Annotated in this window: 64 protein-coding genes (1 of these 64 cut by a window edge); 55 read left to right on the top strand and 9 right to left on the bottom strand. The window is 56.6% G+C overall.

Going from position 1 to position 55,270, the window contains the following annotated elements:
- From BLV85_RS04360 to BLV85_RS04290, 16 genes are all read left to right on the top strand, one after another.
- A protein-coding gene (locus tag BLV85_RS04360; RefSeq protein ID WP_176973926.1) for a Mor transcription activator family protein crosses the window boundary here: on the top strand, positions 1-377 show its 3' portion. 28 nt of this gene lie to the left of the window's left edge; the window shows 377 of its 405 coding nt (coding positions 29-405); the start codon falls outside the window, past its left edge; its stop codon occupies positions 375-377.
- A 19-nt stretch (positions 378-396) separates the two neighbouring features.
- On the top strand, positions 397-699 hold the full coding sequence (locus BLV85_RS04355; RefSeq protein ID WP_090412512.1) for a hypothetical protein: 303 nt from the start codon (positions 397-399) through the stop codon (positions 697-699).
- 13 nt (positions 700-712) lie between these two features.
- Positions 713-982: a hypothetical protein gene (locus BLV85_RS04350; protein WP_090412509.1), complete on the top strand. Its 270-nt coding sequence runs from the start codon at positions 713-715 to the stop codon at positions 980-982.
- A 341-nt stretch (positions 983-1,323) separates the two neighbouring features.
- Positions 1,324-1,884, top strand: a complete 561-nt coding sequence (locus tag BLV85_RS04345; RefSeq protein ID WP_090412508.1) for a Rha family transcriptional regulator — start codon at positions 1,324-1,326, stop codon at positions 1,882-1,884.
- On the top strand, positions 1,881-2,123 hold the full coding sequence (locus BLV85_RS04340; RefSeq protein ID WP_090412506.1) for a hypothetical protein: 243 nt from the start codon (positions 1,881-1,883) through the stop codon (positions 2,121-2,123). The genes BLV85_RS04345 and BLV85_RS04340 overlap by 4 nt, the downstream gene beginning before the upstream one ends.
- Before the next feature lie 309 nt (positions 2,124-2,432).
- Entirely contained in the window at positions 2,433-2,915 is a 483-nt protein-coding gene (locus BLV85_RS04335) for an N-acetylmuramoyl-L-alanine amidase (RefSeq protein WP_090412504.1), read from the top strand.
- A complete protein-coding gene (locus BLV85_RS04330) occupies positions 2,902-3,132 on the top strand; it encodes a hypothetical protein (RefSeq protein ID WP_090412502.1) in 231 nt (76 codons plus the stop codon). Before BLV85_RS04335 ends, BLV85_RS04330 begins: the two co-directional genes overlap by 14 nt.
- Positions 3,129-3,674 carry a hypothetical protein gene (locus BLV85_RS04325; RefSeq protein ID WP_090412500.1) on the top strand — a complete coding sequence of 182 codons (546 nt, stop codon included), beginning with the start codon at positions 3,129-3,131 and terminating at the stop codon, positions 3,672-3,674. The genes BLV85_RS04330 and BLV85_RS04325 overlap by 4 nt, the downstream gene beginning before the upstream one ends.
- Complete coding sequence (locus tag BLV85_RS04320) at positions 3,671-3,886, top strand: TraR/DksA C4-type zinc finger protein (protein WP_090412499.1); 216 nt, start codon at positions 3,671-3,673, stop codon at positions 3,884-3,886. The genes BLV85_RS04325 and BLV85_RS04320 overlap by 4 nt, the downstream gene beginning before the upstream one ends.
- Positions 3,883-4,101 (top strand): hypothetical protein, encoded by a 219-nt coding sequence (locus BLV85_RS04315; protein ID WP_090412497.1) that lies wholly within the window; start codon positions 3,883-3,885, stop codon positions 4,099-4,101. The genes BLV85_RS04320 and BLV85_RS04315 overlap by 4 nt, the downstream gene beginning before the upstream one ends.
- A gap of 15 nt (positions 4,102-4,116) precedes the next feature.
- On the top strand, positions 4,117-4,617 hold the full coding sequence (locus tag BLV85_RS04310; protein ID WP_090412495.1) for a DUF1804 family protein: 501 nt from the start codon (positions 4,117-4,119) through the stop codon (positions 4,615-4,617).
- Complete coding sequence (gene terL / locus BLV85_RS04305) at positions 4,610-6,217, top strand: phage terminase large subunit (RefSeq protein ID WP_090412493.1); 1,608 nt, start codon at positions 4,610-4,612, stop codon at positions 6,215-6,217. Before BLV85_RS04310 ends, terL begins: the two co-directional genes overlap by 8 nt.
- Positions 6,211-7,779 carry a DUF935 domain-containing protein gene (locus BLV85_RS04300; protein ID WP_090412489.1) on the top strand — a complete coding sequence of 523 codons (1,569 nt, stop codon included), beginning with the start codon at positions 6,211-6,213 and terminating at the stop codon, positions 7,777-7,779. The genes terL and BLV85_RS04300 overlap by 7 nt, the downstream gene beginning before the upstream one ends.
- 28 nt (positions 7,780-7,807) lie before the next feature.
- The gene (locus BLV85_RS04295; RefSeq protein WP_090412487.1) at positions 7,808-8,047 is read left to right on the top strand and encodes a hypothetical protein; all 240 of its coding nucleotides are present in this window, start codon (positions 7,808-7,810) and stop codon (positions 8,045-8,047) included.
- A 44-nt stretch (positions 8,048-8,091) separates the two neighbouring features.
- Complete coding sequence (locus tag BLV85_RS15105; RefSeq protein ID WP_176973925.1) at positions 8,092-8,406, top strand: hypothetical protein; 315 nt, start codon at positions 8,092-8,094, stop codon at positions 8,404-8,406.
- Positions 8,399-9,568: a phage head morphogenesis protein gene (locus BLV85_RS04290; protein ID WP_176973924.1), complete on the top strand. Its 1,170-nt coding sequence runs from the start codon at positions 8,399-8,401 to the stop codon at positions 9,566-9,568. Before BLV85_RS15105 ends, BLV85_RS04290 begins: the two co-directional genes overlap by 8 nt.
- A 337-nt stretch (positions 9,569-9,905) precedes the next feature.
- Here the strand turns inward: BLV85_RS04290 and BLV85_RS04285 are convergent, their stop codons facing one another.
- A complete protein-coding gene (locus BLV85_RS04285; protein ID WP_090412484.1) occupies positions 9,906-10,166 on the bottom strand; it encodes a hypothetical protein in 261 nt (86 codons plus the stop codon).
- A 137-nt stretch (positions 10,167-10,303) separates the two neighbouring features.
- Between BLV85_RS04285 and BLV85_RS04280 the strand changes: the two genes are divergently transcribed.
- From BLV85_RS04280 to BLV85_RS04195, 19 genes are all read left to right on the top strand, one after another.
- The gene (locus tag BLV85_RS04280) at positions 10,304-11,410 is read left to right on the top strand and encodes a phage protease (RefSeq protein WP_090412482.1); all 1,107 of its coding nucleotides are present in this window, start codon (positions 10,304-10,306) and stop codon (positions 11,408-11,410) included.
- Between the two features lie 31 nt (positions 11,411-11,441).
- Entirely contained in the window at positions 11,442-11,843 is a 402-nt protein-coding gene (locus BLV85_RS04275; RefSeq protein WP_090412480.1) for a hypothetical protein, read from the top strand.
- Between the two features lie 36 nt (positions 11,844-11,879).
- Positions 11,880-12,932: a Mu-like prophage major head subunit gpT family protein gene (locus BLV85_RS04270; RefSeq protein WP_245725085.1), complete on the top strand. Its 1,053-nt coding sequence runs from the start codon at positions 11,880-11,882 to the stop codon at positions 12,930-12,932.
- A gap of 73 nt (positions 12,933-13,005) precedes the next feature.
- Complete coding sequence (locus BLV85_RS04265; protein ID WP_090412478.1) at positions 13,006-13,227, top strand: hypothetical protein; 222 nt, start codon at positions 13,006-13,008, stop codon at positions 13,225-13,227.
- Positions 13,224-13,649 (top strand): gp436 family protein, encoded by a 426-nt coding sequence (locus tag BLV85_RS04260; RefSeq protein WP_090412476.1) that lies wholly within the window; start codon positions 13,224-13,226, stop codon positions 13,647-13,649. The genes BLV85_RS04265 and BLV85_RS04260 overlap by 4 nt, the downstream gene beginning before the upstream one ends.
- Positions 13,649-14,134 (top strand): phage virion morphogenesis protein, encoded by a 486-nt coding sequence (locus tag BLV85_RS04255; RefSeq protein WP_090412474.1) that lies wholly within the window; start codon positions 13,649-13,651, stop codon positions 14,132-14,134. Before BLV85_RS04260 ends, BLV85_RS04255 begins: the two co-directional genes overlap by 1 nt.
- Positions 14,131-14,760, top strand: coding sequence for a phage tail fiber protein (locus BLV85_RS04250; protein WP_090412471.1), 630 nt, complete (start codon positions 14,131-14,133; stop codon positions 14,758-14,760). Before BLV85_RS04255 ends, BLV85_RS04250 begins: the two co-directional genes overlap by 4 nt.
- A gap of 32 nt (positions 14,761-14,792) precedes the next feature.
- The gene (locus BLV85_RS04245) at positions 14,793-17,852 is read left to right on the top strand and encodes a hypothetical protein (RefSeq protein WP_090412470.1); all 3,060 of its coding nucleotides are present in this window, start codon (positions 14,793-14,795) and stop codon (positions 17,850-17,852) included.
- Positions 17,839-18,144, top strand: coding sequence for a phage fiber-tail adaptor protein (locus BLV85_RS04240; RefSeq protein WP_090412468.1), 306 nt, complete (start codon positions 17,839-17,841; stop codon positions 18,142-18,144). The genes BLV85_RS04245 and BLV85_RS04240 overlap by 14 nt, the downstream gene beginning before the upstream one ends.
- A complete protein-coding gene (locus tag BLV85_RS04235; RefSeq protein WP_090412466.1) occupies positions 18,144-18,578 on the top strand; it encodes a phage tail terminator protein in 435 nt (144 codons plus the stop codon). Before BLV85_RS04240 ends, BLV85_RS04235 begins: the two co-directional genes overlap by 1 nt.
- 1 nt (position 18,579) lies before the next feature.
- Complete coding sequence (locus tag BLV85_RS15100; RefSeq protein ID WP_176973923.1) at positions 18,580-18,756, top strand: hypothetical protein; 177 nt, start codon at positions 18,580-18,582, stop codon at positions 18,754-18,756.
- Positions 18,753-19,685, top strand: a complete 933-nt coding sequence (locus tag BLV85_RS04230; protein WP_090412464.1) for a phage tail tube protein — start codon at positions 18,753-18,755, stop codon at positions 19,683-19,685. The genes BLV85_RS15100 and BLV85_RS04230 overlap by 4 nt, the downstream gene beginning before the upstream one ends.
- A 30-nt stretch (positions 19,686-19,715) precedes the next feature.
- The gene (locus BLV85_RS04225) at positions 19,716-20,054 is read left to right on the top strand and encodes a hypothetical protein (RefSeq protein ID WP_090412460.1); all 339 of its coding nucleotides are present in this window, start codon (positions 19,716-19,718) and stop codon (positions 20,052-20,054) included.
- The gene (locus BLV85_RS04220) at positions 20,018-20,410 is read left to right on the top strand and encodes a DUF1799 domain-containing protein (RefSeq protein WP_176973922.1); all 393 of its coding nucleotides are present in this window, start codon (positions 20,018-20,020) and stop codon (positions 20,408-20,410) included. The genes BLV85_RS04225 and BLV85_RS04220 overlap by 37 nt, the downstream gene beginning before the upstream one ends.
- A 1-nt stretch (position 20,411) precedes the next feature.
- Complete coding sequence (locus tag BLV85_RS04215; protein WP_090412455.1) at positions 20,412-24,599, top strand: phage tail length tape measure family protein; 4,188 nt, start codon at positions 20,412-20,414, stop codon at positions 24,597-24,599.
- Positions 24,596-26,068, top strand: coding sequence for a hypothetical protein (locus BLV85_RS04210; RefSeq protein WP_090412454.1), 1,473 nt, complete (start codon positions 24,596-24,598; stop codon positions 26,066-26,068). The genes BLV85_RS04215 and BLV85_RS04210 overlap by 4 nt, the downstream gene beginning before the upstream one ends.
- Positions 26,068-27,726: a tail fiber domain-containing protein gene (locus BLV85_RS04205; RefSeq protein ID WP_090412453.1), complete on the top strand. Its 1,659-nt coding sequence runs from the start codon at positions 26,068-26,070 to the stop codon at positions 27,724-27,726. Before BLV85_RS04210 ends, BLV85_RS04205 begins: the two co-directional genes overlap by 1 nt.
- Before the next feature lie 13 nt (positions 27,727-27,739).
- Positions 27,740-28,063, top strand: coding sequence for a hypothetical protein (locus BLV85_RS04200; RefSeq protein ID WP_090412451.1), 324 nt, complete (start codon positions 27,740-27,742; stop codon positions 28,061-28,063).
- Between the two features lie 3 nt (positions 28,064-28,066).
- Positions 28,067-28,882 carry a hypothetical protein gene (locus BLV85_RS04195; protein ID WP_090412450.1) on the top strand — a complete coding sequence of 272 codons (816 nt, stop codon included), beginning with the start codon at positions 28,067-28,069 and terminating at the stop codon, positions 28,880-28,882.
- A gap of 656 nt (positions 28,883-29,538) precedes the next feature.
- Here BLV85_RS04195 and recD2 read toward each other — a convergent pair.
- Together recD2 and BLV85_RS04180 are read right to left on the bottom strand one after the other, a co-directional pair.
- Positions 29,539-31,746: an SF1B family DNA helicase RecD2 gene (gene recD2, locus BLV85_RS04185; protein ID WP_090412448.1), complete on the bottom strand. Its 2,208-nt coding sequence runs from the start codon at positions 31,744-31,746 to the stop codon at positions 29,539-29,541.
- Positions 31,743-32,408, bottom strand: coding sequence for an SOS response-associated peptidase (locus BLV85_RS04180; protein ID WP_090412445.1), 666 nt, complete (start codon positions 32,406-32,408; stop codon positions 31,743-31,745). Before BLV85_RS04180 ends, recD2 begins: the two co-directional genes overlap by 4 nt.
- Before the next feature lie 70 nt (positions 32,409-32,478).
- On the opposite strand from BLV85_RS04180, the gene BLV85_RS04175 reads away from it, so the two are divergent.
- Positions 32,479-32,949, top strand: a complete 471-nt coding sequence (locus BLV85_RS04175) for a LexA family protein (protein WP_090412442.1) — start codon at positions 32,479-32,481, stop codon at positions 32,947-32,949.
- 291 nt (positions 32,950-33,240) lie between these two features.
- Here BLV85_RS04175 and traD read toward each other — a convergent pair whose 3' ends face one another.
- On the bottom strand, positions 33,241-35,040 hold the full coding sequence (traD, locus tag BLV85_RS04170) for a conjugative transfer system coupling protein TraD (protein ID WP_090412440.1): 1,800 nt from the start codon (positions 35,038-35,040) through the stop codon (positions 33,241-33,243).
- Entirely contained in the window at positions 35,033-35,419 is a 387-nt protein-coding gene (locus tag BLV85_RS04165) for a hypothetical protein (protein ID WP_090412439.1), read from the bottom strand. Before BLV85_RS04165 ends, traD begins: the two co-directional genes overlap by 8 nt.
- A gap of 130 nt (positions 35,420-35,549) precedes the next feature.
- Between BLV85_RS04165 and BLV85_RS04160 the strand changes: the two genes are divergently transcribed.
- From BLV85_RS04160 to BLV85_RS04080, 17 genes are all read left to right on the top strand, one after another.
- A complete protein-coding gene (locus BLV85_RS04160) occupies positions 35,550-36,572 on the top strand; it encodes a replication initiator protein A (protein WP_090412437.1) in 1,023 nt (340 codons plus the stop codon).
- Between the two features lie 194 nt (positions 36,573-36,766).
- Positions 36,767-37,363 (top strand): IncC plasmid conjugative DNA transfer DtrJ family protein, encoded by a 597-nt coding sequence (locus tag BLV85_RS04155; RefSeq protein ID WP_090412435.1) that lies wholly within the window; start codon positions 36,767-36,769, stop codon positions 37,361-37,363.
- Positions 37,364-37,434: 71 nt separating this feature from the next.
- Entirely contained in the window at positions 37,435-37,854 is a 420-nt protein-coding gene (locus BLV85_RS04150; protein ID WP_090412433.1) for a lytic transglycosylase domain-containing protein, read from the top strand.
- The gene (locus BLV85_RS04145; protein ID WP_090412431.1) at positions 37,854-38,438 is read left to right on the top strand and encodes an OmpA family protein; all 585 of its coding nucleotides are present in this window, start codon (positions 37,854-37,856) and stop codon (positions 38,436-38,438) included. Before BLV85_RS04150 ends, BLV85_RS04145 begins: the two co-directional genes overlap by 1 nt.
- Complete coding sequence (locus BLV85_RS04140; RefSeq protein WP_090412429.1) at positions 38,431-38,664, top strand: hypothetical protein; 234 nt, start codon at positions 38,431-38,433, stop codon at positions 38,662-38,664. The genes BLV85_RS04145 and BLV85_RS04140 overlap by 8 nt, the downstream gene beginning before the upstream one ends.
- Positions 38,651-38,947 (top strand): TraA family conjugative transfer protein, encoded by a 297-nt coding sequence (gene traA / locus BLV85_RS04135; protein ID WP_143032284.1) that lies wholly within the window; start codon positions 38,651-38,653, stop codon positions 38,945-38,947. Before BLV85_RS04140 ends, traA begins: the two co-directional genes overlap by 14 nt.
- A gap of 11 nt (positions 38,948-38,958) precedes the next feature.
- The gene (gene traL, locus BLV85_RS04130) at positions 38,959-39,255 is read left to right on the top strand and encodes a type IV conjugative transfer system protein TraL (protein WP_090412425.1); all 297 of its coding nucleotides are present in this window, start codon (positions 38,959-38,961) and stop codon (positions 39,253-39,255) included.
- Positions 39,256-39,257: 2 nt separating this feature from the next.
- Positions 39,258-39,857, top strand: a complete 600-nt coding sequence (gene traE, locus BLV85_RS04125; RefSeq protein ID WP_090412423.1) for a type IV conjugative transfer system protein TraE — start codon at positions 39,258-39,260, stop codon at positions 39,855-39,857.
- Positions 39,832-40,491 (top strand): TraK domain-containing protein, encoded by a 660-nt coding sequence (locus BLV85_RS04120; RefSeq protein WP_176973921.1) that lies wholly within the window; start codon positions 39,832-39,834, stop codon positions 40,489-40,491. The genes traE and BLV85_RS04120 overlap by 26 nt, the downstream gene beginning before the upstream one ends.
- Positions 40,484-41,722 (top strand): TraB/VirB10 family protein, encoded by a 1,239-nt coding sequence (locus BLV85_RS04115; RefSeq protein WP_090412419.1) that lies wholly within the window; start codon positions 40,484-40,486, stop codon positions 41,720-41,722. The genes BLV85_RS04120 and BLV85_RS04115 overlap by 8 nt, the downstream gene beginning before the upstream one ends.
- Positions 41,723-41,725: 3 nt before the next feature.
- Positions 41,726-42,451 (top strand): DsbC family protein, encoded by a 726-nt coding sequence (locus BLV85_RS04110; RefSeq protein ID WP_090412417.1) that lies wholly within the window; start codon positions 41,726-41,728, stop codon positions 42,449-42,451.
- On the top strand, positions 42,448-43,056 hold the full coding sequence (gene traV / locus BLV85_RS04105; protein WP_176973920.1) for a type IV conjugative transfer system lipoprotein TraV: 609 nt from the start codon (positions 42,448-42,450) through the stop codon (positions 43,054-43,056). The genes BLV85_RS04110 and traV overlap by 4 nt, the downstream gene beginning before the upstream one ends.
- Positions 43,053-45,611 (top strand): type IV secretion system protein TraC, encoded by a 2,559-nt coding sequence (traC, locus tag BLV85_RS04100; RefSeq protein WP_176973919.1) that lies wholly within the window; start codon positions 43,053-43,055, stop codon positions 45,609-45,611. Before traV ends, traC begins: the two co-directional genes overlap by 4 nt.
- Positions 45,608-45,952 (top strand): hypothetical protein, encoded by a 345-nt coding sequence (locus BLV85_RS04095; RefSeq protein ID WP_090412410.1) that lies wholly within the window; start codon positions 45,608-45,610, stop codon positions 45,950-45,952. The genes traC and BLV85_RS04095 overlap by 4 nt, the downstream gene beginning before the upstream one ends.
- 1 nt (position 45,953) lies before the next feature.
- A complete protein-coding gene (locus BLV85_RS04090; RefSeq protein WP_090412408.1) occupies positions 45,954-46,730 on the top strand; it encodes a conjugal transfer protein TraF in 777 nt (258 codons plus the stop codon).
- 20 nt (positions 46,731-46,750) lie between these two features.
- Entirely contained in the window at positions 46,751-48,172 is a 1,422-nt protein-coding gene (locus tag BLV85_RS04085; RefSeq protein WP_090412407.1) for a conjugal transfer protein TraH, read from the top strand.
- Between the two features lie 7 nt (positions 48,173-48,179).
- Positions 48,180-51,128: a conjugal transfer protein TraG N-terminal domain-containing protein gene (locus BLV85_RS04080; protein WP_090412405.1), complete on the top strand. Its 2,949-nt coding sequence runs from the start codon at positions 48,180-48,182 to the stop codon at positions 51,126-51,128.
- A 30-nt stretch (positions 51,129-51,158) separates the two neighbouring features.
- Here the strand turns inward: BLV85_RS04080 and BLV85_RS04075 are convergent, their stop codons facing one another.
- The 3 genes from BLV85_RS04075 to BLV85_RS04065 form a co-directional block, all read right to left on the bottom strand.
- Entirely contained in the window at positions 51,159-51,500 is a 342-nt protein-coding gene (locus BLV85_RS04075) for a hypothetical protein (protein WP_090412404.1), read from the bottom strand.
- Between the two features lie 37 nt (positions 51,501-51,537).
- Complete coding sequence (locus tag BLV85_RS04070; RefSeq protein WP_090412402.1) at positions 51,538-52,416, bottom strand: IS982 family transposase; 879 nt, start codon at positions 52,414-52,416, stop codon at positions 51,538-51,540.
- A 167-nt stretch (positions 52,417-52,583) separates the two neighbouring features.
- A complete protein-coding gene (locus BLV85_RS04065; RefSeq protein ID WP_090412400.1) occupies positions 52,584-52,994 on the bottom strand; it encodes a helix-turn-helix domain-containing protein in 411 nt (136 codons plus the stop codon).
- An 85-nt stretch (positions 52,995-53,079) separates the two neighbouring features.
- Here BLV85_RS04065 and BLV85_RS04060 point away from each other — a divergent pair, with 85 nt between their 5' ends.
- Both BLV85_RS04060 and BLV85_RS04055 read left to right on the top strand, forming a co-directional pair.
- Entirely contained in the window at positions 53,080-53,352 is a 273-nt protein-coding gene (locus BLV85_RS04060; protein WP_090412397.1) for a hypothetical protein, read from the top strand.
- Positions 53,353-53,859, top strand: a complete 507-nt coding sequence (locus BLV85_RS04055) for a FlhC family transcriptional regulator (RefSeq protein ID WP_090412394.1) — start codon at positions 53,353-53,355, stop codon at positions 53,857-53,859.
- Between the two features lie 338 nt (positions 53,860-54,197).
- Here BLV85_RS04055 and BLV85_RS04045 read toward each other — a convergent pair whose 3' ends face one another.
- Complete coding sequence (locus tag BLV85_RS04045) at positions 54,198-55,139, bottom strand: ParM/StbA family protein (protein ID WP_218132776.1); 942 nt, start codon at positions 55,137-55,139, stop codon at positions 54,198-54,200.
- Positions 55,140-55,270: the final 131 nt, after the last annotated feature.

Here is a 55,270-nt window from a genome sequence, read left to right as displayed (position 1 = left end):
CTGGCATCCTGCGTGAAATCGCCGGATTGATCGGCCTGCCCGCCACGCTGAAGCTATGCGATTACTATGGCGGCGTGCGCCTCTACGTGCCCAAGCATATCCCGGCAGAACATATCCTGATCGATCTCGTCGGGCGCGAAGCCGCCTGCATCCTGAGCGAGCACTACGGTGGCCAGGAACACTTCGACATCCCGAAAGCCCACCTGCTGCGCACCGCACTGCGCAACAGCAAGATTATGGCCGAATACCCGGCGCTGAGCCGCAGCCAACTGGCCCGCAAATACGGCCTGACCGAACGCCATATCGGCGAAATCCTGGCCACCGCCAGGCGAGAGGCCGAGAGAAAAAACAACCCCAAACAACAAACATTGTTTTAATTGCAAAAGGAGAAGCAAAATGATGAGAGTCAATGAAATCGCCGCCTTCCTCAATGTGACCCATGGGGGAGCCCTGCGCATCATGAAGCGGCACAAGATCCGCAGAGAGAAGATTCGCCCAGGCGCGGGTGCTGCCGCCAGATACTATTACCTCTACCACATCACGCCCGAGCAGCTGGAACCAATGCGATATGTGAGCAGGCCAAAAGGCAATCGCACCGCAGGCAAGACCCTTGATTTCAGATCCATGCGGATCTTGAGCCAGGGCGCGGCCCTGGCCAGGCTGGAATCCGCCCTCAACCAATTACCCGCCAACAGCTAACAAGGCCACGCACATGAATTATCAAGCCATTGGCGAATACCACGCATACCGCATCCAGGCGCGGGATGCAGCCGGCAGACGCTTCGCGCTGCTGCGCAACCTGGCCACACAAGTGCACAACCTGGCGGAAAACCAGGCCGACATGGCGGCCCTGCGCGCCACACTCGAACAGGTCGAGCTGGCGGAACGGGAAATGCACGCCGCCATCAAGCGGGCCAATGAAGCCGCCGCCCTGTGCGCGGAGCAGGCAATCAGCGCCAAGCAGATAAGCTTCGATGTGTAACGAGGGGTGCTGACCCGCCGCCGGGAGATAGCCAATTCACCCCCGGCAGTTTTATGTAAAGGAAACGGGTTTTTCTTTACATAAGGCTGCAATGGCTGCAATGGTTGACAACCCAGGCAAACCGGTGTACGGTTCGCCGCAGGTGATCTAAACACCGTTATGCGTAAGCGGCAACCACGTCCGTCAGCTGTGGTTTTTTTACGTCCATCGTTTTCCGATGGCCGGGTGTGCGAGGAATACAATACCGGGCAACCGGGAATAACTCCGCCGACTTACGCCGGTTTAGAGCGCCTGGCCGCCCACGACCTTCGTGGGAATTTCCATCTAAAAGGAGCGTAAAGATGAACAACCAATCCATCGTCACCCTGCAAGGGGATCAAGCCACCACCAACACCCTTATCGTGGCCGAGTATTTCGGTAAGGAGCATAAGCACGTGATGCGTGATTTGCGGTCATTGATGGCCGAGTGTGCTGGAGAATTCAACCGGTCCAATTTTGGACCCGTTGAATATTACGACGCAAAAGGCGAGAGAAGACCCATGTACACCCTGACCAAGAAGAGCTTCATGCTGCTGGCGATGGGCTTCACGGGCATCAATGCGACCCGGCTCAAGATCGCCTTCATTGACGAGTTCGAGCGCATGGAAACCGCGCTCAAGCATCGCCAGCCGGTCATCAACGAGGCCATGCGCGAGGAGCTGCTCAAGGCCCGCCCGCTGTGGGCCAAGATCGCCAAATATGATCGCCTGGGCTTGTCCACGTTCGAGATCTGCCTGCTGATCCAGCGCCGCCCCAGAACCCTGCGCGAGCACCGCCGCCGCATGCAAGCCTGCGGGCTGCTGGCCCGGCCGGACAACCGCCCGCAGGTTCCCGCATTGACGCCCATGGGAGGTGAAGCATGAACCGCATGCCGGAATCCTTCTATGATCTGGCCTGCCGCCTCGACAGCCTCCAGGCCATTGCAGCCTATATCCCGGAAGCCATCCCGTGCGGCGAGGACGCATCCCAGCGCCGCGCCAGCCGCTGCGCGGTCGGCATCGCCCACGCCGTGATGGATCTGCTGGCGATGTGCGAGCAAGATCTGCTCAAACTCGAACAAGCGTTGGCAGCAGGGATTGACAGCGCCGACGATCCAGCATAATCTGAAACCCTGACCCCCGCCCGAGTCCTTCGGGCGGAACCCCCCAAGCCTTATTTCATGCGGTTCTTGCTGCCATCATGGCGGCATGAACACGAACTCAAGCCAAAGCCCAATACACCCAGAACGCACTGCCGAGCAGGCGATGCTTTCAGACCCCTACGCGCCCTTTATGGCCTGGTCTGATCGAGTGCTCGCAAAAGCGCTTCACGGTATGCGGTTGCTGAATCAATGTAATCCTCCTGGATACCGCTGGAAAGCGCGCTTGATATCCATGTTTCGCTGCGCAGCAAAAACATTTCGGAGGATGGCATGAACAGACCCATTAGCCACCTCGTCATACACTGCGCCGCCACACCCAATGGCCGCTGGCACGATGTCCGCGACATTGATCTCTGGCACCGCCAGGCCGGTTTTCGGCGCAACCAGAACTGGCGCGCGCGCCAGAACGAAGAACTGGGCCATATCGGCTATCACTTTGTGATCTACACCAATGGCGCGGTTGCAACCGGCCGCCATCTGGACGAAGTGGGCGCGCATGCGCGCGGCTTCAATGCCCGCACCATCGGCATTTGCATGATCGGCACCGACCGCTTCAGCCCGGCCCAGTGGGAGAGTCTGCACAATGGCGTATCCAGCCTGATAGTTCGCTACCGGGGGGTGAAGGTGGTGGGCCACCGGGATCTGCCCGAGGTCAAGAAAACCTGCCCCGGCTTCAGTGTGGACGATTGGCTGGCCAACCAGATGCAGCCCCTGCCAGGCCATGTGCTGGGAGAAACCCATGAAGGCAAGTGAACTGATTACCGACTGTGGCACCGGCATGCTCTCCCAGAGCAAGCTGTGGGCGCATGTCTCCTACCTGGCCGCCACGCTGGTCTTTCTGCGCTGGGGGCTGTTTGCCGAAGCGCCGCCCAGCGCCGAGATCTGGCTGATCTATCTGGGTGTGGTCGGCGGGCATACTGTTCTCAGCAAGCTGCTGTCTATCCGCTACAGCGCGGGAGCGGCCAAATGAGCTGGCTGTTTACGCACTGGACCTGGCTGCTGGCCATTGTGCTGTTCCTGGCTGGCTACTACCAGGGCCGCGAAGACGGGCAATCGGAGATCCAGGCCAGGCAAGTCCAGGCGATCGAATCCGCCGTGCGGGCCGCGCGCGAGCAGGCCCTGCTGGAAGCCGAGCAAACCCATGGCCAGGCCGCCGCCTTTGAAGCCGACCGCGAGCAGGTGCGCACGGTCTATGTCCATGTCAAGGAAAAAGCCAATGAAAACATCGATCGCAACACGGGTTATAACGATTGCAGCCTCGATGCTGACGGCCTGCGCCTCTACAACGCCCGCCCCACTACAGATTTCACCGCCGCGCCAGCCGCCCGCCTCGCTGACGGCGTTGTGTCCGGATCTGCCGCCAGCGCTGGATGGCCGGCTGTCAACCCTGCTGCGCAACAGCCTGGAACGCGCGGCTCTGTATTACGAGTGCCAGGCGCGGCACAAGGCGCTGGTGGAGTGGGCAACCGCCACCCCGCCGACCAGAAAGAAATAGGCGATGGCTTGCCATGAGAGCGGAGGATTTCGCCCAGCAGCTGGAGCTGGCTGAATACGAATACACCCAGCGGCGCGCCATTGCGCCGGATGCGCCGCCCTCGCTCAGCCATTGCGAAGACTGCGGCTGTGAAATTCCTTTGGCCAGGCAACGCGCCATCAGAGGCGTGACCCGCTGCATCGCATGCCAGCAGATACACGAATTGACAACAAAAAGAGGATCGCGATGACCAACGAACAAGCCATGCTGCTGGGGGAAATCAAGGGCAAGCTGGATCTGGTGATTAAGAACCAGAACCAGACCAAGGACATGATCGGCAGTCTGGATGGCCGGGTACGCAAGATCGAGCGCCATTCGGCCATGACCGGCGCGGTCAGTGGCGGGTTGGTGTCGGTCGGGGTGGCCTTGATGATCGAAAAGGGCAAGCATGCCATCGGCCTGTGATGGCTTGCTTTCTACATGGCCTATTCACCCGATAAAGTAGCCGAGGCGCGCGCGGCTTTTGTCTATGAAGCGTTAAACCTCAAGGCAATCTCGCGCCGCTACAAGATCCCGATCAGCACCGTCACGCGCTGGAAATCCAGCGCGCTCAAGAACGGGGACGACTGGGACCGCGCCCGCGCGGCCGCCAGAATGTCCAGCCTGGGGACGGAAGCGGTTACGGCCACGGTGCTGGAGGATTTCATGCTGCTGTTTCAGAGCACCATGAACGACATCAAGGACAGCAAGGATGTCAAACCGCTGGAGAAGGCCGAGGTGCTGTCGCGCATTTCGGATGCCTATTCCAAGACCATGAACGCCGTGTCCAAGGGCAACCCGAAACTGGACAAGCTCAGCTTTGCCGCCGATATTCTGCGTGACCTGGTGCAGTTCATTCAGACGGACTACCCGCAGCACGCTGCGGCGATGGAAGAAGTGCTGCTGCCGTTTGGCGAGAGCATAGGCAGACGCTATGGGTAAAACCACGCGCCGCGCCTTTTTGCAGGAGATCGCGCAGCTGGCGATGCAATTCCGCCAGCAGATCGAAGCCGAAGTGGATGGCTTCGCGCCCGATCCCGCAGCCAGGCAGGCCCGGCTCAAGCAAGCCGGGCAAAATCTCGAATATTTCGCGCGCACCTACTTCCCGCACTATATCAAGGCGGCCAATGCCACCTTGCACGATTTTCTGTATCAGCGGCTGCCGGAGATCGTCGATAACGGCAGCGGGGACCATGATGTGATCGCGGCCCCACGCGGCAACGCCAAATCCACTCTGGTGACGCAGATATTTGTCATCTGGTGCGTGGTGACGGGCCGCAAGCATTACCCCGTGATCATCATGGATGCGCTGGAGCAGGCCCTGCCGATGCTGGAAGCGATCAAGGCCGAGTTGCAATACAACCCGCGCCTGTTGATGGATTTCCCGGACGCCTGCGGCCAGGGCCGGGTGTGGCAGGTGGGCACCATCGTGACCCGCAACGATGCCAAGGTGCAGGTGTTCGGCTCGGGCAAGCGCATGCGCGGCTTGCGCCATGGCCCGCACCGTCCCGATCTGGTGATTGGCGATGATCTGGAAAACGATGAAAACGTGCGCAGCCCCGAGCAGCGCGACAAGCTGGAGTCCTGGCTCAAGAAAACCGTGCTCTCGCTCGGCCCGGCCGATGACAGCATGGATGTGATCATCATCGGCACCATTTTGCACTATGACTCGGTGCTGGCCCGTCTGCTCGGCAATCCGCTGTGGCGCGCGCGCAAGTTCCGGGCCGTGATCGAGTGGCCGCACCGCATGGATCTGTGGGACCGCTGGGAAGAAATTCTGCTCAACCAGGGCGAAGCGGCAGCGCTCGCCTTCTACAGCGAACGCGCGACGCAGATGGAAGCCGGCGCCGTGGTCGCCTGGCCGCAGGCGCAGCCGCTCTACAAGCTGATGCTCAAGCGCGCCCGCGATGGGCGCCCGGCATTCGACAGCGAACAGCAGAACGACCCAGTATCGGGAGACGATGCGCCGTTTGCCGATTGCATCCATTTCTGGGTCAACCGGCTGAGCAGCTGGCGTTTCTTTGGCGCTTGCGACCCTTCCCTGGGTAAACAGGGCGCCAGCCGCGACCCGTCCGCCCTGTTGGTGGGCGGCTTCAGCCGGGAAACCGGGGTGCTGGATGTGGTCGAGGCGCTGATCAAGAAACGCCTGCCGGACCGCATCATTGAGGACGTGATCGCGCTTCAGGCGGAATACCGCTGTCTGCTGTGGGTGGTGGAGTCGGTCCAGTTCCAGGAATTCTTCCGCACTGAGCTGGTCAAGCGCTCGGCTGCGCGTGGCGTGCCGGTCCCGGCCAGGGCGATCCAGCCCAGCAGTGACAAGCTGTTGCGGATCGAATCGCTGCAGCCGCATATGGCCAACCGGCTGATCCGGCTGCACCCTTCGCAAAATACCCTGATCGATCAGCTGCGCCATTTTCCCAAGGCCGATCATGACGACGGCCCGGATGCCCTGCACATGCTGTGGATGGCGGCCACGACCCGCAACGCGGGCATGGCCTATCAGGGCGCGGGCAAAGCGCATAGACAAGGAGGCGCATGGTAAAACTGTTGGATATGCATGGCAACCCGATCGATACCGGGCGGCTCAAGGCATCGCAGACGGCCGAAATCCGGCATCTGCATCACGAATACGCCAGCCACCCGAGCCGGGGATTGACTCCGGCCAAGCTGGCCAGGGTCATGGATGCCGCCGAACAGGGCGACATCCGCGCCCAGCATGATCTGTTTGTCGATATGGAGGAAAAGGACGGCCATATCTTCGCCGAGATGAGCAAGCGCAAGCGTGCGCTGCTGACGGGCAGCTGGAGCATTGAGCCGCCACGCAACCCTTCCGCGCGCGAGAAAAAAACCGCCGCCGCGCTCAAGGAGCTGATGAGCGATGTGCCCAACCTGGAAGATGTGATGCTCGATTGCCTGGATGGCATCGGGCATGGTTTTGCCTGTCTGGAAATAGAATGGCAGCGGCTCGGTCGCGACTGGATTCCCAAAGCGATCGAGCACCGCCCGCAGAGCTGGTTCATGACCGACCGTGACACGCGCACGCAAATCCGCTTGCGCGATCTGTCGCTCGATGGCGCGCCCTTGCAGCCGTTTGGCTGGATTGTGCATGTGCACAAGGCCAAATCGGGCTACCTGTCTCGCGCCGGGCTGCATCGTGTGCTGGCCTGGCCCTACCTGTTCAAGAATTATTCGGTGCGCGACCTGGCCGAGTTTCTGGAAATCTACGGCCTGCCGCTGCGCCTGGGCACGTATCCAAGCGGCAGCGGGGACGATGAAAAGGACACCTTGCTGCGCGCCGTGATGCAGATTGGTCATGACGCGGCCGGCATTATCCCAGAAGGGATGGATATCGATTTCAAGGAAGCCGCCAAGGGCAGCCACGAGCCCTACCAGGCGATGCTCGACTGGTGCGAGCGCACCCAGAGCAAAGCCATCCTGGGCGGTACCCTGACCACCCAGGCAGACGGCAAATCGAGCACCCACGCGCTGGGCAACGTGCACAACGAAGTCCGGCACGATCTGGCCGTTTCCGACACCTTGCAGCTGTGCGGCACCTTGACGCGCGATCTGGTCTATCCGCTGCTGGTGCTCAATATCGGGGCCGTCGAGGACATGCGCCGCCTGCCCCGGTTCGTGATCGATCTCAAGGCCCCGGAGGATATCGGTATCTATTCGGATGCCTTGCCCAAGCTGGTCCATGTCGGCATGCCGATTCCGGTGTCGTGGGTCATGGACAAGCTGGCCATCCCTGCCCCAAAGAATGACGAGCCGGTTCTGCTGCCACCCCAGCCATTCATGGCCGGGCCACCGCCTGCGCTGGAATCGGCCACGGCAGTGGCGGCTGCCAGCCAGACGGGCGCGGATGCCTTCGACCTGTTCGGCGATGCGCTGGCCGGCGACTGGGAAAAGCTGACCGATCCATTGATCGTCCCGATCATGGCGCTGGCTGCCAGTGCAGCCGATTATGAGGATTTCCAGCGCAGGCTGCCGGAGCTGATTGGCGCGATGCGTATCGATGCGCTGGTGGAAGCGCTGGCCCAGGGTCAATTCGCAGCCGCCATTTATGGCCGGGTGCGCGATCAGCAAGACGACTCAGACGATTGAACGATTTATCAACCACAAAGGAGCAGCAATGCCAGAGCCTAATATTAATTTCAGATTTGATCAGGTGCGCGACACCATAGAAGACAAGCTGTCGGATGTGAACGAGTATATCCAGGAAGAGCTGTACGACCTGGAAGCGTCCGTGAGAACGCCTGGTCAGATTGTCGCCGAGGAAATCGCCAAGCGGGATCTGATCGTGCCCTTGATGGTGGGCGCGCCGTTTCTGATCGGGATGATGGCTGGCGCCATGCTGGCGCTGTCTATCTAGCCCATTTGACTGGTGCCCTCATGCGTGAGGGTGCCATTTTCTGAATGATCTGGCTGGAACCGAGCCACCAACTGCTGCGCGTGATCGATGGCGATCCCGCCGACCAGCCGGATTACCGCGCGGTCGGCAATGTATGGCTGCATGGCGATGTGGCGATTCTGACCGGGTTTCATGGCCAGCTGTCGCGGGCCGACCTGCGCGAGATCGTCACGGCCCTGTCCCGTCAGGGGGTGGGTTATATATTGGTGGCGCGTGCCGGGAACCATCGCCTGCCGATGGGTCAGCCACTGCACCGGCCCGGTGAGCCCTTTCACGGTTGGTGGTTTATTCCTCTCCAACGGACACCCGAGCATGTTTGAATTCAAGCGCCTGCCGCCCGAGGACGCAATTGCCTATTTCCGCCAGAAAGGCTACCGGATCGGATTCAGCTGGCAGGATGTCTGGCAGCAGGAACACCAGGCAGCCTTTACCGTGGCCAAGGCCATGCAGCTCGATATCCTGCGCGATATCCGGGCAGCGGTCGATAATGCCCTGGCCGAGGGCACCCCTTTTGAACAGTTCCGAAGCCACCTTAGCCCGCTGCTGATGGAAAAGGGCTGGTGGGGGCGCGCCGAAATGGCAGACCCGCAAACCGGCGAAGTCCGGGAAGTCGAGCTGGGCAGCCCCAGACGATTGAAGCTGATCTTCGATACCAACCTGCGCACAGCGCATTCCGAGGGCCAGTGGGCCCGCATCCAGGATCACAAGGAAGCTTTCCCCTATCTGATGTACGACGCCAACAACAGCGAACACCCCAGGCTGGAGCATTCGGCGTGGGATGGCCTGGTGTTGCCGGTGGATGATCCTTTCTGGGCAGCGCATTATCCGGTCAAAGCCTATAACTGCAAATGCGGGGTGATTGCCCTGACCGACCGCATGCTGGCGCAAAGAGGGCTGACGGTGGACCGCGCCCCGCAGGAAGAAACCTATACCTACGTCAACAAGCGCACCGGCGAAGTGCAGCAGATTCCAAGAGGGGTCGATCCGTCCTTCAACTATCCGCCGGGCGGTCGGCGCGAGAACCTGAATGCATTCGTCGCCGACAAGCTGGATGCAGCGGATGAGACGCTGGCTGCGGGCATGATCCGGAGCCTGGTATCAAGCGGTGAGTTCGGGAAATTCCATGATCAGCCTGAAGGCGTGTTTCCGATCGGCGTGCTGCGGGATCGGGATGCTGCCGCGATGGGTGCCAAGACGCATACCGTGCGCATCTCTGCCGAGACCATGAAAAAGCAACAAGCCGTGCATCCAGAAATTACGGCGGAAGAATACGGTTTTGTGCAAAGCGCCATCGAGAACGGCAAGCAGATTCAGGATACCAGCCGGAGCATGATCTATATCCTGGAACAGGATGGTTATGTGACCGTGGTGAAAGCGACCAAAACAGGGCGTGTCATATTCATGACCAGCTTCCGGCGTCTGTCTGCGAACGAGGTGAAGCGCAATGAAGAAATCAGAAGGCTGCTGAAAAAAGCTGAGTGAGGATGAGTGTGCGGGTGGTGGGGCCCCCCATTCCGGTTTCCCGGCAACCCCACATGATGCGCCGGCATCGCTGCCGTGCTACGGCCGGGGGAGTTTCACCGTGTCACACCCGCATGGGTAAATTGTAGGCCCTGAGGGCCAAAAAAACAAGAAACGTTAAAACGCATCAGAATTCGATTTAAGCGATTATTTTTATTTTTTGGTACCAAGGTATTGCTAGAAAATTTTAGGAGTTTTTAACGGTCGATTAACGCACGTTAACCGCCGTTAAATTACCCCAAAAAATGGGGGTTTGATCGGGTTGTATCCCGTTTTTTGGAAATACCCGAAAAACGGGTCATTTTGCAGGGGTTTGGAAGCCGCGATGCGGCCATAAAGGACAGTCGGTTTTTTCGCAATTTTTGATCGCGCGTTTGGTGAGGTGCGAGTTGCTGGCGGTCTGTGCCTTGCAGGTGTGATAGCAATATGCCGCCACGGCCAGTTTGACCGATCTCGGGTTGTCGCGCGCGCGCTCCAGCGGGCTGCGCTTGGCCTTGGCGGCATTGCGGGCGTTTTGTTGGCCGGTTGTCAGCCCATTGCGGGTCAACGTTTCATTCATTGGGGTCTCCTGCGTCTGATCATCGGTCATTGCTTGATACTGTCTTGCAATGATAGCATGTTTTTTACATAAGTCATTGAATAAGGAGGATTTAACGCTTCCTTAACCCGCCTGCCTGCCGTCATTAACATGGCGGCATGGATCGAAAACACTTCTTTCAGAATCAGCCCGCCGCAGCAGTTGGCATTGCCGCCTGCGCGATCAGCGTCACGGCCGCCAATGAAATTCAATTGCTGCCGGCCGGGCAATTCCGTGCTACCGATGGCCGCCCGCATGATGTGCCGCACTGGCAGATCGACGCCGAGCGCGCGGCCAGAATCATTGATGAATTCCTGACGCGCAAGAACCGCACCGTAGTCGATTACGAGCACCAGACGCTGCTCACTGCACAGAACGGCCAGCCCGCGCCGGCGGCAGCCTGGTTCAGTCAGATCGAATGGCGCGACTCGGGCCTGTATGCAATCGATGTCGAATGGACCGCACGCGCCAGCCAGATGATAGAGAGCGGGGAATACCGCTACATCTCCCCCGTTTTTACCTATGACAAACAGACCGGCGCGGTCAAGCGCCTGCTGAACGCAGCGCTGACCAATAACCCGGCGCTCGATGGCATGGATGCCGTCGCGGCATCCCAGATCAATCTTCTATATCCCGACAAGGAGAGTCTCACTATGAATGAACTGCTGGAGCAGCTGCGCTGGCTGCTCAATTTGCCGGTGACGGCGACGACCGAGGAAGTGGTGGCCGAGCTGCAAAAGGCCATCGATCAGCTCAAGGCCAGTGCGCCAGCTGTTGCCAGCCGCGCGGATTTCCATCTGGTGGCGCTGGTCAACGGCCTGAACGCGCAAATTACCACATTGCGGGCGGTTGCGGACAATCCGGACCCGGCCAGGTTTGTGCCGGTGGCTGCCATGCAAGCGCTGCAAGGCGAGCTGGCCAGCCTGAAAGCCGAGCAAAGCGAGCGAACGGTGAACGAGGTGGTGGAAAGCGCGCTGGCCGAAGGCCGATTGCTACCAGTGCAGGAAAACTGGGCGCGCGACCTGGGCAAGAAGGATCTGGCTTCGCTCACGGCCTACCTGGAAGCCAGTCAACCGATTGCTGCTCTGAGCGGCAACCAGACCGGCGGCAAACCGCCCGCAGGCGGTGGCGAGGGCGAGCCGTTGACGGATGAGCAGCTGACCCTGTGCCGCGTCATGAATATCAGCCCGGAAGATTTCCGCAAAAACCTGCGCCCGTCCGACTGATTCCGTCTGACTCAACTATCCAGGAGAAAACATGGCTTTATCAGCAGACCGCAATACCCCGATGCAGGATGGCGAACTGGTCAATGTACCGGTTGCAACCAGCGTCACGATCCACGCCGGCGCGCTGGTCGCGCTCAATGCCTCCGGCTTTGCCACGCCTGGTGCCGTGGCGACCACGCTCACCTATCTGGGCCGCGCCGAGGAGCGAGTGGATAACAGCGGGGGCGCAAATGGCGCGCAGACTGTCAACGTCCGGCGCAAGAAGGCGTTCAAGTGGAAGAACCATGGCGCGGATGCCGTGGTGCAGGCCGATCTGGGCAAGAACTGTTACATCGTCGATGACGAGACGGTTGCCAAGACCAGCGGCACCAGCACCCGCTCGGTGGCGGGCAAGGTGATCGGCATCGAGGCCGACGGCGTTTGGGTCGAGTAAACCCGGATAAACCAGAAATATCAATCAGGAGATTCTATGAAGAAATTGACAAAATTTGCCCTTGGCCTTTTTATGCTGGCGGTGATGGTGCTGGGTGCATTCGCTGTGCTGGCAGCGCCGGTGGAGGGGCTTGGATTGATGGCAGAGGGTGTGGAGCCGCTGAGCTTTGTTGGCTTCGCCGGCCTGTTGGTCAACAAGCAGACCATTGACAATGTTTTTGTCAGCCTCAAAACGACCTTCAACAACGCCTTTGGCGCAGCGCCGACGGTCTGGCCGAAAATCGGCATGCGCATTTCCTCGACGACCCGCCAGAACGATTATGCCTGGTTGTCGAAATTCCCGCGCATGAAGGAATGGATCGGCGACAAGCATATCAAGTCGCTGGAAGCGTTTGCCTACACCATCCCGAACAAGGACTGGGAGGCCACCATCGAGGTGGACCGCAACGATATCGAAGACGATCAACTCGGGATCTACGGCCCGCAGGCGCAGATGGCGGGGGAATCGGCCGCCCAGCTGCCGGACGAGATTGTGATGGCGCTGGTCAACGGCGGGTTCACGTCCCTGTGTTTCGATGGGCAGTATTTCTTCGATACCGACCACCTGGTGGCGGGCGCGAATGTGTCCAACAAGTTGACCGTGGCCCTGAGCGCGGCCAGCCAGGCGGCGGCCATCGCCAGCTATGGCGCGGCACGCACGGCCATGCGCAAGTTCAAGGACGACGAAGGCCGCCCGCTCAACATCAATCCGAATGTGTTGCTGGTGCCGCCCGCGCTGGAGCATGTCGCGCTCGCCCTGGTCAACAACGACCGGCTGGACGATGGCAAGGCCAATCTGTTCAAGGGCACGGCAGAAGTGGTGGTCGATGCGCGCCTGACTTCTGATACCGCCTGGTTCCTGCTCGATACCACCAAACCGGTCAAGCCGTTCATCTACCAGGAACGCAAGGCGCCGGTGTTCGTCGAGCAAACCGGGCAGGAAAACGATGATGTCTTCATGCGCAAGAAGTTCAAGTTTGGCGCGGAAGCGAGAGCCGCAGGCGGCTATGGCTTCTGGCAGCTGGCGCTGGGTTCGACCGGCGCGGGCTAATCCTGATGGCGGAGCGGGTAGCTCTCGCTCCGTCTGAAGCCAATGCATTTCGTCAGGGGTAACAGGAGACAACATGGCAAGAGCGACAGACAAGACAACCGAACCGGCAGCGCCCCAGGAGAAGGGCCGCGCCTTGCGCGTCAGAACTTTCGGCGGCCGCTTCCGCCGCGCGGGCTACACCTTCGGCCCGCGGCCTCGCATGATTGCGCTGGCTGATTTGACCGCAGAGCAGATTGCGCAGCTCCGGCATGAGCCCATGCTGGCCGTGGATGAATGCGGCGCTGACGACCAATGACCTACGCCAGCCTGCAAAACCTGATCGATCGCTTTGGCGAAAACGAGCTGATTCAGCTGACCGACCGGGAGCGGCTGGGGGAGGTCAACCAGGCAGTCATCGAACGGGCATTGACCGATGCCGATGCACAGATCAACGGCTATCTCTCGGTGCGCTATACGCTGCCGCTGGCAGCCCCCCTGCCGATCGAGCTGGAGCGGATCGCGTGCGATCTGGCCCGCTATGCGCTGTATGAAGACCGGATGATAGAAATCGTGGAGAAACGCTACCAGGCCGCCATCGCGCTGTTGCGCGACGTGGCCGCAGGCCGGGCCAAGCTGGGCGTGATCGACAGCAGCAGCATGCAAAGCTCCAACAATGGCGCGCAGATGACGGCCACCTCGCCCGCGTTCAAGCGCGGGGATTCGCAAGGGTTTATCTGATGCGCATACGCCTGGAAGTGGACGACCGGCAGTTGCAGGATGCGCTGAGCAGGCTGATGGCGCTGGGAAGCAACCCGGCGCGCATGTTGGGCGCGATTGCGTTCTACGGCGAAAACGCGACCCGTCGGCGCTTCCAGGAACAGGCCGGGCCAGACCGGCAGCCCTGGCAACCGAGCCTGCGCGCCCGGCTGCATGGCGGCAAGACGCTGGTGCAGGACCGGCATTTGCTCGATTCGATCGTGAGCCGGGCAGACAGCGCGGCCGCAGAATGGGGCAGCAATAAAATTTACGCCGCTATCCATCAGTTTGGCGGAGAGATCCGGCCCCGGTCGGCGCAAAGCCTGTTTTTCCGGTTGGCGGATGGCAGCGCGCGGCGCGTCAAAAAGGTGGTGATCCCGGCCAGGCCGTATCTGGGCATCGACACCGATGACAGGGAAAACATACTCGACATCATTAACCAGCATATTGAAAGGACAATCAAATGACCGCAGCCACCAATTACAAAGAAAACAAGTTGCAGGATTTTCTTTACCGGGGACAGCCATTGACGCCGCCAGCCACCTATCACATAGCGCTGATCCTGGCTACGCGCGGCTATTCGAACGATGCCCGCAATACGGCGGTTTCCCTGGGCGACACCATCATTCCGGCCACGCCCAACGGGCATATGTACCGCTGCACGACAGCGGGCACGACCGGCGGCAGTGAACCCAGCTGGACGACGACCCAGGGCGGCACCGTCAATGACGGCACTGCCGTCTGGACCGAGATGTACCCCGATTTCGAAGCGGCCGCCAATCTGCCGGAAGTGTCCGGTGGCGACTACACCCGCGCCAGCATCGCAGCCAGCCTGGTCAACTTCAGCGGCACCCAGGGACCCGGCACGGAAACCGCTTCAACCGGCACCAGCGGCACGACCAGCAACAATGTCGCCATCGATTTTCCCGCTCCGATTGCAAACTGGGGGGTGGTGGCGGCCTGGTTGACATATGACGCGGCGTCCAGCGGCAATGCCTGGGACTGGGGCATGCTCACACAACCGAAGACCATCAACAACGGCGATGGCGCGCCATCGTTTCTGCCTGCCAGCATGGCTTTCAGCATTGACTGACAGACGCGTTAAAGGGCGAGGGATATAACCCCATGGCTGTTAACTTCGGCGCCAACACCAGCAGGTACTACCGCGTACCGGGTCACGCGGATTTTACTCTGCCAACGTCTGGCTGGACGTGGATCGAGGTTGTGGAGGCAGTCGATCAGACTCTGGCAAACCCCAGTTATGTCCTAAGTACTGGCCAGTTCGCCGCGGCCAATACGATCAATCTATATCGAGGCAGCAACGGCTCAACCGCGCAGGTAAACGTAAACGGGCAAAGTTCCGCCACTGGGGCGACAGGCATACCCACCACCGGCAAACGACTGCTGTACACCAGTAATGTTGATGGCACGGTGAGAGTTGGAACTATTGCCCTCGATACGCTAGTCCACGCGATTGGAGGATCGTTTACCCAGTCGTCCGCATCAAACGGCGGTGACATCATCATCGGCGGCAGAGCGGATTTTGACACAGAACGATTCTGGTCTGGCGGCGTGTCCTGGCTGGCACTGCTTAACAAGGGGCTCACCCGTGACGAGTTGATGGCCATCGTGCAGGGCGAGTCCCTGACCGGTGAACACGGGTCCAGTATCGTTGAGTTGTGGGATTTTGCAACAGCAGACGCGGAGATCATCGGGCAATATGCTGGGCATATAGCGACCCGTAACGGCACAGGCTATGGCGCAGACCTTGACGACCCGCTGCCATATACTACCAGTGGCCTGGTCATTACAGACCCACCAGTGCCTTATGCGAGCGGCCCACTTAGGCCGCTGGTTGCGGCCATGCCAGAAAAGACCTGGGCCAAGGTCAACACTAACAGCTTTTCTGCTGCTTGGGCGCCGGCAGAATTACGACCACTGTACGGGGCAGGTAATCCAACGCCATCCAAGATAATCGAGGCGTGGAGCGGTTTCGCATGGGACAGCAACCGGGGCGACTTGATCATCTACGGCGGCGGCCATGCGAACTATTCCGGGAATGATGTTTATCGCTGGCGGGCAAGTACGTTGGAATGGGAGCGGTGCTCATTGCCCAGCGAAATAGAGTTGGTTCCGGATTCTTCAGCGGCTTATCAGGCCATTGACGGAGCGCAAAACGCCCCAGCCTCCGCGCATACGTACAGCAATAACACGTTCTTGCCTCGGCTGGATCGTTTCCTGGCGTTCGGCGGCGCTGTCTACAACTCCGGCAGTCATTTTGTTGCACGTGATGGCGATCCACTAACTACTCGTAGGACAGGCCCGTATCTGTTCGATCCAGGCAAGGCCGACCCTGACAAGGTAGGTGGTACTACAGGATCGCATGTTCAGCGCGAGGGCGCATATCCCGAGATCGTTGGCGGCGAGATGTGGGGCAACCGTGACTGGTGGGCCAATGCCTCCACGCTGCAACTCGTGCACGTCAACGGCGTGACCGCTCGTGCCGACGAGTTTGGCAAAGACGTTATTTATTTTGGGGCGCGACTGGGGACAACGACAGATCAGCATCTATTCAGGATGCAGATCAATGATATTAACGACCCAACAAAAGACAAGATCGGGCGTGTCGGTATTTACTGGAGCGGTAGTCCGCAATCAGCAGGGGCATATGATCCGGTAAGAAAAGTATTTGCAAGAAACGGGGGTGATAGCACTACCCCGCTGGTGTACTGGTCATTAACCGGTTCTCAGGTTGACAATCAGAGCGTGTCCGTCAGTACCGCTGCCGGATCCATGGCCGATTTCCGTGATTGGTATCTGGATTATATTGTTGGCAATCCAGACGCCACAATTAATAAGATCGGGCTGGATTACGATCCTGTACGCGGTAATTTCGTCATGTGGTTTGGTGGCGAAGCAGTCTGGCGCTTCACACCGCCTACCCCTTTAGCTTCCACGGGTTGGGTAGCTGAACAGGAAATAACGGATACTTCTCCGGCAGTGCCGCAACACAAGAACACTACCGGCATATTCGGCAAGTGGCGATATATACCCGGCTATGATGTGTTCATGGGATTGGAGGATAACAATGACGGTGAGGTTTGGGTTTACAAACCCGCTGATTGGGTCGCACCGCCGTTACCCGAACCCATAGAACTGGATGCCCAATCCAATACCCAAGTCACTGTATCTTCAGTATTGCACGGTAGCCTCCTGCTTGGGGCGGTTGCATTGGCTTCATCCGTCGCGCTGGCGGCACTGGCTGTGCCGGCCAGTTTCTCAGGTACGGCGACTCAGAAAACGGCGAGCCAGTCTGAGCTGACTACGGCGACGCATTTACATGCCGAGTCTTTCACCCGGCATGACCAGGCCAGCGCGCTGACGACGCATCTATCGCTATCGGGCGCAGGGGTGCAGCATTCGTCAGCCTGGGCGGGCCTGGCGGTGGATGTCAATTTGTCTGGCTGGGCCGGGTCGCACGCACAGTCTTTGGCCGATCTGTTGACCGGGGTCACGCTGTCAGGCCAGGCGGCGCTGGCAAGCAGCGCGCAGGCGGCTATCAATCTCGGTGAGGGTCTGTTCGGCCAGGCGCGTTCAGGTTTTGCCGCGCAGGCAGATTTGGCGGCCCATTCTCAATTTCACAGCGCTGCCCATGTGGGCGCAAATGCGGTCGCTGCGCTCAATGCCCTGCTCAGTTTGCAAAGTGATGCGCCCATGCGGGTGTTTGCGCAGGCGGCGATCACGCAGCCCTCCGAGTTTGCTGGCAGCGCTGGCACGCGCTTGTTAAGCGTGGCGGATCTTTCCACTTGGGTCGATCTGCATGCGGCGGCTGGCGTGAGGACCGATGCGGCCGCAGCTTTTGCCGCTGGCGATTCATGGCTGGAGGGCGCAGCGCAGGCCGATTTTTCCGCAACCGGTGCGTTGTCGGCTCGCAACCATCTGGCCGCAATCGCATCGATGCGCGCCGTCTCGGCAGGCGATCTTTCACTGAGGCCGGGTTTGCGTGGCGAGGCGGCAAGCGGCTGGCTGGCCGAGGCCGGGCTGTCGAGCGCGATTTGGTTCGAGTCGGAGGCTGTGGCGTCGATTGCCGCAACGGCCAACCTCGACGGCGCGCCCCGCTCGGTGCCGCAAAGCCCTCGTTACACTGTAACCGCTACCAGAAGGAATTATTGTGTCGCTGCCTAGACTGCGCGTGCTTTCCGACAAGGACCCGGCGGAGATTATCACGCTGACGTTCGATTTCAGCCGCTTGATGGATCGGATCGATGCGGTTGCCGATGTATCGGTGCAGAGCCACAAGGGCGAGGACGACAGCCCGCAGGCCATGCTGCTGCTCGATCCGGTCATTGACGGATCCAGGGTGTTGCAGCTGGTGCAAGGCGGGCTGGATGGCGTGTTCTACAAGATGCGTGTAGAAGTCCTGGTCGGGCACGAGCGCTATGCGCTGTCGGCCATTTTGCCGGTGCGGGTGCAGTGATGGCGATCAAGCTGTTCAACCCGGAATGGATCATTGCGCGGCTCTCTGTGCATGTGCCGCTGCTGGCCCGCTGCGCCGGGGCGGCCGGATTGGCCGAGGCCGCCTACGACATCAAGCAATTCCCATCGGCCTATGTGCTGCCCAGTGCCGAGCGCCCGGACGGGTCGCGCACTGGGACCATGGTGGTTTCTCAGCAGAACACGGCCCGGTTTTCGGTCGTCCTGGCGGTGCGCAATTTGCGCGATGCCAGGGGAGAACGCGCGCAGTCGGATCTGTTGTGTCTGCGCGAAGAAATCATGGCCGTGCTGCATGGTTGGCAGCCGGATCAGGATTTCGACCCGATCGAATACGCGGGAGGCCGGTTGCTGCAACTGACTGACCAGGTGCTGTGGTGGCAGGATGATTTTTTAACGGCGCATTTTATAAGGAGCTGAGATGTTTAACGATGCATACAAGGGGCGCGGCGGGGCGTATATCGTCGATCCCGAGACGGGCCAGCGGCGGCCGCACGATGGCCTGCGGCGGAATCCGGCCCCAGCCCAGAACGAGGCACCGGTACCGCAATGGGATGAGGCCAGCATGAATACGAACACAGGAGGGGATGCGCAATGAGCTTGAAAGCGAATAAGAAAATCATCCTGGCGAAAGTCGAAACCACTTACGGCACCGATGCCGCGCCCGTGGTGGGGACGGATGCCATGTCGGTGCTCAACTTCAGCGCCGTGCCGGCCAATATCCGCTATATCGATCGCAACCAGGCGCTGCCTTACTTCGGCAACCGGGGACAGATCAATGTCGGCGAGACCATGACCATGGAGTTCGATATCGAACTCTCTGGCGCTGGCGCGGTGGCTGATGTGCCAGGCTACGGGCCGATTCTGCGCGGTTGCGCGGCCTCGCAGACGATCACGCCCACGACCGGGCCGGTGACATATTTGCCGATCTCGGGCGGCGAAGAGTCGCTGACCTTCCATTACAACTGGGATGGCCTGATGCACAAGATGCTGGGCGCGTTCGGCAGCTGGGAGTTGCGCTTCAACGAAGGGCAGGTGCCGCTCCTGCACTGCACCTTCGAAGGGTTGTATGGCGGAGTGACCGATGCCAGCGTGGGTGCGCCGGATCTGTCGGCGTTCCAGCCCGCGCGCGCCATGACCAAGGCCAATACGACATTCACCATTCATGGCTATGCCGCGCCGCTGGCGTCGATGGTGATCACCCAAGGCAACCAGAACGAATACAAGAACCGGCCGAATTCGGAGTCGATGCACTATGTCGGGCGTTCGTCATCAGGCCAAGTGACGATCGAGCTGCCGCTGGTCGCGGTCAAGGATTTCATCGGCATCTGCCGGTCTGGCGACACGGGCGTGATTGCGCTGGAGCATGGCACCCAGGCGGGCAACAAGGTGCTGTTCAATGCCGGCCAGGTGCAGCTGACCAATCCGCGCTACTCGGAAGATTCGAATATGGCCATGCTCAGCATGGATATGAACCTGCGCCATACCGACGCGGGCGATGACGAATGGTCGCTGGCGACCGAATAACCCCCACCCACGAGACAAGAGGCAACAAGCATGTTCAAGATCGAGCAACAGAAAACAGTTATCTGGCCGGTTCCGGTCAGCATTCCCAGAGATGGCGGGCGCATCACACGCAGCACGTTTGATGCCGAGTTCGAGTTGCTGCCGCAGAATGAATTCACGGCCATTTATCAGCAAGATGGCGGCAATGACGAAGATTTGCTGCGCCGGGTACTGGTTGGCTGGCAAGGCGTGGCCGATCCGGACGGCGATCCATTCGACTACAGCGAGGAACGGCGTGAATTGCTGATCGGGATTCCCTATGTGCGCACGGCCTTGGTCAGCGCCTATCTGGATTGCAGTTTTGGCAAGGCAGCCGCAAGAAAAAACTGATGGATGCCGCCCGGCACTGGGCGGCCCGGCCTGTCCGCGCCGAAGTGGTGGATGCGCGGGCGCAGGATCCGGAAGACTGGCAACAGGCGCTGGCAACACACGAAGCGCAATTCGAAGAGGCGGAACATGACGGCTTTGCAGTCTGGCCAGAGAATGAGCAGGCGTTGCGGATGTTTCTGGCATTGCGCCACTGTTGGCGGATGGATTCCATGTCCGGGCAGTACCTGGGCATCGAGCGCCCGGCCATCGAGAGCACCTTGCGGCTGATGGGCGTCAAGCGACGGCTGCGGCGGGAGATTTTCGAGCAAATCATGTTGATGGAGGACGCGGCGTTGCCCGTGCTGAACCGGAAATAATATGGCCAATGATTTGGAAGTCGGCGTCAAGCTGACAGCAGACGGCAAGGGCTTGGTCGGAGAAGCCCGGAGCGCGAAAGAGGCCGTTAAGGGGCTGGGAGATGAAACCCGCAAGACCGGCCGGGAGATGGAGCAATCCGCCAGCCAGACCAGCGGCTATGTCAGAAACCTGAGCAGCCTGACCAGCGGGCTGGGAAGTGCCGCGCGCGCCCTGTCCTTGCTGGGCGCTTCCGGCATTGCCTTGGCTGGCATGCAGTTATTCAGAGGCATGATTCAGGAATCGGATACGGCCCAGCGCAACCTGCTGCGCACGGAAGCGATCATCAAGGCGACCGGGCAAACGGCCGGCTTCACTGCCGAACAGTTGCGCAACCAGGCGAAAGAGTTGGCGCGTGCAACCTTGCAATCGACCGAGGGCGTGGAGCAGGCGCAGCAAATCCTGCTGACGTTCCGCTCGGTTTCTGGCGATACCTTCACGCGCGCGACCGAACTGGCGGCCGATCTTGCGACCGTGACCGGCCAGGGGCTGACCGGCGCCATGACGCAACTGGGCAAGGCGCTGGAATCGCCGGTGGAAGGCATCAATGCCTTGCGCCGCTCTGGGGTGTCATTTACCGATGCGCAGCGCGAGATGATCAAGACGCTGGTCGAAACCAACCAGCTGGCCGATGCCCAGGCGATGATCCTGGACGAACTGTCCAGGCAGTATGGCGGCGTGGCGAAGGCCGAGGCGATGGGCTACGCGGGAGCTGTGGACACGCTTGGCCAGGCGTGGCAGGAACTGAAGCTGGCGCTGAACGATGCCATGGGCGTGGGCGACAAAGCGGGCTGGGTGTTCACCAAGCTGGCCGAAACGGTGGACTGGCTGACCGAATCGCTGCGCAGGATGTCCGGCGCCCAGGCATTGGGCGGTGTTCAAGCAGTGCGCACCGAGATCATCAAAACCGAGGAAAACCTCAGGGAGCTGGAAAAGCGTCGCGCTGGCCGGTTTGGTTTTGTGGTGTCGCAGCAGGAAATAGATTTTGAGAAAGCCAAGCTGCGCGAGCTGAACCGGGAACTCGCGCAGCTGATCCGCACCCAGGCGGAGCTGAAGGCATCCTCTAATGCGTTGATCCCGGCCAGAAAACCGCTGATCGACAGCCAGGAGGCCATGACCAAGGCGACCAAGAGCCAGGTCACGGAGAGCCAGCGTTTCCTGGCGGCGCTCAAGCGCGAGGTGGAGCAGCTCGGTCTCAACAGCATTGAGATCCGTCGCATGGAAGCCGCCCGGCTGGGCGTGTTGGAATTGGCCGGGCCGGAGATCGACGCCCTGGAAGAAAAAACCCGAGCGCTGGCCGAGCAGACCGAGGCGGTCCGGGCGCATGAAGCCGCGCAGCGCAAGATCGAGCAAGTGACCCAGAGCGTGATGACCGGTCAGGAAAAATACGCCGCCCGGGTGCGGGAGCTGGATGGCTTGCTGGCGAAGGGTCTGGGACAGGAAACCTACAACCGGGCGCTGAAGGATGCCGAGGCCCAGTTTCTGCAAACCAGCCAGACAGGTCAGCGTGCCTTCAGCGCGATCGAGCAGTATGCCATTCAGGGCGCGCGCAATATCCAGACGGCCTTCTCCCGGTTCTTTTTCGATCCCTTTAGCAATGGACTCAAAGGACTGGTGACGGGTCTGGGCAACGCGGTACGGCAGATGGTCGCGGAAATCGCGGCTATGAAATTCGCGCGCTCGCTGGGGTTGGGGAGCATGTTGGGGCTGGGATCCAGTTCCGCTTTTGCGGGGGGCGGCAGCCTGCTGGACATGGCCAGTTTGGGTTCTTCCGCATATAGCCTGCTGAATGGCGGGTTCGGTGCCGGCAGCCTGGCCAGCAGTTTTGCAACCAGCGGGATTGGGCAATCTCTGGGATTGTCGGCCAAAATGGGCGGCTCCGGGATGCCTTTCATGACATCTGCCGGGTCGGCGTTTTCAAGCGCAGCGAGCACGCTGGGCGCGGGGGCATTTGGCGTGATGGCTGGGTCCATGCTGGCCGGTGACAAGCAGATAGCGGGTATTAACGGGACGATATCATCCGCAGGGGGCGCGGCGATTGGCGCAGCCATTGCCGGGCCTGTCGGCGCAGCGGTTGGCGGAGTGCTGGGGGGCGCGGTCAATGCCATGTTTGGCAGAGGTCCGCTCAAGCAGCGCGCGACCACGCTTGAGGGCACGATCGGTGCGCAAGGGTTCGAATCGGGTGACATCACGACCGCTTTCAGGGCCAAAGGGGGATTGTTCCGCTCAAACAAAAACGATTTCGCGCGTGTCGATGCGCTGACCGGCGAGATCAGTACCGACAACAAGAAGCTGTTGGACTATGCCGCCGATCTGGCGCGGGTTTCCAGGGATGTGATCGGGTTGATCGATGAGACCGTCAATTCAGTTGGCAGCAGCCTCAACCGGATGGGCGAGGATCTGGGCCTGAGCACGGATACACTGAATGCGTTCCAGACCCAGATTCGCCTGGTTTCGGAAAACGGCCAGTTCCTGACCGAGCAGCAGATCGGCGAGGAGATTCAGCGCATATCGGATGCCATGGCGCGCTCACTGGTGCCGGGCCTGGATGCATTCAGCCGCCGTGGCGAGTCGGCATTGCAGACGGTGACACGGCTGAACGCTGAGTTCAATGTGCTGGCCGGTCTCGGTGCGGCGCTGGGCAACAGCCTGAACGGGACCAAAGCTTTCCTGCGCAGCGTGTCGTTCGAACAACGGTCGGCATTTGTCGATGCAGCCGGCGGCATCGATGCGCTGGCAATCAAGGCGCAGTTCTTCTCGGATAATTTTCTGACCGAGGCGGAGCGCTTGCAGCCCAGCATCGAACGGTTGGATGAGGAAATGGCCAGGCTGGGTTTGTCCGCCGAGATGAGCAAGCGGCAGTTCCGCGATCTGGTGATGTCGTTCGGCCAGGCGGGCGGCATCTCTCAGGCCATGCTGCAAGGGATGCTGAATGTGGCGCCGTTGTTCGTGCAGGTGAAAGACGGCCTGGCTGCGCTCTATCCGGCGTTGCAGGATACGACGGACGCCACCTATGATTTGGCTGCCGCCGAAAGCCTGATTGCTTCGACCCGTTCCGCGCTAGTGGCGGCGTACAACCGGGAGCGCGCGGCGCTGGAAGGGGTTGCCAACCGGTTCAAGGATCTGGCCACCAACCTGCGCAGCGCCAGCGATGCGCTGTCGCTGGGCAATCTTTCGCCCCTGACGCCTCAGCAGAGATTGGAGGAAGCGCGCCGTCAGTTCAACCAGGACCGGCTGGGCGCGAACGCGGGCGATCAGGATGCGCTGCGCCGGTTGCCGGAATCGGCGCGAGCGTTCCTGGAAGCCTCGCAAATATATAATGCGTCGTCGGCGGAATATGTGGCCGATTTCAATTTCGTTAAAAGCGTGCTGGATTCCGCCGCAAAAGTGGCCGACACCGAGGCGGAGATTGCCAAGCGGCAGTTGTTGGCAATGGAAGCATCGGTCGGCAGGCTGGTCGATATCGATGACAAGCTGGGCGATGTCAAATCGCTGATGAACGAGCTGATCGCGGCGGTGTTGCAAGGGCCGGGCAATCCTGCCATATCCAACCAGGCAATCCGGGATTTTGCCAGCGCGCCGGGTCGCACCAGCGACGAGATTCTGGCCGCGGCGGTCAAGCATGGTGTTTCGGGCTCGCAGCTGTCCGGGGCGCTGGCTGTCAATCAATCAGTGATCAGCCAGGGCAGCGGCGGGTTGTCGATATCGGATCAGCAGATCAAGGATTTCGTCTGGCAGAACATCGCCAATCCGCGCCTGATCTACGATACCGCCAAGGAATATGGCATCACGCTTTCTCGGGTTGCATCGGCTTCGGGCCTGCCCTACGCGGACATCGAGCAGTGGGCCAGGCAAAACAATCTGCCGATGTTCGAGCGCGGCACGGATTTCGTGCACAAGGGCGGGCTGGCGATGCTCCACCCAGCGGAGGCGGTCACGCCAGCCAGCCATATGCGGGACATGGCGCAAGAGATCGCCGAGCTACGGCGCGAGCTGGCGGAGCTTAGGCGCGAGCAGAACCAGCAGACCAGCGCCTTGATCAATGTCGCGGTCGAATCGCAGCGCATGAATGCGGAAATGATTATCCAGAGCAATCAGGATATCGCCGGGAGCGCAGCCTGGCGCGACCAGGCCAAGGCGGTGATGCGATGAGCGCCTTCACTGATTGGCTGTCAGATCCATCGGCGGTGCGCTGTATCCTGGTCGAAGTTGCGGTGCGGGTCGGCGGGGTCGAGACAGTGCGCTATTTGAGTAACCGCCCATTCCGGTCCAATGCCACCGATGCGCCGGCCAATACGGTCTATAACCCGATTGTGGTGGGGTCGTCTGTGCGGCTGGTTGAGCGGCTGAGTGTGCTGGAGACATCCGCTTCGCTGTCGTTTGGCGATATCGAGCTTGCCAACCAGGACGGGGCGTTGGACGACTGGCTGAACGACATTTGGAGCAACCGGCCCGCTGTGGTCTTGTTGGGGGATGTGCGCTGGGCGCGGGCGGATTTCGAGGTGATTTTCTCGGGGGTGGTCGAGGACATCGGCAGCCGTGCACGCGATGCGCTCAATCTCAAGTTGCGCGACAAGCTCCAGCGGCTGAACGGGCCGGTTTCGGAAGCCGTGCTGGGCGGATCGACTCAGAACAAGAATCAGTTGATTCCGCTATCGTTTGGCGAGTGCCACAATCTCAGCCCGCTGTTGGCCAATCCGGCTACGCTGGAGTATCAGTTCCATGATGGCCCCAGCGAGAGATTGATCGAAGTGCGCGACAATGGCGTGCCGGTGGCTGCCACGGCTGCGCTGGCAACCGGCAAATTCACGCTGTCGGTGCAGCCATTCGGCAAGATCACGGCCAGCGTGCAGGGAGACAAGCCGTCAGCCACCTGGAACAACACGGCCCGGAAAATCATCGAGCGTCTGGTGACGGGTTATGGGGAAACGGTGAACCGGTTTTCTGCCGGCGACCTCGACACGGCTAACCTGACCGGCTTTGATGCGGCCCACCCTCAGCCATTGGGCGTTTATTTGTCCGCCCGCGAGAATATGCTGGCGGTGTGCGGGGAGATCGCGGCGACGGTGGGGGCCAGGGTGGTCATGAGCCGGGCCGGGTTGATGCGATTGGTCAGGATCGAATTGCCGCCACCGGGTGATCTGTTTGAGATCACGGCAAGTGATGTGCTCGTGGGTTCGATGCGGATTATCCGCAAACTACCCGTGCAATCGGCCTTCAAGCTCGGGTTTGCAAAAAACTGGACGGTGCTGAATGCGCTGGATACGCGCATCCCCAATGCGCACAAGGATCTTTATGATAAGGAGTGGTTGACCGTTACGGCGAGCGATGCCACGACACGGGCAAATTACCGGCTCGACGCCGAACCCCAGCAAATGGATACTTATTTTTTAACGGAGCAGGATGTACTGGCAGAAGCCAGCCGCTTGCTGGATTTGTTCAAGGTGCCCCGTTTCATCGTGACATTCGATGCTGTCGCACGGCTGTTGCCGATGGAGCTGGGGCAAGGCGTGCTTCTGAAATACCCGCGCTTTGGGTTGACGGCCGGAAAAGCTGGTATGGTGGTCGGGCTGTTGCCCGATTGGGATCGGGGTTCTGTCAGTGTTGAGGTGCTGATCTAATGGCTACGACGGTTAACGATCGTGATCTGTTTATCATGTCGGGCACGAGGACCGAGCCTGTTACGTTGCCCAGCGATGTCGGGGTGGCTGGGGATGTCGTCGGCACCCTGAACGGGATCCCTGTCCAAGATGTAATCAATGCCGCCTATGCCTCGGGCGGAGGAGATGAAACCGAGGCGATCCTGAGCAACAGCGCGACCTCAATCGTGATGACCGCTTCCAACCTGTTCAAAACCGGGACCGGCTCGGGCGGCGTGTTTATCGGCGCGGGCGGGATTATCGGCAAAAACAGTGGCGGCGTAACCAAGGTGACGATCAACGCCAGCACTGGGTTGCTGACTGCCGAGGATGCCATTATCAAGGGGACGATCCAGGCCGGCAGCATCATCGCAGCCAGCTCGACGGTAGACGGCACCACGCTTGGGACGATCAAAAATGACGCCTATGAGGGCGCGCATGTGTCGCTGAGCGCGTCCGGACAGCTGATCGGCGCGGGTGGCGGACAGATTACCAATCTCGATTACAGCAATATCGGCGGGAGCAAACCGCCGGCCTCTGCAACCACCAATTTTTTTACGACTTCGAGCAGCAATCCCAGCGGGGGTGTGAATGGCGATGCGCATTTTAATAGCAGCACCAATGTCATGTGGTTCCGGATCGGCGGCACATGGCGCCGGGGCGGCACGATCAGCGCCAGCGAGATAACAGTCGGTACGCTGGCCGCAGCCAGGATTGCATCCAACAGCATCACATCCGACAAAATAAACGTGACAACGCTGTCCGCGATTTCGGCCAATTTGGGGACGGTTAACGCGGGGAGCATCACCGGCAGCGCTGGGATAGATATTACGGGACAGGGGGTTTTCCGTGGCCAGGGTCTGGCAGACGGGCAATATTATGCGGGCGTGTTTAATCCTGGCGGACTGAGTAATAGAGGAGGTGTGTACTGCCGATCGAATTCGTTATTGAATGCGGGAATATTGGCGACACATACCGGCAATGGCCGTGCAGTGGAGGGGTGGGCCTATGGCGGCAGCTCGTCTACCGGGGTATACGGGTCATCGCTCAATTCTGGTGGGCGTGGTGTGGAGGGGGTTAACAATTCGTCTGGCGGATTTGGTGTGATGGCAAGGTCTACCAGTGGCACTGCTCTCCGTGTCGAGGGTTCGATGCAGATCACAAACACAGGCATTGTGACCAATCTCAATGCAGACCGCGTGGACAATTATCACGCCACATCCTTTTGCCGGACAATCGGCAGCAATTCTGGGACGGCGACAGTCGGCAGCAGCCACTTTAACATTTATGTGTCCGGCATTTCCGGCGTAACCTCAACCGGGTCCGGTTCATCGATCACCATTCAATCAACGTCAGATAGCAGGCTCAAACAGGATATTGAGACAGAACCGCTCGGCCTGGCGTTTATCAACCAGCTGGCGCCAAAGGTGTACCGATTGATCAGTAACCCAGCGCTGCGTTATCACGGATTCCTGTCCGATGACATCCAGCAGCTATTGCCGGGGCAGGATGACGCCCTTTATTGGGAGGGCGTGGATGGCAGAAAGAATACCGATTATGTGTCATTGATCGCCCCTCTGGTCAATGCAGTGCAAGAGCTCTCGGCGCGCCTGGTCGCGGTCGAGGCGTCGTTAAACTAACAGGAGACATAACATGGCAGAAACCAAACCAGCACCGAATGTACTTATCCGTCCGCGTCAATTCCACTTGGCGACCAAGGAGAAAATAGTTGGCATTAACTACTACCCAGGCCAAGCGATTGATATTAATGTCGCAGTGGGCGAGGATCGCGGCGGGTTGTTCGAGCAGGTGCCTGGCTCGCATCCGGAAACCTATCAACTGAATGGCGACGCCCTGCGCCGCGCACTGGCCGATCAGGATCTCAAGGATTTATTGACGGCGCTGGAAGCCAGGCTGTGGGCAAATATCGATGAGATCAGGGCGGACATTGTGCGCAAACGCACCGAGGGCATCTGATCCATGCGCATGCTCGCGGAGGATGCCGTTAAAAACGCATCACTCACAGCATCGAGCACGGCCAGCGGGTTTTCGGTTGAGAATCTCAAGACTGACAAACGCTCGTCGTGCTGGCGCAGTACTGCGATTAGCAGCCAGACAATTACGGCTACCTGGCCTTCACCGCAGACGATTAATGCAGTGGGCATTGCCTTTGCAAATTTTCTGGTTGGTTCCACTGTGCGCGCCCGGCTGTTCACGAATACTGCTGATGGCTCCCCAGTGGTGGATTCCGGCGTGCAGATAATCAATTTTGTCTATCCGCCCCCAGCAGGATTTGCCGCAAATAATATGAGTAGCTTTGCATACGGCGGCGGGAATTACTTCTTCTTGCCTGTTACTCAGGCATCTGTCCGCAAACTGGAGATCATCGTAACAAACCCGGCCGGGGTGGACGCCTTCATAGAAATGGCTCGACTCGTTGCCGGCCAGGCATCGCAAATAAACTCAGGCATGAGCTTCGGCTCTGAAGTCGGATTCAAGGATCAATCCAGAGTTGATAGAACAGACGGAGGGGATACTGTCATCGACAGACGACCGGTATCAAAAACCATCTCCCTGGATTTGTCATTGCTCACATCCGCCGAACGCGCAATTGTGCAAGCAATTGCCAGACGCAACAGCGTGCATACCCCGGTCTTCATCAGCGCCTATGAAAAGACATCCGACTTGCCAACAAAGATGGATTATCAGATCTACGGATACCTGACAGGACAGCGAGGGATATCGCTAGAAAGTGCTATTTATAGCGCCCTAAAATTGGGCGTGGAGGAGATTTGAGAGAGGGGAAAAATGCGTTAAATTCAGTATCAAATGAAATGGCAAATCAGTATCAAATGAGATGACGTTTTACACTGAGCGAGAGCAAGAGTCGGAGTCCGGCGATCACTCCAGCACGCGCGCTGAAGAAGTTCGGAAATGTCGAGATTCGACAAATAGTTACATATACGTGGCTCCCCGACCAGGGCTCGAACCTGGGACCTGCGGATTAACAGTCCGCCGCTCAGTGGTTGATGCCTACAGCTAGCCGAAGAATCCTTACCTGTTTTTCAGCTGGTGTTGATGTGCTTGGAGTAAGCCGAACCAATTCCGAAAATGAGCTGTATTTGATGGGTCGGTTTTCTGGCTTTTCTGATCTGAAACAATCGGTTACTTTTTGCTTTGCCGAGCTAATTCCGAGTACCACCCCAGAAACCGAGCGGTGGTGAACGGCGGTGGGGAAACCGGCAGAAACGATCCAAGATTCCCAGAGTGGGTGTCCCGAGAAAACCGGATGGGAGTAGTCACCCTTGCACCAAAACGGCACCACAGTGGGCAGCTATGTGTGCGACGTGGGCCAGCTTGCGCACCTCTCCCAGGAACCCCTGCGGGCGGCGGACGGACCGACCTGCACCTAGACTTAGTGTCGATTGCCTGCACCGCATATATCGTTGCCCTCAATTTTTTTCAACCAATTGTTGAAGTCGGGAGGTCAAATTGGTTACCCGACGTTGTGAGCGTTGGCTCTTTACCGCCATGGCCAATGCTTTGGATTGTGCAATGATCACAACCAGCTGCTTGCCACGGGTGACGCCTGTATAGAGTAAGTTCCGCTCTAAAAGCATGTAATGCTGCATCGCCAGTGGAATAACCACCGCCGGATATTCGGAGCCTTGCGCCTTATGAATACTGATAGCGTAAGCCAGGGAAATTTCATCCAGCTCATTAAATTCATAATCCACGGTGCGATCATCAAACTTGATCTGTAACAAGCTTTCTTCAACATCGATAGAAACAACTGAACCAATATCCCCGTTAAATACTTCTTTATCGTAATTGTTCACCTGCTGAATGACTTTGTCTCCCGGCGCATAAATTGAGCCGTAGCGAGTTACCTTTGGCTCACTCGACCCATTTAACCGTTGCTGCAGTTCAATGTTAAGCGAACGTGCGCCTAGACCTCCTCGGTTCATCGGTGTCAGTACTTGAATGTCACTCACCGGGTCAAGATTAAATCGTTGCGGTATCCGTTCGAGCACTACCTGTATCAATTTGGTAAAAATCTCTTCTGGCGTTTCTGCATAAATGCAATAAAAATCACTCAATGCCTGAGAGCTATCGGATTGTGGCAAATGACCCTGGTTAATCCGATGCGAATTAGTGATGATTTTAGATGTTAGCGCTTGCCGGAAAATCTCAGTCAACCTGACTGTTGCAATTTTCCCCGAGTCGATAATATCTGCCAATACTGCACCGGGGCCAACGGATGGCAGTTGGTCCACATCACCGACAATCAATAATGCTGCATTGGAAGGAACAGCCTTTAACAACTGATTCATCAACGTTACATCCATCATGGATGACTCATCGATTACCAGGCAATCCAATGCCAGAGGAATTTCTTCGTTATGCTTGAAGGCAAAAATGGCAGGATCAAATTCCAGCAGTCGATGGACGGTCTTGGCTTCTAACCCTGTGGATTCAGAAAGCCGCTTGGCTGCTCTGCCGGTAGGCGCACATAGGGCAATGTTGACATGTTTGGCGGTAAGAATTTTCAGAATACTGTTAACCAAAGTAGTTTTGCCCACACCTGGTCCACCCGTGATGACCGTCACTTTATGCTGCAGCGCCAATTCTATTGCTGCACGCTGGGAGGTTGATAAAGTTAGCCCGGTTTGTTCTTCGACCCACGGGATAGCCTTTTGAGCATCAATGGCTCCCCATGGGGCTTTACCTTGATTGAGGCGAAGCAGATGATTGGCACATCCTACTTCCGCTCTATAAAGCGGAGTAAGAAAGACGGTCTCGTGTTGATCGATGGTTTCAGCTGTCAGATTGCCTTCATTGAGCTCCGCAGTTATCCCTTCATCAATAACGGGTGCGGGTATTTCCAGTAATTTGACCGCCATCGTACACAATGTCTCCCGTACTGCAGCACAATGCCCGTCGTTTGACCATTCCTGCAAAACATGGCGTACCCCAGCTTGTGCGCGGATCAAAGAATCTGGTGCGATTCCCAATTTCTGTGCCAATGTATCAGCCGTCTTGAAACCGATACCGCGAATATCCAAAGCCAGTCGGTAGGGATTTTCCCTCACCTTGTCGATGGCCTGTTCTCCATAGGCTTTGTAGATACGCACAGAGCGTGAGGTGCTCACGCCATGCGACTGCAAGAACACCATGATTTCCCGGATCACTTTTTGTTCAGACCAGGCACTGGTAACACGTTCTAGCCGTTTTTTGCCAATTCCAGGTAGCGTCAATAACCGCTCCGGTGTGAGTTCGATTACATCAAACACATCAGCACTGAAGGCTTTCACGAGTTTTTTGGCAAAATGGGGGCCAATGCCTTTGATCATGCCAGATCCCAAATACTTCTCGATCCCTTCCAAAGTAGTAGGCGGCACGATTTTTATAGAAACCGTTTTAAACTGCTGACCATGTTGTCGGTCATTGACCCAGAAACCTGAACATTCGATATATTCACCAGCCGTGACAGAAGCCGCTGAACCAATCACTGTGACGAGTTCTCTATGGCCCTTGACCTTGACTCGCAAGACACAGAAACCAGATGACTCGCTATGGAAGGTAACCCGCTCGACCGATCCCTGTAGTTTTTCCAGCGGATTATCAGCGCCATGAGGTGAGTGAGAGGATGAACTCATTCATTGACCGGTTGAATCAACTGCTCTCCCTGATTACTCGTCCGTCCCACCGCAGGCGATACTGGCCATAATTGCATTGGCTCGGCAGAAAGTTGTAGAAGGGATAAAAGCGTGTCGTCGGGTTGCTGGACAGGCGTCAGCCAGGCATCCCATACCTTGGGTGGAAGAATAACAGGCATGCGGTCATGAATGGGGCGCATCAAGGCATTGCTTTCTGTGGTGATGATTGTGCAGCTATTGATTGTGACTTCATCGACTGTCGCGGTTTCCCATAATCCTGCGAAGGAGAGTGGACCGTCTTTGGCGCAGATATAGTAAGGCTGTTTGCTTTTGCTGCCTGTCTGCAGTTTCCACTCGTAGAAGCCCGAAGCAGAGATGAGGCAGCGTTGCCTTCTGAAGGCATGTTTGAACATGGGTTTGGTTGCTAGCGATTCTGCGCGTGCATTGAACAGCAGCGGCAGCTTCTTCGTGTCCTTGACCCAATGGGGAATCAGTCCCCAACGCATTATCGTTCCTTCCAAGCCATTTCCACTGTCACGAATCGCTAGAATATTGCTCGTGGGCGCGATGTTATAACGCGGCTCGATGTCTGGCATCGATGCTGCATGGTACCAGTCTATCAGTTTGGAACGAGGGTAAGCTAAGGCAAATCGTCCGCACATATCGTTACATTGTTATTCGCCAAATGAGTGCTTTATACTGTAATTCCCATCATGACCTAAAGCATTCGCTATGACAACCATCGTACCATTTGATCGTTCTAGCACAACGACGCTGCCTTTTCTGCAGCCAGCCGCAATTGATCCTGCTGTTTGTATCTTACCGTTGCTACAGCATCGCATTTCCGCTGGATTTCCCTCTCCTGCAGAGGAATATGTAGAAAAAGGGCTGGATCTCAATAATTATCTGGTACGCAATAAAGTCGCAACGTACTTCTTTCATGTGGTTGGTGATTCCATGACAGGAGCACATATTCACGATGGCGATATGCTGGTGGTGGATCGGTCGGTTGAACCCAAGCACGGACACATCGTCCTCGCGGTGATTAATAACGAATATACGGTAAAGCGGCTATATGCTTGTGACGGTATCATCGAACTGCACGCTGAGAATCCAGCTTATCCACCCATTTGTTTCCAGGAGCACGAGGAATTACAAGTATGGGGTGTCGTGGTGGGAACAGTCGCTCGCTTTGTCGTGTGATATGGCTGCAGGCGACATTCCCATTAGCAAACCAATGTTCGAGTTAGTGAACGTCAACAACTTCTATATCAGCTGGAACGCGCCTTTAATCCGAATCTGGAGAATCAGCCGGTAGTGATGTGCTATCCAATAATGACGGCTGTGCAGTAGCGCGCTCCGATGAGACGGGCAAAGGGTGAATCATGCGGACACTGCGTGATATAAATATTATGACGCTAGCTAGAGCGTGATTGGCATGAAACGGTACATACAAGTTGATACCCAGGGTCGCCACCAGCAATCCACTGGAAACTACCTCAAAATCGGTATCCTCCCCTTGATCGTCCTCCCGCCGGACAAGCGTGCAAAATAATGCAATGGCGGCAATTCACTGAGCAGGGCAGGGGGGATCAGGTCGGCTTCTTCCTCTCGTGATTGTTCGCGGTATCCGGCATTGTTATCGTTCATCTCGGCATTGATGCCGTGATCGTACATGACCGACATGGTGCGTGCCTTGATTTTGGGTATACCATCTGCGATATATTGCTGGGTTTCCGAATCGAGCACCCGAAGCGCGATTTTGTTGTTGGTGTTGGCCAATACTTGCCGAGCCTTGTTTTCGTCGCCCAGGCGCGAGGCGAAGTCCGCGAAGGTTTGTGTCGCGATCGTCACCCTGAAGCGTGCTCCGCCACCTTTGTTCATCAGCTGGATCGTCGGTTGGTTGATGACCTCGGCCGCTTCATCGATGAATAGATTGACGGGTTTCATCGATTCGATTCCATAGTTGTAGCGGTCTCCCGCAACAGCGGTCAGATCGGCGAGCAGCAGTGATCCGATGGCGCTTCCGACTGTGCCGTCGGCAAGCGAGTCCAGCCCGATATACAATACCCTGTCCGCATTGATCGCTCTTGCGGCATCGGTGACGTTGCGCGCGTGTCCTGGCTGGAAATCTGGCGACAGTAGTTCTTTGAGCGGATCGCTCGTCAGCATGGACAGGATCGGGATCAGTGATGCGATCATTTTCTGGAAGTGTTCACGATTGTGCTCGAAAGTCGAGATCAAGCCATCCAGATCGATCGATTGTGCTTCATGGCTCACGACTTCCTTGTAAAAGCTGGTATAGGCGAGTGGTTGGTTCCCCCTGTACTGCTTCACGAACCGGTTGATTTTCGATTCCCAGTCTGGGATGTGGCGCTTGAAATGCTGGCGCAATGCCTGCAACAGCAACTCGTCCGGCCCGCCCTCGATATACTTTCGTAACTGCACCAGATTAGGCCGTGTGCCGGTTGCGATCAGCCCGTTCACGATGTCGTTCAGCACCTTCCAACCGAAAGCGGTAAATGGATCGGCACCGGTCTCGGATGGAATGAGCGCCGCGATCCGGCTAGCCAGTTCAGTTTTTCTGTTCCAGTTGCGTAGCGGATCGATACTGACCGAGCGTTCCGGATGGGCGGGGTGAAAGAACACGAAACGATCCGGTTGTCCGATCGCTTCGCAGACTCGGCGCGCATTATCGGCAAGCCCGTGATCTCCCTTCGGATCGATGATGATGACCGGCTCCTGGCGCACGATTGCCTGTGCGATGAGCAGATCGAGCAGCCTGGTTTTGCCGACCCTGGTCGTGCCGACGATCAGCGTGTGGCCGACAAGATTTTCGATATCCGCATGTAATGGTTTTTCTGGCGCCAACCCATGCAGCCAGTAGGCACCTTCCTTGTGCAGAATCTCCTTGCCGAACTGGTTCGCAATGCCGCGTCCAATCAGGGCATGCATTCTGCCTGCTTCGATATCCGACCACTGGAAGCCGCTGCCAAGCCATAGGCTGCGCTTCCTGATCGCCTGCTGGGCAAGCTTGATGACTTTCGGTATCGTGATGAACTGTTTTTCGGACAGATGGATGCGGTGAATATCGCGGTATCTTTTCCCTGCCTGAATACCTCGATAGAGCCCGATAACGGCGCAAAAACCAGCCAGAGCAGTGCCCAATCCGATTGGTACAGGCGTCGTGTAGGCAACGAGATAAGTCATGCCAGCGGTCCCGAACCATATGCAAGCCATCGGCCACTCGTGAATTTTGCGCCAGGGATTGTCGAAATCGTGAACGTCAGACATTTTCTCCCGCCAGCGCTTCAACCGCCGCGAAGACCTTGCCCGCTTCGAGAGCAAGTGTGTCCTCGTCGATCCGGTAGGCATCCGTTTGTTTGTCCTTGTATGGCTTCAAGGACTCGCCCAGTTGTCTTCTGACAGCCGTATAGCGCAAGAAAGGCTTCGATACCAACACCTTCGTGGTTCCCGGTAGACCGAAGCGTCTAACCGTATAGTTCCAACTGGAAACACAGCTGCCCGGATTGCAGCTCGAAAACAACCGGATCGTGCCGTTATCCAGGCAGAACAGCAAAATATATCCACCGCCTTCCGACGGATGGAGTGGCGGTAACTTGACGTTCACATAATCTGGCGGGCCATCGTATATCCAGCAATCGTTTGGCATGTTGGTTTTTCAACCTCGTGAGTTTCAATTGCTATTATGCCGGACCGGTGCTTGAAAATATCACCGAAACGTTACCCATCGGGCTGCTTTTCGGTCACGTTTTCCACCTGCCTTTTGCTAAAAAGCGCAGATGGAACGGGATAAAAAAATTTCCGCATCAACCGCCAGCGAGAATTTGCTGGTGCGGAAAATCGAAGCACTGCGCCAGAGAAGCAAACAGCTGAATCCCCCCGAGTACCATTCCACCGAGAACGTAGAAAATGATTCACCCACCGCATCGAGCAAAGGACTGATTCCAGTCCGTCACCCAGGGCGAGCATTCTTCCTTGCCGATCTGATCGATTATGCGTTGAAGGACGATAGCGCGAGTATGGAAGCGCCGATCTTCACGCTATCGACCAAGCCCGATCTGAGTATCTGGTCATGGGTGAGCAAGGATGGATCGAAGTCGATCAAAGTCACCCCCAGTGTGCTGGGAAGAGCGACGCTATTCGATAAGGACGTGTTGATCTACGTCGTGTCGCAACTGAACGAGGCCCTCAACCGGGGCCGTGAGGATGCCAGGCTGCGAGCTGTGCGCTTCACGGTGCACGATTTTCTGGTGGCAACCAATCGCGGCGTGAGTGGTGACGACTACCAGCGACTGCATGAAACCTTCGAACGGTTGCGCGGCACCATGATCAGTACCGATATCAGGACAAATGGCCGCCGCATCCGTGAGGGATTCGGCATCATAGACCGCTGGAAGATCATCGAAAAATCACCGGCCAATGAGCGCATGGTCGCGGTCGAAGTCACGCTCTCGGAGTGGCTTTACAACGCCGTGCAGGCATTTGAAGTGTTGACCATCCACCCGGACTACTTCCGTTTGCGCAAGCCGCTTGCGCGCCGCCTGTATGAACTGGCCCGCAAACACTGCGGACATCAAGCGAAATGGTCGATCGGTCTGCCGCTGCTGCACGAGAAAAGCGGTAGCAAGATGCTGCTCAAACAATTCCACGAATCCATCAAACAGATCGCCCTGTCCGATTATTTACCCGAATACCGTTTCAGCGTATCGAAGGCAAGCCGGTTGGCGAATGTCCGCGTGTCGTTCTATACACGCAACGTCAAACGTTTGGTGAGTGCATTGATTCGTGGTTCACCAAGTTAGTGCAATACGTGGTTTCACCTACCGTTGCCTGTGGATGGATACGTGGTTTCAGCTACCGGTGATACGTGGTTTCAGCTACCAGTGGTAATTCCAACTTATTGTAATGGCGTATGAATTTGACTGTTTTTGAGGGCGTAACGCGCGCGCGTTATTTAACTTATAAAACCTTTAACGTAGCGTTGGGAGGATAACAGATGGTTAATACTTATCGGCGTAACCCTTGGAGTACGATTCTTGTCATGCTCTTCTCGATCGGGTTGATGGCAACCTGGGTATGGCTTCCCAAGCAGATCGTCGAACAGACACGCGCTGTCGAGCGGCAGCAAATGGTTCATTGGGCGGGAGACATGGCCAACCAGTGGATAGTATCCAGATCGTCCCTGGCTATGATCGATTTTTCCAAGGAAGCAGAAAAAGCCGCTGATTGGTTGAATGGTGGCCGGGAAATCGACAGCTGGCTGCTCGATCGTATCTATACCACTTTGCTGTGGATCGATGTTTTTGCGTACCGGATGTATTCGCTGGTGATCTGGGGGTTGCTCGTCTTCCCGCTGTTGCTGGCCGCATCCGCCGATGGGTTGTATGTGCGGGAGATCCGCAAGACCATGTTCGTCTCACAGAGCCCGCTGCGCCTGAGAGTGGGCGCTTCCCTTTTCCTGCTGACATCGGTTTTGCTGTTTGTTTGGCTGTTTGTGCCGGTGCCATTGCCAGCATTGAGCGCGCCCACCATGCTGGTATTGATGGCCTATTCGCTTTGGATATGGATGGCGAATCTGCAAAAACGTATTTAATCGCGAAACAGAGCAGTTTTGTATCGCTTTGGCCAGGATTTCGTGTGCGCTTTGTTTGTACGATTCTGGTCATGAAACCCTATCTGATATCGATCCTGCTGTTTCCGTTGTGCGCCCAGGCGGCATGCTTCCAGGAAGCGTCACAGCGTTACCGGATTCATCCGGATCTACTGAAAGCGATTTCCATGGTCGAATCCAATGGCAACCATCGGGCGGTCAACCGTAACCGGAACGGCAGCCGGGATATCGGCCACATGCAGATCAATAGCAGTTGGCTTGGCAAACTCGGCCCATACGGCATCGACGAGCAGGCGCTTTTTGATCCCTGCATCAACACTTTTGTCGGGGCCTGGGTGCTGGCGAACAATTTCCATGCACTCGGTTACAACTGGAACGCCATTGGGGCCTACAACGCAAAATCCCCCGACAAGCGTATCCGTTACGCCCGCAAAGTGCAGGCGGCTCTCGATCGAATCGGGCGGCGACGGTAATGCGCGTGCTTTTGATTGCCATGCTCGTTTCGCTTGTCGCCTGCACGCTGCGGCCACAGCCGAAATCTGTCTGGGCGCAGCAAGAACAGGTCATACGTTTCCACGAAATTGCCTGGTTCGATGAGGATTGGCGTATCTGCGAGGTGGGCATCAATTGTCCGCTAACAACTGGTAAATCTCCCATTCAAGGGATGGCGATCACTTCTGCCATCGATCAGACACATCGAACGGACCTGCCCCAGACTTCTTCCCGGCCCATCTTGGTGCAGTTCGGTTTCGACCAGCAAAATCCCGATCTGCCGCTGGCGCTGGGTGATCTGCTGAAGGCGCTCGGAGACGACGATCGCATTCGCATTACGGGCTATACCGACAGTACCGGTGACAAGGCCTACAACCAGAAACTCGCCCATGCAAGGGCAAAGCAAGTCGCTGCCTGGATCGAGCGGCTTGGCGTAAAGAATCCGTTGGAAATCATTGCCAGGGGTGGTTGCTGCTATCTGGTGCCGAACGACACGGAGCGGGGACGCGCACGCAACCGGCGCGTCGAGATTCTAATCATTGAGAAGGAAAATCAAGATGAATGAAAACATCGATTCTGGCGCAAGAATTCCTCGAACGAAAGCTGCGATCAGGGACATGACTATTGCCGGGGCTTTTATTGCAATGGGCGTTTTGCTGCCGGGCGCGTTGTTTGAGAACGACTTTCAGACGCAGATCGGCGGGATTGCTTTGGGGATAGGCTTCGGCTGGCTGGTGAAATCCATTATCTGTCATCAAACATTGAAATCAGGAGTGCATGATGCGACTTGAGAAACGAATCTATGTGTACCTATTATTGCTCGTATCGTTGTGTGTCGCCGGTGATGCGGTTGCGGGGACGACGGGTACGTCGTTCAACGCGCTGTATGACTTTTTTAGAGACCTGGTGCTGGGGTTTGGCGGAAAGGCCATCTCGGTGGCCGCTGTTGCACTGGGCGGCATCATATCGATAGCCCGGGTCAATCCCATTCCGATCCTTGCAGGAGTCGGGTTTGCCATATTCATGCAATTCACCCCGGGAATCATTGAAGTCATCATGACCGCAACGATCTAGGAAAGCCGATCATGAATGGCGATGAAACTGGCTATATCCCGACGTCGCTCGACGCCCGGGAACGCTTTCTCTGGTGGGAAATCGACCAACTGGTGCTGGCTGTCATGATTTTTGGTGTGGGGCTAGCCATCGGAGCGGCCTTGGCCGGGCTGATCTTCGGTCCCGTGGCGGCTTGGCTTTATGGCCGGATGAAAGCTGGCAGGCATCCGAGATTCGCCATTCATGTGCTTTACTGGTGGCTGCCCGGTAGTCTGTTTATCCAGCCGAAGTCTTTGCCGCCTTCCGGATTACGTTATTTTCTGGGGTGAACATGTTATTCAAGCGTTACCTCCTCGAGCGGGACAATGCCACGCAGGAAATTCGCTTCATGCGTATCCTGTCGGCCGTGCTGGTGTTGATTGCGCTCATAGAAGCCATGGCGATTGGCAACCTGATCGGAGAAGCGCGCACCATACTCGTGCCACCCCAGATCAAGCAAAGCTTCTGGGTTTCATCCAGCATGGTTTCCAGGGAATACCTCGAGGAGATGGCTTACTGGTATGCGGGACTCGCGCTCAATGTGACGCCTTCCGGCCTGAATTATCAGAATGAACTGTTTCTCAAATACGCACTACCTTCCGAATTTGGACGACTGCAAGCCGAAATGGCGTCACGCTCTGAATTCCTCAAGAAAAACCAGGCCTCCTCGCAATTCTCGGTGCAGGACATTACCGTCGATGATCGGCATCTGCGGGTGGCGCTCAACGGCAAATTGCATACCTGGGTATCCGACAAGCGGGCTGGCGAGCGTGATGCCACGTTCATGATCGGTTTCAAATATCTCAATGGAAAACTATATGTTTCAGATTTCAGGGAAACGAACCGGCAAAATCTGTTTGATATCGATGCTGCTACTGCTAAGCAGTCTTGATGCGTATGGCGCGCAGATACTCGAAGGCGATCCGGACGAAACCATGCATGCCGTAATATCCCGCGATGAACCGACACTTATGCGCGTGGAAGGCACTCGTATCCGCCGGATTTACGGTGCCGAGGGGGATTTTACCGTGACCGCCGACCAGGATGCGGGTGCCGCCTATCTCAAACCCGCGACCGACAAGCCCAACATCAGTGCTTTTGTTTCAGACGAATCGAACCGAACCTGGAAACTGTTGCTGTCGGTGATCGATACGCCCTCGGATACCATCGTGATCAAGGGGCGGTCACCGCAAAAAGCGTCGATGGCGGGGAAGGACATGGAACGCAATCGCGTGATCAAGCATATGTTGCTGGCGCTGGATTCGGAGCAAGCCATCATGGAAACCCAATCAACCAATCGAGTTGTGCCATTGTGGCATGACGCGATGTTCGTGCTCACCAAATTGGTTGAAGGGCCTTACAGGGGAGAAAAGTACCGCCTGACGAATATCTCCAGCAAGCAGATGGTGATCGACGAGCGGGAACTGTACCGGCAAGGGGTGGTTGCGGTATCGGTCGAGCGTCCGGTGCTGAGTCCTGCCGAAACCTCGGATGTATATGTGATCCTGGAGCGGACTGATGAGTAACGCCAACGGGCCGGATTACACGGATCGCCTGAAAAATCTTTCCGTCAGATCCAGGCAGTATCTGTTGCTTGGCATGTTGGCGGCAGTATTTTTTACACTGGTTTTTGGTGGGGTTTATTTGTGGGACAGGCAGGAGCCGATGCTTCCGCAGGCTATGGAGCAGAATTCTGGCACCAGAAGTATCGTGGCACCCGGCGCGCAGATTGATCCACGGGAAATCTGGATGACGCAATCCTCGCAGCAACTGAAGGAAATGGATGAAATCATCCGCTCGATGCGGCAAAAAATTACCGAGCTGGAACGAAAAACAGGCGAACCAGCCATTCAACCCGGGAATTTTTTCGCACCGCTGCCAGCGCCATTGCCACCGGAACCCAGTGTGCCGGAGCCTGAGAAAGTCGTTCACATGCCCGCGCCCCAACCGTATTTGCCGGAACCACTTCCTGAATCGGCGATACCACCCCTACCGGGGATTGCCGTATTCCAGATCGCAACCTCGCCCAGCATGACTGATGGTGAGGAGAAGCCTGCAAGCCACAAAACCTACATTCCATCCGGCACTTTCATGCGGGCCGTTCTGCTGGGCGGAATGGATGCGCCAACGGGTGGTCAGGCACAGAACAACCCGATGCCGGTATTGCTGAGAGTCCAGGACAACGCCTTTCTGCCCAACCGTTACCGGGCAAAACTCAAGGAATGCTTCATGCTGGGCTCGGGTTTCGGCGATATCAGTTCGGAGCGTGCTTATCTCAGACTAGAATCGCTTTCCTGTACGTTGAAAAACGGAGCGGTCATCGACCTCGCTGCCAAGGGCTATATCGTGAGCGAGGATGGCAAGGCGGGGCTGCGCGGAAGATTGATCAGCAAACAGGGCCAGGTCATCGCCAATGCGCTCATGACAGGAATCATTTCTGGCATCGGGCGTGGCCTGCAGCAAAGCGCGACATCGTTCAGCACCAGTCCGTTGGGCACAGTCGGCACCATTTCGGGTACGGCCAATCAGTTCCGGGCGGGGCTTGGGGCGGGAATCGGGCGATCGCTTGACCGTGTTTCCCAGTATTACATCCGCCTGGCGGAGCAACTGTTTCCGGTCATTGAAATCGATGCGGGGCGGGTCGTGGAAGTGGTGCTGACCAAGGGGATTGAATTTGAGTTGGGGCCGGAACAGGATTTGGTGGATTTTGGCGCGTTGCGCGGAAAGCCGCGCAGAATCATGGAAGAGGAAGGTTAAAGTATGGCTACAAGACCTATTGCCTGGGTTCTGGGTATGGTGGTCAGCCTGTCTGTTCAGGCGACGGACACGGCAACCGAGGTGGCGCAACGCCTGCGAACACTATATCCCGCAACGACCATCACGCGCGTGAATGAGAGCCGGATAGCGGGTCTTTTCGAGGTTGTCATGGGCAAAAATATCGCTTATGCCGATCCAAGCGCTCGTTACCTGATTTTTGGTCATCTGTTTGATATGGCCGAGCAGCGGGATTTGACCGCAGACGTTTTGGCAACCTTGAACCGGATCGATGTCTCGGTACTGCCGATCGAAGATGCCATCGAAGTTGTCCGGGGCCGGGGCGAGCGCAAGTTGTTCGTTTTTTCGGATCCGGATTGTCCCTATTGCAGGCAGTTGGAGAATGAATTGCCGAAGCTGGACAATGTATCCATCTATACCTACCTGTTCCCGATCGCGCAATTGCATCCCGATGCATGGGATAAGGCCCGCCGGGTCTGGTGCGCCCAGGACAGGGTAGCCGCGTGGGAGGCATTGATGCACCAAGGTAAGCTGCCGGAAAGTGCGGATGAGAGCGACTGCGAGCACCCGATTGCGCGAAATATTTCGCTTGCCGGGCGGCTTGGCATCGACGCTACCCCCACCTTGATTCTGGAGGATGGCACCCTGCTGCAGGGGTACCGGTCTGCTGCTGAAATAGCAGCACTATTGACCGAAGGAGCCCGGCCTTGAAGCGGCACCCGGACTTTCTGGCCGTACTGTTGCTGAGTGGCTGTTCCACGTTATCCGGCCTGGACAGCCAGAGCAAGTTCTCGTGCAAGGCCCCTGATGGGATTTCCTGCTCGTCGTTGTCAGGTGTCTACGCCAATGCAGTCGAGGACAATCTGCCAGGACTGCAACAACCTGCCGTGAAGGCGCAGGCAGAAAAACCGCGCATTGATGAGACACTGCCTGCAGCGTTCTCCATCACGCGCGCATCGCCTTCCATCGTCGGCCAAACGCCCGTTTCTGGTGAGCCTGTCCATACCAGGCCAAAAATACTGCGCATATGGTTGGCGCCCTGGGAGGATGCGGACGGTGATCTGCATGATCAGTCCTATCTTTATATGGTGGCGGATTATGGCCGCTGGATGGTCGAACACAACCGGCAGCGCATCATCGATTGGTATCGCCCCACGACCTTGAAAACCGGTGAAATCGGCAAGGATGCCAGCCACCAGGACAAGAAGACGGGATGGCCGGGCGGTCATTTCACTGCTCCCGCTGCCCCGCCACAGAATCAGTATCCAGACACTCTTCCACGAGAGGACATGTACGATCTGGAGGATCCGTTTTGAGTGTACTGGCCAATCTGAAAACGATATTTCTGGGCGAGCGGTTCGACCCCGCCGATGCGGTCCCTCGCAAACTGCTTGAACAGCTCTCGACCATTCCGCGCCTGAGCGGCATGCTTCCCTATTCGTCCTGGCTGCCAGAAGAGAAATTGTTCGTGCTGGATCAGGGCGCATTCAGTGAGAAACCGATGCAAAATCTCGGTTTCTGCATCGAGACACATCCGCAGACCGGATCCAATGAAGAAATGGAGAGGGTGCTGACCAGTTTGTTTCTCTCGTGTCCGGCAGGCACTGGCATACAGATTTCCCTGTACGCCAGTCCGCATATTCTGCCGGTATTGCGAACACAGTCGACTTTCCTACCCATCGACCCCGAACCTGGTGGGTCGCGCAGCCAGAATACCTTTCGCAGGTTGTCACGCCGCCGCATCGATCATTATCTGAGTGGTACCGGTAAATCATTTTTCTCCAATCATGCCTATCTCTTGCGCGATTTTCAGTGCGTCATATCGATTACCTTGCCGCTCGATCCGGAGAACGTGACAGATGTCGAAGAAGCGATCCGTATCCGGGAAAGCGTGCATTCTGTCTTGCGTTCTTCGCTGCTGCCCGGCAAGGACTGGGAGCCTTCGAACCTGATCAATTTCGTGGCCGATTTTTTTGATCATGAACGTATGCTCGGCAGGCGGCGCAAAGTGATCGAGTACGACGAGACATTGCCGATCCGCAAGCAGGTTTCAAACACCGAGGTTGCCTCGGCGGTCGCAGATAGCTTCATCAAGTTTCGGAAGAACGGCGGGGTGGAGACGGCCTTGCAATGTTTCTCGGTCATGCAGTATCCGAAGTATTTCCGGCTCGGCAACATGGATGCGCTGATTGGAGATTACTTTCGGCTCTCTCTTGCGATTCCCTGTCCATTCATGATCACGATGGGCGCCATCGTTCTGGATTTCGAAAGTGCCAAAACCAAGGCGCAGATGAAAGCCGCGCGCGCAACACAAGCGGCATCGTCCGTCATGGCACGGTTCCAGCCCGATCTGCAGGACCGTAAACGGGACTGGGATATGGTGTTGCGTGCGTTCAGCAATGGCAGAAACGTCGTGCAGATGTTTCACCAGGTAACGCTGGTATCCAGAAGGGAGGATGCCGCGCGCTGCGAGCATGCCGTGCGCGCGGTCTGGCAGGCGCGCGGGATCGATCTGTCGAAGGACGTCTATCTCCAGCACCATGCACTCGTCGCGGCCTTGCCCTGTACCTTGACCCAGGCGATGCAGGCCGATCTGAAAGTGTTTGGACGGGTTGGCACCAAGACAGCGGACAATGCGGTGATGACTGCGCCGCTGATCGCTGAATGGAAAGGCACCGGGACACCGATACTGACGCTCTTTGGCCGGCGCGGGCAGATCATGTCATTCGATCTTTTCGACAACAATAGCGGTAATTTCAATTTTGCCGTCGCGGCCTTGTCCGGTTCGGGTAAATCGGTGCTGGTCAATGAGATGGCGTTTCGCTATCTGGGCACGGGTACCAAGGTATGGATCATCGATATCGGCCGCTCCTACAAGAATCTGTGTGAAATGCTGGAGGGTGAATTCATCGAATTCACCGACGAGCGGCGCAACCGGTTATGCCTCAATCCGTTCTCCATGGTGATGGATATCAATCACGATATGGAGCTGCTGCTCCCGCTGGTCGCCCAAATGGCCAGCCCGCAGGAGAAACTGGACAATTACAGCTACTCCATTCTGGTCTCCGCGATCAAGCGCGTGTGGGATCAGAAAGGCAAGTCAGCCACGATTACCGACATTTATGATTTTCTGAAATCGAACGAGCCTTCGGAGAACGAAGAGAACGTGCGCGATATGCACCGCCTGGCGGCAGCGCTCGAACCCTATACCCGGTATGGCATCTATGCTTCCTATTTCGAAGGGGAAGCGAACATCGCGTTCACTAAAAATCTCATCGTGCTCGAGTTGGAGGAGCTGAAGTCCAAGAAAAATCTGCAGTCGGTCGTCATGCAACTGGTGATGTACCGCATCACCCAGGAGATGTATTTGGATCGATCATTGAAGAAGCTCGTCATCATCGATGAGGCGTGGGATTTGATGGGACAGGGCGCCAGCGCCTCGTTCATCGAGGCGGGCTACCGGCGTGCACGAAAATACGGGGGTGCGTTCGGCACCATCACGCAATCGGTCGAGGATTACTACAAGACCGATGCGACCCGTGCCATGATCGAGAATGCCGATTGGCTGTTTTTGCTTCGGCAGAAACCGGAATCCATCGAGCGCCTGGGCAAGGAAGGCAAGCTGTCTCTCAATGAGTGGACCCGGCGTCAGATGGCCAGTGTGACGACCGAGCATGGTTTGTATTCGGAAATCTACGTGCATTGCCCGCTGGGGTCCGGTGTCGGACGCCTGATACTCGATCCATTCTCCATGATGCTTTATTCGACCCGCGCCCAGGACTATGAGGCCATCAAATCCCTGACCAGGCAAGGCATGTCGGTGGCCGAAGCGATCGAGACACTGTTGCAGCGGAGCTGTGATCCGTCATGAAAGGGTTCGTCATCACCTGGGTGTTCAGCGTGCTCGCAAGCTTCATCGTCGGTAGTGCCTGGATTTATACGCATCCGTTTCCACGATTTGTGACGGTCGATGTCGCGAGCCTGTTCAACGAGTCGGCAGCAGCCTTCGCCAAACGACAGGATGAATCCGCCATGCTGGAAGCCCAGGCACAGGCGATCAGGATCGACATCGCCTTGCAGCAGCTGGCGGATTCTTGCCGATGTTCCGTACTCAACGCGGCCAGTCTGGTGAAAAAACCAAGCAATGCTGTCGAGGGTGCCCCCATTCCGGATATGACCGAGTGGGTCAGACTGCGCATGGGAGCGAAATGAGATGATTTTTTTTATTCCCATTCTGTTCTTTCCGTTTTCTGCTTGGGCGTTCGCGAATGCTTCCAGCATAGACTATCCCTCTGCCTGGCATTGCGACCACTCGAAATTCATCTGGTACTGCGAGGTTGGACCGGAAGAACGTTCCGAACCCTCCGAAGAATCGGCTACACCCCAGGCACGGGCCATTCAAAAACTGGAGGCCTTGCAAAAGGCGCTGAAGGGCAGACGTGCGCTCGCCATTCTGGAGCCCACTCCAGAGAATGTAGCGGCCTACATCGATTTGCAAAATCACTCCATGGAGATGGCATCTGTTTTCTCCGATGTCTGGCGGCGGGTGATCTGGCAGACACCGGCGCTCAATTATGAATTGAAGCGCCCGGTCAACAATGCGGCACTCGATGTTCATCGACAGACGCGCCGGGCGGTCCGAATGGATACACTGGAGAAGCTCGGCAAGGAGTGGGGGATTTTCTTCTTCTTTCGTTCGGATTGTCCATACTGCCATGTCATGTCGGAAACCCTTGCCTGGCTGAGTCAAACGCACGGGATCACGATTTTCCCGGTATCGCTCGATGGAGCTGGGTTGCCCCGGTATCCGGCACCGCGCCGGGACAATGGCCTGGCTGCAAGGCTGGGTGTGGAGGAAGTGCCGTTGATGGTGCTGGGCAATGTGCGCGACAAGCGGCTGGTGCCATTGGGTTCCGGCGTGATTTCGTCGCAGGAGATGATCGAGCGGATTCATATTCTGACTTCGACCCAGCCGGGTGATGCCTATTGATGGCATGATTGGAGAGACCCATGCGCAAAGCCTGTTTTATCCTGACTCTGATTCTGGCAGCATCGAGTAACCCCGCGCTTTCCAACATCAGCGCGGATATGAATGCCTGGTTCAATGCAATGGGTGTTTACGGCAACGTCACGACACCCCAGGCAGTCAAGGGACAAACCGGATCGTTTTATAGCGGTGGATCCATTTATATGCGTACCCCAATGGTCAGCTATCAGTTGGCGAGCCTTGCGCCACCGACCTTTCGGGCCGGTTGTGGCGGTATCGATTTGCATGCGGGCTCGTTCTCGTACATCAATGTGGACCGTTTTACGGCGTTGCTGAAGAACATCGCCAACAACGCACTGGGTTATGCCTTCATGATCGCCGTGCAGTCCATTTCGCCGGATCTGGCCGATTTGCTCAAGAGTCTGCAGCATGTCGCACAAAATGCGAACGGCTTGCTCAACATGAATTCCTGCCGAGCGGCGGAGGCACTCGTTGGCATGACGCCGCTGCCGCAGATGGCGCAGCAAGCCAAGGAGCAGATCAATGCACAGAGCAACGGTGCCACGATGCTCAACAAATTCAATGATTCCCTGGATGGGTTGTCGTCTTGGATGAGCGACTTTGCCGCGAGAAAGGAAACATTGCAGGACGCCTCCAATGCCGATCCAAAACTGAAGGCCTATCTCAATCCAGGCAACGTTGCCTGGGAGGCCATGCGCAGCCTGAACGCGCCGGAGCACATCAAGGAGCTGATGATGAGCTTGGTCGGGACAGTCATCGTCAGGGGCACGGGAGAGACAGGAAACGAAGTGCCGCAATTGCATTATTTTGGTAGAACGCTCGAATTCAAGGATCTGATCGGCAATGTTGCGGAGCATGGCAAAAACATTACGGTGTGGCGCTGCGCGGGCAACGATTGCGAAAATGTGGTTGAAGACAGTGTCAACATCATTCCGTTTGCCTGGCGTGTCCGGGAAATTGTCAAAAAAGGCATTGGCAACATCGATACGCGCGCACCCCAGGGTTTCAGTGATACGGAGAAATTTTTTCTGACACAATCGGCCACGCCACTTTGGAAACTGTTGTCGATGGCGGCCTCCATGCCTTTTTCCTCGGCTGCGCTCGATGAATATTCGGAAATCATTGCGACCGAGGTCGCTTCCAATTTCATGACGGCAGCGCTCAGGGAAATGAATAAGGCGTTGCTGAATGCGCGCGGGTTGCAGGATGCCGTTGCCGTCAAGAATATCGAAAAACTTCAGGAAGATTCCCGGGTGGTTCAGCAGGAGATGGCCGACAGTGTGGCGAATGCCTACCAGAAAGGCATCGGAATCGCACAGCAAGCCAGAAACCTCCAACTCATCAACCAGACCATGATGAGTGCGGTGTCGAACGATCTGCGCAATACCTTGGCATTGTTCAATTCCAACATCGATCTGAAGTAGAGCGGGCGTGAACTTCGAGGTCTTCTCTTATTGGAATACAGACGAGTTGATCGCATTGTTCAATGCGGTGGCATCCCTGACCAACAGCTCCGATTTTTTGGGGCTGGTGCGGTTGCTTGCCATTGTGGCGCTCATCTCCATAACCATTGCGGTGCTGGCCGGACGTAGTCAGCTGGAAGATATGTGGCGCTGGGTGATCATGCTTGCCTTCCTGCATGGGTTGCTGCTGGTACCCAAGGCGACCGTGCTGGTGATCGATCGCACCAGCGCCAATCCCAATCCGCAGCCAGTCGCCAATGTGCCGCTTGGCATGGCGCTGCTGGCCGGTGGTGTCAGTCAGATCGGAGATTGGCTGACGACATCGTTCGAGACAGTCTTTTCGCTTCCCGACGACGTGCAGTTCCGCCGTTCCGGGACGCTTTTTGGCGCGAGGGTGATCCGCGATATATTGATGGCCAGGTCGGGCAGTCCCGTCCTCTCGGCCAACATGATGGATTTCATTCGGGAGTGCGTCTATCCGGAATTTGCGACTGGTTTCGTTCCGCCCCACGAGATCGTTCGGCAACCGGATATCTGGGCGTATCTCAGCGGCAGAACAAACATTGCCCGCTACGTCGAGCTCCGCGAGCTGCCTGCTGGCGTCATGATGGACCCACAGACTTGCCCCGAAGCCTACGCTGTTCTGACTGGTCAGATCGACACGGTGGTCGGTTCGACCATCGGGGATCTGGCCAACGCGCTCAATCCGACTGTCCCGCTTGCCATGCGCCAGGCACTGACGCAAAGCCAGATTGTCACGTCCGCCAATCTCTATACCAGCATAGCCGCCAGTGCGCCAGAAATCATTCGCCAGGGTATGGTGATGAATCAGTTCCTGGATGCGCAGTATAAAATACCGGCCCAAATCGGAGATGCGGCCACTGCCACGACAGCGCTCGCCGAAGTTCAGGCGCTGCGCTCGACTTCCGAATCCTACAAGGTCATGGCGGCGGTCGGCCAGCAGGTCATGCCCAAGATGCGGAACATCCTCGAGATGGTCCAGTACGCACTGGCGCCGCTGGCCTTGCTGATCGTGGTCGTACTCGGTCATTACGGCATCCGGGCGTTGGCGATGTACGCTAAAAGCCTGCTGTGGATCCAGCTTTGGCCGCCTCTTTATGCCGTCATGAATTTCATCGTCACGATGTATTCCTCCAAACAGGCTGACGCAATGGCGCACGGCGGCATGTCGATGATGACCTACACTTACCTCAACAATCTGATGATATCCGATCAGGCGATCGCCGGCATGATTGCTGCGGTAGGCGTTCCTACCATCGCCTGGATGATGGTTGAGGGTTTGTCTCTTGGCGCCGCCGCATTCAGCAGCGTGCTGAGATCTCCGGTGGGAGCGGAGGCCGCCCGTTTTGCTGCGGCAGCCTCCCAGGGAAACGTCAGCATGGGGCAGCTCGGGGTGGACAATCAGACCATGTGGCAGTACAACACGCAACCCATTACTCGCACGGGTGCACCGGTTCATTATTCGGCTGGCAGTAACGGCATCATCACGACTCATCTGGCAAACGGTCAGGAAGCATTCGACTCATCGCTGATCCGCCACAATACCAGCATGCGCCTGACATTCGGCGAGCGCATGGCCAGCACCTTTCAGCAACAGTCGGAATCGGCACAGACGGCTGCTGCCAGTGAGATGGTCACGTCCGCCAAAATCTATGCGTCTGGCTTGCAGCAAGCATTCGACTTTGCCAGATCTCATGGCATAAGTGAACGCACCGGCACCCAAACTGGGACCAGCAGTCAGATCGGATTTTCGCAAGCCGTGAACGAAGTGAGAGAGATCGCCAATACGTTTGCCAGGGATCATGGGTTAAGCCAAGGACAAAGTGCAGAAATTCTTGGGATTGGACAAGCTTTGATCAAAAATCCCCAAGCGCTTAATATGCTTCTGCCTCTTGCAGTCCAGGCATCCGCAAGAATGAGTGGCGGATCATCAGCCAGCGCAGAGCAAACCTTGAAATCTGCCGTGGGGTATTTGCAAAAGGATGGGCACTCCGAAGCGCTGAGCCGGGCCGAACAGGCTATTCGTAGCGCCAGTTTTGACCGGTCAGACGAATCGGCGCGCCGCGCGGTGGAAGGAATCAGTTCGAGCTTCAGCGAGTCGCGAACCCATGCCGATATGGCGACAGCGCATCTCCAGCGATCAGAATCCTACAAGGAAATGGCAGGCCAGTTGAGGGAGAGTTCGGGCGCGTTTGAAGCGAGCATGTACCATCGATTCATGGGGTGGATGAGTACACAGTACAACTCCTATCTCGGTCGAAATTTCGACGGATCGACTGTGTCTGAAATGGCCGAGAAAAATCCTGAACTGTTAGTGCCATTCCTTGACACTTTCTACAAAGAACACATGGAATCAATGGTGTCCTCTAATGCACCGCAGTTCAATTCGCCGGACGACATTCGGCACTTCTTCGTCGAGCAGTCACAGATGATGGGGGGTGCGGCAGGCGTGCGGGCATTCCATGGCAGTTCGACAAATGTTGTTTCCGGTTTTTCCGGATCAGCGGATGTATCGCCGGATAGAATGGCTACAAGTGAGATGCCCGGAAGGTTTGGGGAGGCCAGGGAGCGCGTCATCCAGGCTTTGGGTGCCGGTAACGTCAATGTGGAGAGTCGGGGTGGGCCGCTGCAGGAAAAAGCCGTGAGAATGACCGATCCTGGTTCTCAGCCTCTTGCGGGGATCGCAGGAAGTAACGCCGCTGCAGGTTCGCTGCCCGATAGTCTCGGCTCGAAACTTCTGGATAAAGTGCCTGGTATCGACATGTCTATTGCTGTACCAGGAGCAGCAGTGCCTGAGGCTCAGCAACAACGTATGCAGCAGGGAGCTCCTCAGGATCCAAAGATGGATAGTATTCGGAATCTGATACCGAAGGTGCCAGGAGAAAAAGGCAAATAATGAATCATCCAGCCATAGGGCATAAATGCTCTATTTATCGAATAGCCGGAAAGAAGGGTCATGTGGATCTGTCGTGTCAGAGAGATTTAACGATAAACCATCATTTCTTTCCTCGGCTCTATTCATTTCGACATCCTCACGTTCATGCTGCGGAAGTGAAAATTCTGGTTTTTTCCAGCCAAATGCGATGATTGCATCCCTGACAAATACAAACAGAAACCAGAGCACTGCCCAGATAACGGCGGACAATCCCAGATAGAATGCCACCATGCCTGCGTCAACCGTATCTGCATTCAGAATAATGTACGAAGCGATAACGAGGTAGAGCAGCACTTTTGCCACGGATTCGATTTTTCTCTTCATGGTGCTCATGATCAACTCCTAAATAACCTGAGTTCGGGATAAGTCCTCAAGCTTTGGCCAAGCTATTATTCCTGGTCAGGTTCAGGGTAGGCTTGCTATCGTCCAAGCAGTAGGCCACGATACCAGCCATCAGATTGACGAGGAAATTGAAGGGAGAGCGATGGCGAGTGTGCTCGATCTGGCAAAGGTTCTTCAATTCGTCAAAGACCGTTTCGATCAGGGAACGACGATGCAAAATAGCTTTTTCAAACTCGGTGCGGGGCACAGGTTTCATATTTTTCTTGAGAGGGGTAATGAGCTGAAGGTCTTGCCGGGCCAGTGTCTCAGTGAGCCAGTGAGCGAGGTAGCCCTTATCGGCGAACAGCTGGCCGAACAGCCCCTGGCAGAGGTCGGGCATGGGCTTACGGTCATCGACATTGCCAGCAGTGAGCCGGAGGCGAATCAGTTCGCCCTTCGAGTTGATGATAACATGGAGCTTGAATCCATAGAACCAACCCATCGAAGTCTTGCCGCGCCTGGCGCTGTCTGCGAAAACCCGATGGCGAGCAATGCGCCGGTTATCGCAAACGGCGAGCGCAGTAGCGTCGGCGATGGAAATCCCGTCGCATTGGCCTTTGAGCACCTCGAACAAGGCCGCCAGGGGAATCACACAGCGGGGCAGGAGTTCCACGCATCGTTGGTAGCTCGGCAGCTTCGGAAACTCAGCCTGCAAGTGACCGCATGCGTAAATCAGGTAAAAACTCTTGAACTGGCGAAAGCGCAACTGATGGAACAAAATGGCCAAAGTCATCAACTCCGACAAGCTCAATTCGCTGCAACGCTTACGCTTTTTTACTCCTGCTTCCAGAAGATGACGCTCTAAAGCAGGCTCGAACTGGCGGCAAAAATCATCTATCAGGCAAAAAAGTTCGGTTAAACTGTCCATGAGCGTCTCCTGGATACGGTAGATTTATGTAGGAAAACATAATCTTACGCAAAAAGTAGGCGCTCACCTCTACTTTTCTTATCCCGAACTCAGGTTAAATACTTTTTCGATCGACTGTGTATCCATAATCCTGCCTGTTGCCATTCATTATGCTTGCTGATTAACTCTTACTCCTCTCCATCCATTTTTTTTCTGATGGCGATGATCTTTCTTTCCAGTTCGGCCATCTTTCTCGCTTCCTGAATTCTGGCGGAGAGTCCGTCCAGGATGGCGGAACATTTTTCATCGTCGAGTTCCACCATTTGTTCTTCCAGGGCGCGTAATCTCAAAAGAAACGGGCGTAAGTCAACAGGCTCTCCCGGAGCGGTCATTTCACCGACGCCAGTCAACAGCCAGTGCAGATTGACGCCTGTCTTTGAGAAAGCAATCAATGACTGGCCGCCTGGAATACTCTTGCCACCCTCGCATTTTCTGATGATGGTGATGCTGATCCCGGCTAATTCAGCAAATTCTATCTGAGTTTTTTCTATGGATTTCCTCCATTGCCTCAACCTTAAGGCAATTTCCTCGGCGTTCAAAATAGCTCCTTTTGTATTAAATTATTTGACAACATATATTAAAAGAGTATTATTCTAATTAGGTAACAATTTATGGAAAAAGAGCATGAAAGATATCTTTTCTATCAATTATCAGTACCTGATCATGGCCAGGGACGCAGCTAAATCCAACTCAGGAGAATTGCTGTCCGGTATTCCACGTTCTATTTTAGATAAGCTGTCCGAGATGAGTGTGGAAGAAATTGGCGAGCTTGCTCAGTCTGCAGGAGTAAGCCTATTAGGTATAAGGTTATCAGAATCAGAAATGATTCAGTTAATGAATATGCCAAAATCCTATCGGACCACATATGTGGTATCTCTTCCCACCAGGAGAACTTGAGTGGTTTGTCTTGCCGATCTGGATAATCTGCAAATTGCGCGTGATCTTATTGCTGCTGGGTTGCGGTTGTCTATCGTGAGAAGTTTGACGGGTCTCGGTACAAGAATTTTGCGCAAGCTCTGGAAGGAAATTCATGGCGCCAGCCCCAAAAATGGCAGGCTTCCGGATACGGTTCTGAGTTTTATCGAGGATTATGATTCAGCGGCAAAACTAGCGGCATTCGTATCCATCCACAAAATCGTCTATAGTGTTTCGGTCCCTGCGCTTGCCAATTATAAATTACATCACCTGTCATTGACGCCCCAAAGCCTGCTGAATGCCTGGAAAGATTTCCAGCTGATCAATACAACCGATCTTGATATCAATGCGGCCTACTTTGCCGCGCGTGATGTGGGCATACAGATCGTCATGTTTGCCAAGTGCCGCACCTGTGATGCCAGATTCATATATGATTCCGGGAAAAAATATACCGAGCGGTGTCCGTTCTGCAGAACTAGGATCGTATGAAGAGTTTACCTTGCCTTGTTTGATCGGTTCCGACCAGAAGTTGACCCGGCATGCAGCGCGCCTATGCCGGGCCGTATGGATTAATCATATCCCTCTGCTCAGTTTCTTCGCTACGCGGATTGCACGGCTTTCTCCATGTGCTCGGCTCATGTGATTGGCATCGGCCGCATCACTTTCCGGGGGGCTTGGCATAACCATCTGGCCAGAGCAAACGGTTATGCCTATAGTTGCCAACGTCCTGACTCGTTCGGCTCTCGTTCTCGTTGGCAGCCGATTCAGTTCATCAAAAAGCTCTGGATTCAAATGCGGATTGATGGTCAGAACGATCCTGATGCTGCTCACTGATAGGCTGCCCCCATAAGCCAGAAACCACGGCAATTGGAATAGACGGCATCCTGTGTCATGATGGTCCTCAGTCGAGGAAAGGATTCCTGCACCGCTTCCCGGAAAAATACGGCGCCGCCTCCGACCAGTACGATCAGGTCGACCATTTTGCTTTCGATGCGCAACGCTTTCTGGATCGATTCGGTAACGACCGGGCCAACGGTTTTCTTGGCTTCCTGGATATAGGGAGAGATTTCGACTTTCTGACCCAAAACCAGAATGAATGATTTCTCCTGGCGGATGGCATGCTCGATTGTTTCGATGTTTACACCCGCGCCATGATCTTTGCCGATTAACCGAGAAACTTCTTCGAGCAATACCGAAGAAGCATTGAGGCTCGTTCCGGATGACTGCTTATGAATTTCGTCATTGCTGATTACCACCCAATCGACCGAGAAAAAGCCGGGATCGATGACAAGCACTCTCGCGTCTTCGATATCCTCATCGGTTCTCGCGATGAAATCGAGAAAACCGCCGATCGGTTGCGGCACGACTTTGACTTTCTTGACTTCCACGGTTCGTTTGGGCGTGAGGGTGTGAATGCCCGTCATCGATTCCGACAAGGCTTTCTTTCTGTCTTCATCCATATATTGCGAAACCGGCAACCCGGTCACCAGCATATCGATCTGTTCCATTTCGGAGAGCAGCAACCCCGACTTGAAAAGTGCCCTGTAGGATTCGCTGGAAGTATAGTCCGCATGAAGTGATCGGCTCCACATCGCAGCGCGGTCCGGTGAGACACCGGCAACAAATGCTTTGCCATCCACCATCACATGCAGGAAATCATCCTGAGTTCTGCCATCGAAGCGTGAACCAAAACGGTCTGCTGGCGCCGCACCTGCTGGACGTAGAATTGTTTTGGGGGAGATAGAGCCATTTTTTACACCGTAAGCCAACTTAACCCAAGTTCGCAGCTTTTTCCCCCAAAACCACCCAAAACCCCCCATTTTTGCTCTAAATCAGAAAAAAATTCTTTTATAATCAATAGCGATTATTTCTGCAGGGTGATGTAGTGCCATTTTTAGTA

This window comes from Nitrosomonas halophila (genome assembly GCF_900107165.1).
Taxonomy (GTDB): Bacteria; Pseudomonadota; Gammaproteobacteria; order Burkholderiales; family Nitrosomonadaceae; genus Nitrosomonas; species Nitrosomonas halophila.
This window is presented reverse-complemented; position numbering and strand designations above follow the sequence as displayed.

Coding starts and splice junctions, on each gene's coding strand:
- BLV85_RS04355 (WP_090412512.1), top strand. CDS start 397: ATGATGAGAGTCAATGAAATCGCCGCCTTCCTCAATGTGACCCATGGG.
- BLV85_RS04350 (WP_090412509.1), top strand. CDS start 713: ATGAATTATCAAGCCATTGGCGAATACCACGCATACCGCATCCAGGCG.
- BLV85_RS04345 (WP_090412508.1), top strand. CDS start 1,324: ATGAACAACCAATCCATCGTCACCCTGCAAGGGGATCAAGCCACCACC.
- BLV85_RS04340 (WP_090412506.1), top strand. CDS start 1,881: ATGAACCGCATGCCGGAATCCTTCTATGATCTGGCCTGCCGCCTCGAC.
- BLV85_RS04335 (WP_090412504.1), top strand. CDS start 2,433: ATGAACAGACCCATTAGCCACCTCGTCATACACTGCGCCGCCACACCC.
- BLV85_RS04330 (WP_090412502.1), top strand. CDS start 2,902: ATGAAGGCAAGTGAACTGATTACCGACTGTGGCACCGGCATGCTCTCC.
- BLV85_RS04325 (WP_090412500.1), top strand. CDS start 3,129: ATGAGCTGGCTGTTTACGCACTGGACCTGGCTGCTGGCCATTGTGCTG.
- BLV85_RS04320 (WP_090412499.1), top strand. CDS start 3,671: ATGAGAGCGGAGGATTTCGCCCAGCAGCTGGAGCTGGCTGAATACGAA.
- BLV85_RS04315 (WP_090412497.1), top strand. CDS start 3,883: ATGACCAACGAACAAGCCATGCTGCTGGGGGAAATCAAGGGCAAGCTG.
- BLV85_RS04310 (WP_090412495.1), top strand. CDS start 4,117: ATGGCCTATTCACCCGATAAAGTAGCCGAGGCGCGCGCGGCTTTTGTC.
- terL (WP_090412493.1), top strand. CDS start 4,610: ATGGGTAAAACCACGCGCCGCGCCTTTTTGCAGGAGATCGCGCAGCTG.
- BLV85_RS04300 (WP_090412489.1), top strand. CDS start 6,211: ATGGTAAAACTGTTGGATATGCATGGCAACCCGATCGATACCGGGCGG.
- BLV85_RS04295 (WP_090412487.1), top strand. CDS start 7,808: ATGCCAGAGCCTAATATTAATTTCAGATTTGATCAGGTGCGCGACACC.
- BLV85_RS15105 (WP_176973925.1), top strand. CDS start 8,092: ATGATCTGGCTGGAACCGAGCCACCAACTGCTGCGCGTGATCGATGGC.
- BLV85_RS04290 (WP_176973924.1), top strand. CDS start 8,399: ATGTTTGAATTCAAGCGCCTGCCGCCCGAGGACGCAATTGCCTATTTC.
- BLV85_RS04285 (WP_090412484.1), bottom strand. CDS start 10,166: ATGAATGAAACGTTGACCCGCAATGGGCTGACAACCGGCCAACAAAAC.
- BLV85_RS04280 (WP_090412482.1), top strand. CDS start 10,304: ATGGATCGAAAACACTTCTTTCAGAATCAGCCCGCCGCAGCAGTTGGC.
- BLV85_RS04275 (WP_090412480.1), top strand. CDS start 11,442: ATGGCTTTATCAGCAGACCGCAATACCCCGATGCAGGATGGCGAACTG.
- BLV85_RS04270 (WP_245725085.1), top strand. CDS start 11,880: ATGAAGAAATTGACAAAATTTGCCCTTGGCCTTTTTATGCTGGCGGTG.
- BLV85_RS04265 (WP_090412478.1), top strand. CDS start 13,006: ATGGCAAGAGCGACAGACAAGACAACCGAACCGGCAGCGCCCCAGGAG.
- BLV85_RS04260 (WP_090412476.1), top strand. CDS start 13,224: ATGACCTACGCCAGCCTGCAAAACCTGATCGATCGCTTTGGCGAAAAC.
- BLV85_RS04255 (WP_090412474.1), top strand. CDS start 13,649: ATGCGCATACGCCTGGAAGTGGACGACCGGCAGTTGCAGGATGCGCTG.
- BLV85_RS04250 (WP_090412471.1), top strand. CDS start 14,131: ATGACCGCAGCCACCAATTACAAAGAAAACAAGTTGCAGGATTTTCTT.
- BLV85_RS04245 (WP_090412470.1), top strand. CDS start 14,793: ATGGCTGTTAACTTCGGCGCCAACACCAGCAGGTACTACCGCGTACCG.
- BLV85_RS04235 (WP_090412466.1), top strand. CDS start 18,144: ATGGCGATCAAGCTGTTCAACCCGGAATGGATCATTGCGCGGCTCTCT.
- BLV85_RS15100 (WP_176973923.1), top strand. CDS start 18,580: ATGTTTAACGATGCATACAAGGGGCGCGGCGGGGCGTATATCGTCGAT.
- BLV85_RS04230 (WP_090412464.1), top strand. CDS start 18,753: ATGAGCTTGAAAGCGAATAAGAAAATCATCCTGGCGAAAGTCGAAACC.
- BLV85_RS04225 (WP_090412460.1), top strand. CDS start 19,716: ATGTTCAAGATCGAGCAACAGAAAACAGTTATCTGGCCGGTTCCGGTC.
- BLV85_RS04215 (WP_090412455.1), top strand. CDS start 20,412: ATGGCCAATGATTTGGAAGTCGGCGTCAAGCTGACAGCAGACGGCAAG.
- BLV85_RS04210 (WP_090412454.1), top strand. CDS start 24,596: ATGAGCGCCTTCACTGATTGGCTGTCAGATCCATCGGCGGTGCGCTGT.
- BLV85_RS04205 (WP_090412453.1), top strand. CDS start 26,068: ATGGCTACGACGGTTAACGATCGTGATCTGTTTATCATGTCGGGCACG.
- BLV85_RS04200 (WP_090412451.1), top strand. CDS start 27,740: ATGGCAGAAACCAAACCAGCACCGAATGTACTTATCCGTCCGCGTCAA.
- BLV85_RS04195 (WP_090412450.1), top strand. CDS start 28,067: ATGCGCATGCTCGCGGAGGATGCCGTTAAAAACGCATCACTCACAGCA.
- recD2 (WP_090412448.1), bottom strand. CDS start 31,746: ATGAGTTCATCCTCTCACTCACCTCATGGCGCTGATAATCCGCTGGAA.
- BLV85_RS04180 (WP_090412445.1), bottom strand. CDS start 32,408: ATGTGCGGACGATTTGCCTTAGCTTACCCTCGTTCCAAACTGATAGAC.
- BLV85_RS04175 (WP_090412442.1), top strand. CDS start 32,479: ATGACAACCATCGTACCATTTGATCGTTCTAGCACAACGACGCTGCCT.
- traD (WP_090412440.1), bottom strand. CDS start 35,040: ATGTCTGACGTTCACGATTTCGACAATCCCTGGCGCAAAATTCACGAG.
- BLV85_RS04165 (WP_090412439.1), bottom strand. CDS start 35,419: ATGCCAAACGATTGCTGGATATACGATGGCCCGCCAGATTATGTGAAC.
- BLV85_RS04160 (WP_090412437.1), top strand. CDS start 35,550: ATGGAACGGGATAAAAAAATTTCCGCATCAACCGCCAGCGAGAATTTG.
- BLV85_RS04155 (WP_090412435.1), top strand. CDS start 36,767: ATGGTTAATACTTATCGGCGTAACCCTTGGAGTACGATTCTTGTCATG.
- BLV85_RS04150 (WP_090412433.1), top strand. CDS start 37,435: ATGAAACCCTATCTGATATCGATCCTGCTGTTTCCGTTGTGCGCCCAG.
- BLV85_RS04145 (WP_090412431.1), top strand. CDS start 37,854: ATGCGCGTGCTTTTGATTGCCATGCTCGTTTCGCTTGTCGCCTGCACG.
- BLV85_RS04140 (WP_090412429.1), top strand. CDS start 38,431: ATGAATGAAAACATCGATTCTGGCGCAAGAATTCCTCGAACGAAAGCT.
- traA (WP_143032284.1), top strand. CDS start 38,651: ATGATGCGACTTGAGAAACGAATCTATGTGTACCTATTATTGCTCGTA.
- traL (WP_090412425.1), top strand. CDS start 38,959: ATGAATGGCGATGAAACTGGCTATATCCCGACGTCGCTCGACGCCCGG.
- traE (WP_090412423.1), top strand. CDS start 39,258: ATGTTATTCAAGCGTTACCTCCTCGAGCGGGACAATGCCACGCAGGAA.
- BLV85_RS04120 (WP_176973921.1), top strand. CDS start 39,832: ATGCTGCTACTGCTAAGCAGTCTTGATGCGTATGGCGCGCAGATACTC.
- BLV85_RS04115 (WP_090412419.1), top strand. CDS start 40,484: ATGAGTAACGCCAACGGGCCGGATTACACGGATCGCCTGAAAAATCTT.
- BLV85_RS04110 (WP_090412417.1), top strand. CDS start 41,726: ATGGCTACAAGACCTATTGCCTGGGTTCTGGGTATGGTGGTCAGCCTG.
- BLV85_RS04095 (WP_090412410.1), top strand. CDS start 45,608: ATGAAAGGGTTCGTCATCACCTGGGTGTTCAGCGTGCTCGCAAGCTTC.
- BLV85_RS04090 (WP_090412408.1), top strand. CDS start 45,954: ATGATTTTTTTTATTCCCATTCTGTTCTTTCCGTTTTCTGCTTGGGCG.
- BLV85_RS04085 (WP_090412407.1), top strand. CDS start 46,751: ATGCGCAAAGCCTGTTTTATCCTGACTCTGATTCTGGCAGCATCGAGT.
- BLV85_RS04075 (WP_090412404.1), bottom strand. CDS start 51,500: ATGAGCACCATGAAGAGAAAAATCGAATCCGTGGCAAAAGTGCTGCTC.
- BLV85_RS04070 (WP_090412402.1), bottom strand. CDS start 52,416: ATGGACAGTTTAACCGAACTTTTTTGCCTGATAGATGATTTTTGCCGC.
- BLV85_RS04060 (WP_090412397.1), top strand. CDS start 53,080: ATGAAAGATATCTTTTCTATCAATTATCAGTACCTGATCATGGCCAGG.